Raw genomic sequence first — 57,671 nt, forward strand, 5'->3', positions numbered from 1 at the left:
GCCCGGGCGGAAAGCGGCTCGGAACGAGCGGCACCGTGCACGAGGGCAAGACGCTGTTGTATCGTGCGAGCAAGCTCGACTGCGATGTATGCCCGCTCAAACCGCAGTGCTGTCCAAAAGAACCATCGCGCAAGATCCCGCGCGACATACATGAGCACGCCCGGGACGTCGCCCGGTCGTTCGCTGGCACCGAGGGCTTCGAGACATCACGACGTGAGCGCAAGAAGATCGAGATGCGGTTTGCGCACCTGAAGCGCATCCTTAAGCTCGGTCGACTTCGACTGCGTGGTCCACAAGGCGCCCAGGACGAGTTTGTTTTAGCTGCCATCGCTCAGAACCTGAGGCGGCTCGCGTCACTGGTTGCGCGACCGCCACCGGCAGAAGTTCTGTGCACCGCGTAGCGTTGGAGTTGAGCGCCAAGGCCGGCGGCGTTAAGCCGCCGTCCTAACAAAACGCCAAACGACCCGATCCCTTGCACCCGACTTTTGCAACAAAATCGGCGCAAAACGGACATTCGCAAATTGCCAATGTCCGGTAAGTGCCATGTCCGGATATGGAGGCTCTCGACCCAGCCCCATATCGCGGGATGGAACTCGGCGTTAGAAGTCGTGCGCTTCCTCACGCGCGGTTCGCCCCCGATGACGCACGTGCTGCCGGACGGCGAGCCCAACCGAGAGTGCCGCGCAGAGTAGCAGCCCACCGGAAATCGGCCGAGTAAAGAACAGCAGCAGGTTGTCGTCCGTCATAATCGCGCGGATAAGATTGATCTCGATCTGATCGCCGAGGATGAGGCCCAGGACCAGCGGTGCCAGCGGGAATCCGGCCTTGACAAGCGCTTAGCCGAACACGCCAGACGGCGGTCACGGCGTCGCCCGGGATGCCGAATGCCATGATGGTCACGAGTGAGCCGCCGACGTTGGCGTTGTTGGAGGACTCCGACGCGATGATGCTTTCGGGCACGCCGGTGCCGAAACGCGCGGAGGAGGCGCGAGGACTTCTTCGCCTGGTCGCAGGCCAGCATATTGGCGGCGCTGCCACCGATCGCCGGCAGCACGCCGATCAGAATGCCGACGATCGTCGACCACAGCAGGAGGAATGGATGGCCGAGGATTTCGCCGATCACCTTGAGGTGGGAAACCCTGAGACTCGGCCGCACGGCCAGCGCGGCCTCGGGCTCCTTTGGCACTCCTACCTTGTCGCAAGACGCCAGGACTTCGCAAAAAATGAAGAAGGATGATCCGGCGGCGTGCGCGCCGCTCCGCCAAATCCAAATTCGTGGGGCGGAGTCCACCGGGTGTCTTTGAGGCGCTCCGCAGAAGTGCTATAAGCAGTCGTCTGCCCCACACGTGATGCGCAATTCTGAGTTGCGGTCACCGGCGCCTTAAGAGGTCGGCCATGGCTTGACTAGCCATGGGAAAACGCGAGCGCTAGGCTGCAGCATCGTCCGTCGCAACCGTCCATCCCGCAATGTTCGCCGGCTGGGGCAAGACGGACTTGAGGGAGGTCCGCATGAACAGGTTTCTGTCGCTTGCAACCGCTTTCATTTGCGCCGGAGTCTTGGGCGTTACTGGGGTCGTGTCGTCGTCCCATGCCAAGGAGAAGATCAAGGTCGGCTTTATCGGTCCGTTGACCGGCGGCACATCCGCCAATGGTCTCGGCGGGCGCAATTCCGCAGATCTCGCTGTGCGACTCCGCAATGCGGATGCGGAGGCCAAGTACGAATACGAGATGGTCGCGCTCGACGACGAATGCAAGCCGAATGTCGGCGTTCAACAGGCGACCAAGCTTGCAGCCGACAAGGAGATCATCGCGGCTGCGACGCATTACTGCTCGGCGGTGGCCATCGCCACGGTCGACGTTTATCACAAGTTCGGCTTGCCGGTGATCGTGTGGGGCGCGGTGCTGCCCGACATCACCTATCGGAACAAATATGCCGAGGTGCACCGCGTCAACGGCACGATGATCAATCAAAACGAGCGCAACGCGGAGTTGTTGTCGAGCCTCGGCTACAAGACTTTTGCGGTGATTCACGACACAACCGACTACGGCAAGGGACACAACAAGTATTTTAGCGAAGCGCTCGCCAAGCACGGCGGTAAGATCGTCGGCACCTTCGGTGTCACCTCCGACCAGCAGGATTTCAGCGCCGAACTCACCCAGATCAAGTCGCTCAATCCGCAAACAATCTATTTCGGCGGCTTGACGCCGATCGGCGTGCGCATCCGCGGTCAGATGGACAAGCTTGGACTGAACAATGTGCTGTTCGATGGAACATCGGGGATCAAGTCCGATTCCTATATCGACGGTCTCGGCAAGCTGGCGGAAGGCTCGCTCTCCTTCATCGAAGGCGCCCCAACGGAGCGGCTGCCGGGTGGAAAGTTCTTCCTGGAGAAATACAACGACCAGAATTACCCGAACCCGCCCGAGGCCTATGGCGGCTTCGCCTTCGCAGCCATGAACCTGATCCTCGACACGATCGAGCAGGTGGGGTCCGACCGCAAGAAGGTGCAAGCGACCCTCAACAAGGTGAAGGATCGCGACTCGATCGTCGGCAAGATCACCTTTGACGACCACGGACAGAACACAGTCGCCCTCATTACCTCCTTCGTGGTCCAGGATGGAAAATGGGTGGTCTGGGAGGACAGCGAATATGCGTCCGGAAAGCGCAAACTTCCGGGCCAGAAATAGCCTAGGCAGGGGAGCAAAAGGTTTAGCACCTTCCCATCTTGCTCCCAACAGGCTGGAGGCGCGGCATGGATCTGGGGCTGGTTGCCCAGTACACTATGAATGGGCTGATGCTCGGCATGATGTACGCGCTGGTTGCCGTGGGCTTTACACTGTTTTTCGGCGTGCTGGACGTTATCAAGTTCTCGCATGGCGACGTGCTCACGGTCGGCGCCTTCACGGCGCTGGCCTCATTCATTGGACTGCAGAGCATCGGCCTCAGCTCCGATGCGGTGGAGCTCCTGGCCATGTTGGTAGCGGCCCTCGGTGCCATGGCGCTGTTAGGGGCCTTTATCGCGCGAGCATTCATCCTGCCTTTGCGCTCCGCCCCGGCCCTCAACACACTTCTGATCACGTTGATGCTGGGCACGGTTCTGCGTGAAGCTGTGCGGCTCTTTTATCCTGACGGCGCCAATCCCAAGCCGTTTCCGCGGCTGCTGCCGGCTGATTCCATCAACATCGGTAATTTCAACCTCAGGCTGGACAACGCGATCCTCCTGACGGCCGGCGCGCTTGTGATCGTCGGTCTGCAGCTCCTGCTCAACCGGACAAAGCTCGGGCTCGCGATCCGCGCCGTCGCACAGGATGAGGAGACAGCCAAGACCATGGGCGTAAACTTCAATGCCATCGTGCTGATTACGTTTGCTATCGGCTCCGCCTTGGCTGCCTTCGCGGGATTGATGAACGGCCTCTATTACAACGAAATCAATTTCGGTATCGGGCTCTATCTCGGCGTGGTGGGATTCAGCGCCGCCATCATCGGCGGGCTCGGCAGTATCTACGGTGCGATACTCGGCGGATTTCTGTTCGCCGGGCTGCAGACCATCGGCGCCGTCGCGTTGCCCTTCGCGAGCGCCTACAAGGACGTGTTTGCGTTCGCCGTGGTGATCGCGCTCATGGCATGGCGACCGACCGGTCTCATTCCCGAGAAGTTGAGCGAGCGGGTGTGACATGGCGATTTCGGGGAACGATGGAGGGCGGTCGCTCCTGCCGGGAGCCGCTGCCGTGGTCTTGGTCACGGTATTCCTGATTATCCTCCTGCGGGTCGAAAATCAGAAAGCGATCATCGCACTGCTTGCCCTTGGTATCGGCGCCGTTATCGCGGCCAATCGGCTCGGATTGCTGAAGCCCGTTGCGCACAGTTTTAGCGAGCGGGAAGACGCGCTGGGGCTGCTCGCGATTGTCGCGACGTTCGCGGTTGGCGCGGTCTTCCACGAAGACCATTTCGTGCTGCTGCTTGTCTGCACCGTGGTGCTTTACACCGTCGCGACACTTGGGCTGAGCATCCAATTCGGCTATGCGGGGGTGCTGAATTTTGCAGGCGCCTCGTTTTTTGGCATCGGCGCCTACACCGCTGCGGTGCTCAGTCAGCACACCGCCGTTCCGCACCTGCTCGTGCTACTGATTGGCGGGCTCATGGCGGCGCTGATCGGATCGCTCCTCCTGCTGCCCGTCTTGCGCACGCGCGGTCATTACGCGGCGGTGGTCACCATCGCGTTTGCGCTCCTGTTCAAGACTTTTCTGGAAGTCAACGACGTCCTTGGAGGTCCCCAGGGGCTTCAGGTGCGAGGCATGACGATCCTCGGCTGGTCGTTCAATGACAATATCGAGATCGGTGGAGTCGAGCTGTCGTTCTATCTCAATTATTTCGTCATGAGCATGATGATCGTGGTCTTGGCTTTCGTCGTCGTACGACGGCTCGAGCGGTCCTGGATCGGCCTCAATCTCGATGCGCTGCGGCTGGACGAGACCGCCGCCGGTTGCTTCGGACTCAATATCGTACGTTGGAAGATAACAGCCTTCCTGCTCGGCAATTCCCTAATCGGCGTTGCCGGCACGTTGCATGGGATGGTCGTCGGCTTCGTCCAACCCAACAACTATACGTTCGCCGACTCGCTCGTCCTGGTATCGATCCTGCTGCTCGGGGGCATCGGCAATCCCTGGGGCGTGGCTGTGGCAACCGTGATCGTCGTCATCGTTCCAGAGAAGCTGCAGGTTATCCAGGAATATCGCTTTTTTCTCTATGCCGCGTTGGTCATGATGGTCCTGCTGTTCCGGCCCGAGGGCCTGTTGCCGCGGCCGGTGCGTAGATATTTCCCCGGATGGCGACCATGACGCAAAATCCTGCGCCGCGTGAAGAAATGCCGCTTGTGCTCGAGGCACGGGGTTTGACCAGGCGTTTCGGCGGCGTCCTGGCTCTCGATCATCTCGACTTCGATGTGGCACGGGGCGAAATTGTTGGCCTGATTGGCCCGAACGGCTCCGGCAAGACCACATTCTTCAACGTCATCACCGGGATCTACTGGGCAGATGCAGGTCACGTGTCATTGGACGGCGCCGAGATTACGCGGGCCACCCCGCAAGCCATCTATCATGCAGGAGTGTCGCGCACCTTTCAGCGTTCGCGGCTGTCCCTGCCGCTGTCGATCTTCGACAACATCATGATCGGCAACCACAAGCGCCTGAACCAGGGCCTGTGGTTCAACCTCGTCAGGCGCCAAGCATTCAAGGCCGAATTCGAGGAGAGCTTTGCCAACGCGCAAGCGCTGGTCGAGGTGTTCGATCCGCCGCTCGCTCGGCGCATGTTGGAGCCGGTCGCGGGCCTGCCCATGATCGACCGCCGCCGCATCGAGATCTGCCGCGCGCTGATCAGCCGCCCCCAGCTGCTGCTGATGGACGAGCCTTCGGCCGGCATGACGCACGAGGAAACGAGCCAGCTCATGGACGATATATTGGAAGTGCGGAAGCGACTCGATGGGCTTTCGATCGTGATCGTCGAGCATGAGATGGGTGTCATCGAACGCATCACCAATCGCTGCGTGGTGCTCAATTTCGGCCGCAAGATCGCCGCTGGTACATTCGCGGAGATCGCTGCCGACCGAATGGTGCAAGAAGCGTACCTGGGTCTACAATGACAAACCACGAGGCCAACTCGCTCGTGATCGAAGGCGTCTCCACCGCCTATGATCAGGCCAACGTGCTGGAGAACGTCTCGCTGACGGCAGCGTCGGGCAAGATCACCTGTCTCCTCGGTTCCAACGGCTCCGGCAAGACCACGTTGATCCGCTCGATCCTTGGACTGACGCCACCGAACAGGGGCAGCATCCGATTCGGCGGTGTGGACCTTGCGGGACTCCCGACGCACCGGGTGATCGCGGCCGGCATTGCCTGTATTCCCGAAGGTCGGCGGGTATTCGCAAAGTTCACGGTCGAAGAAAATCTGCGCATCGGCGCTTATCAGGAGACATCGGACGCGGCTGTTGCGCAGCGCTTGGCGCATGTCTATGCCACCTTTCCGCGGCTCAGCGAGCGCCGCGATCAGCTTGCCGGCACCATGTCGGGGGGCGAGCAGGCGATGGTCTCGATTGGCCGGGGACTCATGCGCGCGCCGAAGCTTCTCCTCATCGACGAGCCTTCGCTCGGCCTCGCGCCCATCCTGGTGCGGGAGAACTTCAATATCATCCGCCGCATCAACCAGCAGGGCATCACCGTATTCCTGGTCGAACAAAACGTCCACCAGACGCTCGCGATCTCCGACTACGGCTATGTCCTCTCCAAGGGCCGCGTCGTCGCCGCTGGCGAGCCAAGCGAGCTCGGTCAAACAAGGCAAGTGCACGAGGCGTACTTTGGATAATGGTTCTCACTTGTTGAGCTGATGCGGCGATCCGGTCGGCTGTACGACGGTCAATTGGCCCAGCAACGAGGGTGCTGGCGCGCAACACCGAGGGGTTGTTTCGTGCCGCGACCGTCAAAGCGGTACAGCGATGGGATGACATACGCCTCGGCTTGCAAAAGCAGGTTGCTCCCCAATCATCGTCCACTTCGTGTCAAAAGCGTCGTTTTAACCGTCTGGCGATCACTTCCGACCAATCCCGATAAGCGGACGATTTCAGCGTCCGTCGGCATGTCTCAAACCTGCACACAGGCCGACATCCGATCAAATCGACCCGACCACGATCTGCCATAAGTGCCGAACTCGGGAAACCCAATTCGCTGGGGAGGAGGGTGATGCGTTGGCAGCGTCGGTGCGTTAATCGCACGGCCCCCAACCCGCGTTCGGCGAGTGAGCAAGCCCGCCATAGCGTTGGCGTCGGCGGCCAACCTGAGTTGGGATTGCGCTCTGACGAGGGCTAATGTGCCAAAAGAACGGGGCGTGCCGAAGCGTTCTTAAGGATGTGGCGCGTGGCCCCGCCCAGAAGCATTTCGCGCAGGCGGCTGTGGGAATAGGCGCCCATGACCAGCAGGCCCGCTTCATGCTCCGCCCCCGCCGCGAGCAGCGTATCGCCCACCGAGCGCAATTCCGGTGCAACCACCTGCGCGGTCGCACCGATGCCATGACAGCGCAAATAGGCAAGCACCTCCGCCTGCGAGGCTTGGCGATTGCTGGCGTCCCGATCAACGCTTATGACCTGCACTGATTTGGCGAGTTGCATGAACGGTATGGCAGCCGAGACCGCATGCCAGCATTCCGGGCTCTCGTCCCAGGCGATCATCACGCTGTCGGTCAGATCACTCTGCGGGCGAGCCGGCGCCAACAGCACGGGGCGACGGGTCTGCAGCAGCGATTGCTCGGCAATGGCCATGAGCGATTCCATCACGGTGGCGCTTGCGGCGACCATTAGGTCGAAGGCAGCGGCCCGTTGCACCGCGATTTCCACATACGATCCCTCGGCTTCGCGCCAGGATGCTGCGAGCGGGCTGCCGGGCTCGTCATTCGCCGATAGCATCGAGATGCCGACTACCGCGCAGGCCTGCGCGAAAACCTCACGCGCCTCCCCCCTGTTCGCTCCCGTTCCTCGGCGTGCCGGTTTTCCAATGCGACGGTCGCCGTTCGTCCCATTTCGGTGGCACTTAGGCCGCCACGCGTGACCGGCGGCGGCTCACTGATGAACAGTGCCTGGACGTGAGCCCCCAACGCCTTCGCGGCAGACAGGGCCGTTTCAATTTGACCGGTGTGACTGGCTGAGCCGGGAAGTGGAACCAGGATTCGCTTGATGCTCATGAGAGCCTCCTGCGATGCCGCCGTTTGCGACGACAGACGGCAGATGTGTGTTGAGCCGAAAGCGAAATCGCGCAATACCACTTAATTTATAACTTCCGGAATCACGCCAAGGTTCCGGAGACCCGCAGGTGTGCCGGTTGCCGACCTTGGTCGTCGATGTCCGGTGTGGGGGGCCAGAATGCGCGACCAAATCAGCGCCTACATGAAGCTCCTAGCTGCCACTGAGACGACAGGAGGTCGATTCCACCGCATTAGAAGCTCGGCGGCCGCGAAATGCGCCGGAGCGCTCCAAGCTGCGGGATTTTCACACGGCCTGGACCCGAAACGGACACAGACCGCTTGGTCTTCCTTCGAAAATCGCTACGCTCGGGCCGCTGCATCAGAACTCTTTGGCGAGGAGGAATTGGCAATGGCAGATAGCGACTTGTTTGAGAGAGGTCTCAAGAAGCGGAGACAGGTGCTCGGCGAGAAGTATGTAGATGCGAACCTCGCCGGTTCTGATGATTTCATGATGACGTTTCAACGAGCCGTTACCGAATTGGCCTGGGGTTATGCGTGGAGTCGTCCCGGACTTGACCAGAAAACCCGGAGTTTATTGACGCTTGGAATTCTCGGGGGGCTCGGCCGCTTTCAAGAGCTTGGAATTTACATAAATGCAGCGCTTGCCAGCGGTGCAACAGTCGATGAAATTAAAGAGGCGTTGGTTCAGATTACCGTCTACTGCGGCACGCCCGCGGGCCGCCAAGCATTCTTGGCTGCGCACGATGCTCTAAAGTCTCACACGGATTAATCGCATACGAGATGTGCGTATTGCCGTGATTGCGCATTGTCCGTCACTTTTCGAGCATCCTGCGACGTCCGTTCTGATTCCGCTATCGGGGGCAAAGCGGACGTTGTTTTGACAGCCCGTTTCGGTAGCGATTGACCCTAGAGCGGACCTCAGTGATCGCTGCTGCAGGTCAGCGAATGATCACTTGCCGTGAGTGCTTTACCGTTGCGGCTAATCAACCTTTAGTACATTCGCATCATTATGCCATGCACAACTGGGGCGTGAGCTATCTGTTTTCGCCCACCCAAGCGTTTCACGGTGCTAAGGTCGAACATGAGTGGGCTCAATATCCTAGGCGTTATTGCAGCAGTTTGGGTATTCACGTTCCTTATCCTGCTTCTACCTGGCCGCTGGCTCGGTAGTTGGGTCGTCAAGCACACCCCGAATACCTTCGTTGGTATTCTCTTTTGCATCGCATTCGCGAAGCTCTTTGTAGCCTATCTCGCCGTCGTACTTGTGTTCGCTCGACTGCCCTTCCTGCCTCACGTCAATACAGATGCTGGTTTCGCGATAGCGTTCACGGCGCTGATGTTCTTTGTGCCAGCGTTCGTCGCACAATTCATGGGTTTCCGTCGCGCGCAGGCGCGAGCGAAACCCACTGGCATTCCGGTGAACTAAGCGGGTACTCGGGGGACGCAAATGCCAGCTTTTGGCACCTCTCGGACATGCCGACCACGCTCCAGAATGTCCGTTGTTGGGGGTAGAGCGGAAGGGCCAGAGGCGCGGGTCGAAGTCAGTTTTTGACCCGGAACGGCCGACAAGCGGTCGCGCCCATAACCTCGTGGCAAGCATAGAGGTTGGCAGCTCTGGGGGGAGGCGCGGAAGAGCGATCGACAGCCCTATCCGGGCCGACGGCCGACGATCGCATTGGCGTGCGCCTCGATCGAGACACGCCCACTCGCCTCGATAGGCACCCGCTCACGAACCCGAGACTTGAGTTGCGTCACGTCGGCTGTCGCCATCGTTGTGAGCATCGGAGCGAGATTGGGCGCCGCGATTTTTTGGCGTTCGTTTGGCGGTAGTCGCGCATCGCAGCGCTAGATTTGCGCGACTGTGAATGCGGCCTTCAATTACAAGGCTGCTTGCCAGAGAGCGAGTGCGACACCGCACCATGGTCACCGATTGCAAGGCCGGACGACCACCCACCTTAACATGAGCGATGACGAGCTTGATTGCCTGCTCGGTGCCGTAGCCGATGCGTTGCAGCCGGTAAAAGCACGGCGTGGACGGCGACGAGGAGTCAAACGGACTTTATCCAAACGGACAAACCTCGCCACTGCGTTCGAATTGCCGTGGCGCTTCTTCGGCTCAGAAGTGACCATCGGCGACGATCGTGGCGGAGATCTCGTCGCGAATTCCGTTCGCTTCAAAAGATTGGATAGGAAAAGCTTGTCGGCACTCTCAACAGTGAGCACAGCACCTGAAGAACGTTCGACGATGCTTTCTCGCAAGATCTCGAACGTGTATGGTGACACCGATTATGCCGGCGAGCGCAGTCGATGATCGGTGGGAAGCTTGGTGATTATTTCGCGCGGAATGCGAGGCGTCCGGGCGCAGATTCATTAGCACGACTTATGCCGGGCGTTGTTACTTCCAATTTTACAAGCTGAGTTCTCTCCCGTTACCTGCACGCATCGACGCGGCTGCGAAAGCGAAGCGGTCGGACGCAAACGCTGGGTCCATTAACACGGGGGCGGAGAATATTATGTCTGAAGCTGACAAGGCGGATTGCAAGGCATCTTCGGTGAAGCGTTCGACAGAGAAGAAAGGCCTGTCCAGGCGCTCTCTTCTCAAGGCGAGCGCCGCTGTAGCGGGGACCGCGATCGGCTCCGATGTCGTCCGTGGCTTTCCCACGATCTGGGCGCAGGAGATCAAGGACATCGAACTACGCCATGTCGGCGTGTCCTATTCGGTGGTCAAGGCGATCGGCGACCAGGCGGCCAAGGACCTCGGCTTCAAGGTGACGATGCAGAACCTGGATACATCAGCGGCGATTAACCGTTTCATCAGCCAACCCGACTCTGTCGACATTGCCGACCTCGAGGGGTGGCAAGCCAAGCTGGCGGCGAAGCGCTCGGTAATCCAGGGCATCGAGGTCAAGAAGATCAAGGAATTCGACAATATTCTGCCCATATTCACCAAGGGAGAGATCGACGGCCACAAGATTCCGCGCCAAGGCATTTCACCCTACGAGGCAATGTATATCGCCAAGCCGAACGCGACCGATCTGCATGACGGCGTCACTGAATGGGCGACCTTCCTGCCACAGGTCTACAACGCCGATTCGATCGGTTATCGCCCGGATCTCGTCGGGCACGAGGTCACCGAGTGGAAGGACTTGATCGACCCGAAATTCAAGGGCAAAGCCGCCATCCTCGACGTTCCCGCCATAGGCATCATGGATGCCGCCCTGTGTTTCGAAAGCGCCGGCCTGATCAAATACGGTAACAAGGGCAACATGACCAAGCAGGAGATCGACTTCACCTGCGAAAAGTTGATCGAGTTGAAGAAGGCTGGGCAGTTCCGCGCTACGTGGACTACCTTCGATCAGTCTGTCCAGCTCATGGCAGCCGGCGAGGTGGTGATCCAGTCGATGTGGTCGCCGGCGGTCGCCGCGGTGCGGGTCAAGGAAATTCCATGCGTCTATGCGCCGGTCAACGTCAAGAACGGCAAGGAAGGCTATCGCGGCTGGTGCAACGGCATGGGTTTGATGAAGCATTTGTCGGGCAAGAAGCTCGACGCCGCCTATGAGTATCTCAACTGGTACCTTTCGGGCTGGCAGGCCGGCTTCGTCGGACGCTACGGCTATTACAGCCCGGTGCCATCGACGGCGAAGAAGTTCCTGACTGCGGCTGAGTGGGACTTCTGGTACGACGGCAAGCCGGCTCCGTCCGTCATCAACGATCCCTACGGCGTGCCGATGGAAAAAGCCGGCACCAAGCGGGACGGCGGCTCGTTCCTGGATCGCGTCAAGAATATCTCCTGCTGGAACACCCTGATGGACGAAGCCGCTTACATGAACAAGCGGTGGAATGACTTCAAGGTCGCTTGATCCGAAATTGGGTGTGCCGGTGCGCTACCCGCATTGGCACGCTGAATGCACAACTCCGAGCCATCGGAAAAATCGGGGCAGGCTACACGCGATGTCGCGACAAAGTTGGGTTGCATGGCTGTACGTGACACCGCTGATGCTGGTGCTCGTGCCGTTCTTTCTGATCCCGATTCTCGTGGTCCTCGTCGCGAGCGTCCTTGAGACTGATGGCTTCGGTGGCCTAATCCCGACCTTTACGCTGGCGAACTACGTCGGTGTGCTGACTTCGGCGCAGACTTTCCATCTCTATGCGGCGACGCTGAAGTTCACCGCATTGACATGGTTCTTCACGCTCGTGATCGGCTTTCTCGTCGCTTATTTCTTGGTGTTTCACGTCAAGAACCAGTTGCTGGCGATCAGTCTGTTCCTGATCTGCACGGTGCCGTTCTGGACCTCCAACATCATTCGGATGATTTCCTGGATCCCGTTGCTCGGGAAGGAAGGATTGGTCAATTCGGCGTTGCTCGGAACGGGGATTATCCGCGAGCCACTTGAAGTGCTGCTCTATTCCAGCGTTGCGGTGGTCATCGCCTATGTCCACCAATTGACCATCTTCATGGTGGTTCCGATCTTCAACTCGATGGCCCGCATCGACAAGCGAGTGGTCGAGGCCGCGCTCGATTCCGGAGCAAGCCGCCTTGATGTCATGCGTCTGATCATCATTCCGATGTCGAAGAGCGGCATCGCGCTCGGATCAATCTTCGTCGTCTCGATCGTGATGGGAGACTTTTTCGTCGTCAAGGTGATGTCAGGCGGCGGCTCCGCCTCGGTCGTCAGCGCGTTCTATGAAAACGTCGGCGTTCTGCAATACCCGATCGCCGCGGCCAGCGCGGTGCTGCTGACGGTCATCCTCATCGTCGTCATTTCCCTCATTCTGCGCGCGGTCGATATCCGCCGGGAAATCACGCAATGACGGCTGTTCTCGAAAGGCTCGATGTCCCGATGGTGAAATCCCGCCGCCACGCCGCGGCTCCACGAAGCGACCGCCGACCCTGGACGTTCTATGCACTGGCGACCGTGTTCACGCTGTATGTCGCAGCGCTCTACGGGCCGATGATCTGCATCTACATTCTTTCGTTCCAGGATGTTCGTGGCGGCCTCGTGTTTCCGATGAAGGGGCACTCGTTGCACTGGTTTGTCGATCTCTTCACCCAGGTCCGCACCGGGGACGTCAAGGGCTCGTTCGACCGATCGATCAAGCTCGCTGTGCTCGTCACCGTCATTACGCTGGTGGTCTCGTTCATGGCGGGGCTGGCCTTCCGCCGCCGGTTCTTCGGAGACATGTTCGTGTTCTACCTGATGATCGGCAGCCTGGTCGCGCCCGGCCTCGTGCTCGGCATCGGCATCGGGCTGCTGTTCCAGTGGCTGGGGATCAACGCGAGCTGGTACACCTCGGCGCTGGGTGCGCAACTGTCCTGGACGCTTCCGTTCGGCGTGCTCGTGATGTTCGCAGTGATGTCCCGCTTCGATAGCGCCTGGCAGGAAGCTGCGCGCGATCTCGGCGCGAGCCGCTGGCAGACCATCAGGCTGGTTGTGATTCCGATCCTCGCGCCGGGTCTCGTTGCCGTCGCCCTGTTCGGTTTCACGCTCTCTTATGACGAATTCGCCCGCTCGCTGCAGACGGCCGGATCGCTCAACACGCTGCCACTCGAGATCTGGAGCATGACGCTCAACGTGACGTCGCCCTCGCTATATGCGTTGGGCACGGTTACCACCATCGTCTCCTTCGTCGCGATCGGCGTCAGTATCGGCGCCATCGTCCTGATCAACCGGCGCCGCGGCACCGGTCCAGCAAGCCATTGAGGAGTTCAGGCATGCGTCCCGGTCGCGGCGATATCGAACTGGCAGGTCTCTGCAAGAGCTACGACGGCGTCACGAACGTCGTGGATGGCGTCAATCTGAAGATACCGGATGGCGCTTATTGCTGCTTCCTTGGGCCGTCGGGCTGCGGCAAGACCACGATTTTGCGGATGATCGCGGGGCATGAAGACCCGACCGTCGGCGAGATCGTGATCGGCGGCGAGAACGTAGTCGGTCTCGCGCCGGTCGAGCGCCGCACGGCCATGATGTTTCAGTCCTACGCGCTGTTTCCGCATTTGACCGTCAGGGACAATATCGCGTTTGCGCTGCGGGTGCGTGGCCAGTCGAGGTTGGAGCGTTACAGGGCCGTCGATCTGATGATGGAGAAGGTCCGGCTGACCGAACTGGCCGACCGCTTGCCTGCCAATTTGTCCGGTGGCCAGCAGCAGCGCGTGGCGTTGGCGCGCGCGGCGATCACGGAGCCACGGGTGCTGCTGCTGGACGAGCCGCTGTCGGCGCTGGACGAGCAACTACGCGTGCGGATGCGCCAGGAGCTGCGGCGGATGCAGCGCGAGCTGGGCATCACCTTCGTCCACGTCACGCACACCCAGCTCGAGGCCATCGCACTCGCGGATATCGTTGTCGTGATGGAGAAAGGCAAGATCAAGCAATCCGGCCCGGCGCGCGATGTCTACGCCTATCCGTGCGATCGCTACGTGGCGGAATTTCTCGGTGGGCAGAACGTCTTGTCGGGCAAAGTCGAGAAAGTTGGCTCCGATCACCTGGTGATATCGCAACCCCACCGGGCCGGCATTCACGTTGGTGTGCACCCGGACCGACGGGTCGGCATCGGCGACCGAATCGATCTAGCGGTACGGCGCGACGATATCGAGCTGATGCGCGCGACTTCGGGTGAACCGGGCGGCGGCGCGACGGCGTTGCCCAGCCGCGTGCTGGCGATCGAGTATCAAGGATCCTTCGTCAAGGTGATGCTGGACACGATCCCCGACGAGGAATTCATCGCCTACGTCCCGGAACGAACGTTCTTCCAGGACCCGTTCAATGTCGGCGATGTCCTGCTGGCCACTTGGTCGGCGGGACGCGCCCGCGTTCTTGCCTGAAGTCTCCCACAGCCCTGGAGGTCACGATGATCATCAAGTTCACGCTCAACGGCCGGTCCCGCAAGGTGGATGTCGAGCCCGCGACGCCGGTCACCGATTTGCTTCGCGAGACGCTGAATCTGACTGGTACGCATGTCGGATGCGACACCAGCCAGTGCGGTGCCTGCACAGTGCTGTTCAATGGCGATGCCGTGAAGAGCTGCACGTTGCTCGCGCCGAGTCTTGATGGGGCTGCGTTGACGACGATCGAGGGATTGTCGGGATCATCAGGTTCGAACCGGCTGCATCCGATGCAGGAGGCGTTTCACGAGAACCACGGCCTGCAATGCGGCTTCTGCACGCCCGGCATGGTGATGACAGCGGTTGCCCTGGTGACAAGGAATCCGGCGCCAACTGAAGCGGAAGTACGTCACGGCCTGGAAGGAAACCTGTGCCGCTGCACTGGATATCAGAACATCGTCGCATCGGTCATGGCCGGTGCGGTTGCTATGAACGAGCCGGCGATCGGAGAGTGAACATGTCGAACATCATCGGAATCGGCAAGGCGCCGCGTCGCAAGGAAGATTTCCGCTTTCTGACCGGACGCGGCAACTATGTCGCCGACGTGAAACGGCCGGACATGGTTTTCGGCGTGTTCGTTCGGTCGCCGCATGCGCATGCGGTTATTCGAGGCATCGACAAGACGGAAGCGCTGGCGTTGCCGGGCGTGCAGGCCATTCTCACCGGCGAGGACGTCGCGGCCGACGGCTTGGGATCGCTACCCTGCGGTTGGGGCATTCATGGCGCCGACGGTCTTCCGATGAAGGAGCCGCCGTTCCCAATGTTGGCGCAGGGCAAGGTGCGCTTCGTTGGCGACATGATAGCATTTGTCGTCGCCGATACGCTGAGGGAAGCGCGCGCCGCCGCCGAGTGCCTCGCCGTCGATTATGAGGTTCTGCCGCCGGTGGTCGGTGTTCTCGAGGCCGTTCGATCGGATGCGCCGCTGCTGTTCGACGACGTGCCGAACAACCTCTGCTGCGATTGGGAACTGGGGGACAAGGCCGCTGTCACCGCTGCTTTCCGGAAAGCGGCACATGTCGCCCGTCTTAGCCTTGTCAACAATCGCCTGATCGGCAATCCGATGGAACCGCGCGCGGCGATTGCCGAATATAATCGGGGCAGGGATCACTACACGCTTTGGACGACGAGCCAGTTTCCCCACGTGGTGCGCTTTCTGATGGCCGCACTGGTGCTCAAGCTGCCGGAGCAGAAAGTGCGGGTGGTGGCGCCCGATGTCGGCGGCGGCTTTGGCGTCAAGCAGTTCCACTATGGCGAGGAAGCCGTCATCACCTGGGCTGCCAAAAAGGTGGAGCGGCCGATCAAGTGGGTGGCCGATCGGTCGGAAGGCTTTGTCTCGGATCGCCATGGCCGCGATCACGTGACGGAAGCCGAGCTGGCGCTCGACGAAAACGGAAAGTTCCTGGCCTTCAAGGTGACAACGCTGGCCAATATGGGTGGTTATCTGTCGACCTTCGGACCCAACATTCCGACAAACCTGTACGGGCCGCTGCTCAGTGGCGTCTACACCACGCCGGCGATTTACTGCAACGTCAAGGTGGTCTTCACCAACACCGTCCCGGTTGATGCCTATCGCGGCGCCGGGCGGCCGGAGGCAACCTTTGTGCTTGAGCGTATCGTTGACGTAGCGGCAGCCGAGATGAAGATCGATCGGGTCGAACTGCGCCGGCGCAACATGATCGCACGGGACGCGTATCCCTACCAGACGCCGGTGCTGGTGGAATACGATTCAGGCGATCCGCTCGGTTGCCTCGAGGGCGCATTGACGGCAGCCGACGCCGCCGGCTTCAGCGCGCGCAAGGCGGCTTCGGAACGGGCCGGAAAATTCCGGGGGCTCGGCTTCTCCACCTACGTCGAAGCGTGCGGTCTGGCGCCGTCGCGCTTTGCCGGACGCCTCGGCGCCCGTGGCGGACTCTATGAAAGCGCGACTGTTCGCGTCCATCCGACCGGACAAGTCACCGTGCTGATCGGCACCCACAATCATGGCCAGGGCCATGAGACGACATTCGCGCAAATCGTGTCGGACAAACTCGGCGTGCCCTTCGACGGCGTCGACATCGTCTTTGGCGATACGGACAGGGTCCAGTTCGGCATGGGCACCTATGGCTCGCGCTCACTCGTGGTTGGCGGTGCTGCGCTCTCGAAGGCCAGCGACAAAGTGATCGTGAAGGGCAAGAAGATCGCAGCACATCTGCTCGAGGCGGGCGAGCACGATATCCAGTTTGAGGCCGGAGTGTTTTCCGTTGCCGGTACCGACCGCAGCAAGTCGTTTGCGGAAATCGCGGGCGCTGCCTACGTACCGCATAATTATCCGCTCGAGGTTCTAGAGCCGGGCCTGGAGGAGCAGGCCTATTACGATCCGATCAACTTCACCTATCCCGGCGGCTGCCACATTGCCGAAATCGAAATCGATCCCGAAACCGGCACCGTGACGCTGGAGAAGTATACCGCGGTCGACGACGTCGGCACCGTTATCAATCCGATGATCGTCGCGGGGCAGTTGCACGGCGGTATCGTTCAGGGCGTCGGTCAGGCGCTGTTCGAGAATGCCGTCTATGACGAGGTCTCGGGCCAGCTCCTGTCCGGCTCATTCATGGACTACTGCATGCCGCGCGCCGATCATCTTCCCAACATGACGGTCGAGACCCATTCCACGCTCTGCACGCACACGCCCATGGGCGTGAAGGGGTGCGGGGAGGTTGGCACGATCGGGTCACCCGCTGCAGTCATCAACGCCGTCGTCGACGCGCTCTCGCATCTCGGCATTCATCACGTCGACATGCCTGCGACGCCCAACCGGATCTGGCGCATCATTCAAAATGCCGCAATGCAGCAGGCCGCAGAATAGGAGAATGAGATGAAGTCATTCGCATTTCACAGTCCAGGTACCGTGCCGGATGCGTTCGCATTGCTGAACGACGTCTCCGAGAGCAAGTTGCTCGCCGGCGGCATGACACTGTTGCCGACCATCAAGCAAAGGCTCGCGGAGCCCGCGGCGCTGATCGATCTGGCGAAAATTCCGCAACTGTCCGCGATTACCGTCGACGGAGACGCGCTGGTAATCGGCGCGATGGCCCGGCATATCGACGTCGTTACATCCGCGATCGTCCGGAGCAAGGTCCCGATGCTGGCGCATCTTGCCGCCGGCATCGGCGACCCCGCTGTGCGCAACCGCGGGACGATCGGCGGCTCTGTCGCCAACAACGATCCGTCCGCCGATTATCCGGCGGCGGTGCTGGCGCTTGACGCGATCATTGTGACCGACCGGCGTGAAATACCGGCGAGTGCGTTCTTCACCGGATTGTTCGAAACCTCGCTTGAGCCAAACGAGATCATCACTTCCATACGCTTTCCGATTCCGTCCACGGCCGGGTACGCCAAATTCAAATCACCGGCGTCCCGTTATGCCGTGGTGGGGGTCTGTGTCGCGAAAGCTGGCGGCAGGGTGCGCGTCGCCGTGACGGGGGCAGGGCCGTGCGTCTTTCGCGTGCCGGAAATGGAGACCGCGCTCGAAGCGCGTTTCGAACCAGGCGCGATTGCGTCCATCAAGATCACTGCTGCAAGGCTGAACTCCGACATCCACGCCGATGCTGAATACCGCGCGCATCTCGTTACCGTCATGGCGAAGAAGGCCGTCGCGGCCGCCATCCAGGGCTTGTGAGGACGCAGTGGAATCAAGCATGGCTCGAACCGCGCCGACCGCGGGAGTTCACGACCTGGCCAAACTCTCTGCTACCGATCTGTTGGAGGGTTACAGGTCCGGGCGTTTCACGCCGCGGGAGGTTATCGAAGACGTCATCGCCGCGCTGAAGGTAACGCATGCGGTGTGCAATGTCGTGGTCACGCCCACTTATGAACAGGCGCGCGCCGCCGCGGATCGGGCGACGGAAGCCTGGGGGGCAGGGCAACCTCAGGGACGGCTTGCCGGCGTGCCGGTCACCATCAAAGATCTGGTATTCGTCGCTGGTGTGCCGGCGCTTGGCGGCGCTCCCTGCAACCGGAGATTCGTACCGGATGCCAATGCTGCGGTCGTGGTCGCATTGCAGGCTGAAGGGGCCATCGTTACCTGCAAGACCACGACATGCGAGTCCGGCTACAAGCTAACGGCGGATAGTCCGGTATCGGGCATCACCCGCAACCCCTGGGACAAGACTCGGACGAGTGGAGGGTCAAGTGGCGGTGCCGCGGCCGCCGTCGCTGCCGGGTGCGGTCCGTTAGCGATCGGTACCGACGGGGTGGGATCGATCCGCGTACCATCCTCTTTCTGCGGCGTGGTCGGCTTGAAACCGACCTTCGGATTGGTCCCGCGCTCGCCTGGATTTTCGCCGCCATCGTGGGCCTCGCTGGCCCATACCGGACCGATCGCGCGGACGGTCGCCGATGCTGCGTTGTTGCTGGAGGTGATTGCGGCCCATGACCTTCGTGACGTGGCGAGCCTGCCGGTCGCCTCCCGCAGGTTCAAGGTAGCGCCTGATCGTCTCGACGGCATAAAAATCGGAACCAGCGTGGATTTCGGTTATGCCGTCGTGGATCCGCAAGTACGTGACGCATTTGAAGCGGCAAGCGAAACGCTGGCGGCGCTCGGCGCCGAGATTGTTCCGGACTGCGCGAGATTTGCGCCTGATATGCTTGAGCGCATTCTGAAGCCGATCGCCTATACGGAACAGGCGGCGGCTGTCGCCAATCGCGATTCCATTGCCCTGTCGGCCTCCGACGAAGACTATCGCGACGTCATCGCGAAAGGCCGCAACTACAGCGGCATTGACTACGTCGAGGCAAGTTACCGGCGGGCAGGCTTGCGGGCGTCGTTTCTGGAGCTGTTTGGAAAGGTCGACGCTCTCGTCACGCCCACGGTAGCTGTCACGGCATTTCGTGCGGGCGCACTAGGCGTCGATCAAATTGCGGGATGTACCGTCGACCGGCATCTAGGTTGGTCGCCGTTCTCGTGGCCGATAAACCTGACTGGACTGCCGGCTGCGACCATTCCCTGCGGATTTGACGACAGCGGATTGCCGATCGGACTTCAGATTGTTGCCCCGTGGCTGGATGAGGGTTTGATCTTGCGGATCGCAGCCGCGTTCGAGCGGGCGAGGCCCTGGGTCCAGTTTCGGCCCTCCTTGTCCTGAAACGGTGCGGGCTTCGACATCCGGCGTTAACGGCAACTCCGTTGCCAGCAGCAATTCGTCTTCGAGATTGAGATAGTGCGCGAGATATTCGTGCAAGGCGCCCGCGGCTTTGGACGTTGCGCCCGGCGACTTGTAGAGCAGTAGGTCGACCTTCGGAAGTGGAGGCAAGCCCTCTTTGACTCCAAGTTCACGCATGTTGCGAACCAGCGCGCTGCGGCCGAGCACCGTGACGGCGATACCTGCGAAGGCTGCCGCCTGCAATCCGCCGACGCTGTCGCTGATGCACGCGATACGCCATCGCAAGCGCGCGGCTTCCAGCCGTTCGATGGCATGATCGCGATAGATGTTGCCAGGGGGTAGCAGCGCCAGCGGTATTGGAGATTCGTTGTGAGCCGTCGATTGCTCGCCCGCCATCCAAATCAATTGTTCCTGCCTGACGACCTGGCCGCCGGTGAAATCGTTCATCCGGGTCACCAGGGCAATATCCACTTCGCCCCGTTTGACGCACCCGACCAAGGGGGTTGAAAGCGAGCAGTTCAATTGGATCTGAATGCGTGGAAATGCCTTTCGAAAGATTTTCAGGATCGAAGGCAACATAAATGCCGCATATAAATCGGGCGTGCCGAGGACGACATTTCCCTCGATATCCGGAGATGCGAGTTGCGACAGCAACTCGTCGTGGAGGCCCAGAATCGATCGGGCAAATTTGAGAACCGTTTCACCTTCGGTGGTGAGAAAAAGACGCCGGCCCTCGTGGATGAAAATGGCTTTTCCGGTCAGTTCCTCAAGGCGTTGGAGCTGCAGTGTGATCGCCGGTTGCGTTCGGCCCAATCGCCTCGCGGTCTCCGTGATGCTTCCAGTCTCGACTACCGAAATCAGCGAGCGAAGCATCCGTATGTCCAAGCTGATCAGGTTCATTGAGCCCTCACCGCGATTCTGAAGCCGGAACTTCACAAGCAAGTTTCGTGCTTGGACGCTGATCGCTGAAAAATGAGGCATTTGCAGCAAGTCGGAGAAGCTGTCGGTATAACGAAACGCTCGCAGAATAAGCGACGTTGATTGCTTCGCCGACAGGCGTCCCGACCGTCCCTCACCGTCGAGTGTCGCTTTTTGCATTGGTCGGGAAAGTAGCGCTATCCATGCATCCCGATCGACCGATGACGCCCGTCCGGAGGGAGGTTTCCCCTCGTTGTAAGTACAATACAACTTCCTTGTATCGTGCTGCAGGGTCAGTGATCCGCGCAATTCAATTGGTTCTCCGGTCAGGCCCGTCATTCAGGCGGGCCGTTGCCGTTTTGGGGACCGAACGATGGAGCCATTCCAATCGTACCGACCATATTCGTCTGACATCGCATCCGGTGCCCGGCGCGACGCATGAATTCTCGATCCTGTGGGGCGCGCCGTCTGCGCGTGAACGTGGTCCGATCATTGGGGCGGTATCGCGTCCGCAGGATCGTAACGTGATTGGCATGCGTCGTCGAAGCTTTCCGCACGAAGGGCTCTGGTGTGGCCACTGGTCCAATGGCTTGGGACTGGCTGCAATTCTTCATGGCCCTAACGTTGTATCTTGGATCCGCCATGGGGAGGCTTGGCAAGGCCCTGTCAGGAACCTTCCTGGCCCAGAAGCAGGCTCGCTTGCCGGACTTCGTCCAGAAATGCCTTGGCCAGCCGTGATAGGGGTTCGGCCTCCGACCATAGCATGTAGGCCACGGCAAGCGTTCTGGGCGCAAAGGGCTGGACGATCAGATCGTGGCTGCCGCCCTGGCTTGGCGAAAACGGATCGACGACCGCAGCGCCTACCCCGGCGGCCGCGAGCACGCAAGCCGTATTGCAGTATCGCACCTCGACGGTCGGCTGAAACGGTGCGCCGGCTTGCGCGAAGCTCTCGCGCACGGCTTCGCCCAATCGCGTGCCGCGCTCCAGCCCGATGAAGGGCACCGCGACAAGGTCGGCGGCGGAAACAATTGGTCGTTCGGCCAGCGGATGTTTCGGCGGCAAGACGCAGACCATTTCGCCGGAGTGCACCACTTCGTGCGCAATGCCCGGGTGGTGCGACAGACCGAGCGCGAAACCCAGTTCCGCAACTCTGCTCAACACGCCCTCGATGATTCCTTCGTAACGCCGTACATCGAAGAACATCCGCGTCTGCGGACGGCGCCGCAGGAAGCCTGACATAGCGGGTGGAATGATGCTGTAGGCAACCGGCGGCGTCGCCACGATCGACAGATGTCCGGAGCGGCACTCCCGCAGGTCACGCACGCGATTCTCGAGCTTTGCATGCAGCGCGAAGATCGCCTCACTTTCCTTGTACAGCGCCATCGCTTCGATCGTTGGGAACAGGCGGTTGTTGACACGCTCGAACAACGCGAACCCCGCTTGCGCTTCCATCGCTTTCAGCGCGTTGCTGATCGCTGGCTGGGACAATGCCAGATCATCCGCTGCCGCGACTGTCGTCCGGTGGCGAATGACCGCACGCAGGATTTCAAGTTGGCGCAAGTTCATAATAACTGCCGATTATAGTCTGGGCGAAAATATCATAGCACGAGTGATTGCTATTGACGTCGTGCGTTTGCGTAATAGCGCGCGTTGTTGCGCGCAGTGCGGCTGAGATCATCCGCCCAATGAGGCAGCAATCCGCTTAGATTGGAGGCAATGTTGGTCCGTGTTCTTCGCGCCGCCGCCGCTCAGATGGGGCCGACGCAAAAGGCTGATACGCGAGAGCACACGCTTGATCGGATGTTGAATCTGCTCGAGCAGGCTGCCGCGCGTGGCGCGAGCCTGGTGGTATTCCCGGAACTGGCATTCACGACTTTCTTTCCGCGATGGCTCATCGAGGGTGAGGCGCTCGATCAATACTACGAGCATGGCATGCCGAATCCGGCGGTGCAGCCCTTGTTCGATCGCGCCCAGGTGCTCGGTGTCGGCTTCTATGTCGGTTACGCCGAACTCACTTCGGAAGGGCGGCGATACAACTGTTCGATCCTTGTCGACAGCGACGGCGAAATTCTCGGTCGCTATCGCAAGGTGCATTTGCCCGGCTCGTTCGAGCCGCGAGCCGGCGCGCGTTATCAGCAGCTTGAAAAACGATATTTTGAGTATGGCAATTTGGGGTTTCCCGCCTTTCGGGCGGGACCCGACTGGCACCACGCGATTATGGGCATGATGATCTGCAATGATCGCCGCTGGCCGGAAGCATGGCGCGTTCTGGGCTTGCAGGGCGTCGAACTGGTCTGCGTCGGTTACAATTCCGCGGCTTACGATCCAAACGGCGGCGTCACGGAAGATGCCGCGCTGCGCACCTTTCATTCGACGCTGGTGACTCAGGCGAACGCCTACATGAACGCCTCCTGGGTGATCGCAGTCGCAAAAGCGGGCGAGGAGGACGGCTCCGGACTGATCGGCGGCTCCTGCATCGTGGATCCGAATGGCCGCCTAGTCGCCGAAGCGCAGACGCTCGGAGATGAAGTTCTTGTCGCCGACCTCGATCTCGATCTCTGCCGCCAGGGCAAGGACAAGATGTTCAATTTCGCCGCCCATCGGCGGCCGGAGCAATACGCCGTCATCACGGAGCGCGCCGGTGTCGTCGAGCCGGCCGTGAGGCAGCCGCTCGCAGCGCGAAGGAGCTGATATGATACGCCTTTCGATCTCCGCCGGTTTCACCGCGTTTGCCGCGCCTGCAACAGCGCACGCTGCCGAACTGCCTGATACGATCAGGCAGGCGGGTGAATTGCGGCTCACGGTCAACTCGACCTACGCCCCGATGGAGTATCGCGATCCGGCGACGAATCAGCTCGTCGGGCTCGATATCGATCTCGCCAACGAGCTCGCGAAACGGCTGAATGTGAAGATCATCTGGAGCGAAACGCCGTTCGCCGAACTGATCCCCTCGTTACAGACCAAGCGCGCCGATTTCATCATCAGCGGTATTTCGGATCGCAGCTCACGGCGCGAGACCGCCGACTTCGTCGACTATCTTACCACGGGTCCGCAGTTCTTCGTTCTGGCGGAGAACGTGGCGAAGTCCGCTGTTGATCTCTGCGGCAAGAAGGTCGGTACAACGCGAAGCACCAGTTTCCCGGTCGAGATCGAGAAGTGGAGCAAGCAGAACTGCGAAGCCGGCGGAAAGCCCGCCGTGCAATATGTTCCGGGTGAAAACAGCATCGACGTCCGCAACCAGCTCAAGCAAGGTCGCATCGATGCTGCTGTGCAGGGCAGCGAGACGCTACCCTACGCCCAGCAACAGGAAACGGGAAAATACCGCGTCGTCGGAGAACCGTTCGCTATCGGTTATCAGGGCATCATGTTCCGGAAGGACGACGCGGTGCTGCGCGAAGTGGTGACAGAACACCTCGCCGCGATGATCGCGGACGGCTCCTACAGGGGCATTCTCGACAAGTACGGGCTAGGCGCGCATGCGGTCGAGCGACCGATGATGAATGCAGCCACGCAATGAGCAACGCAACCACGCTTGCCGTAGGTTTCCCCGATCTTTCGAAGATGACGGTGGCGCGTCAGCCCCATTGGAGACGGTGGCTCGCCGCGGCCGCAATTCTCGTTACACTGGCCGCCATCGGGCGAGCCTTCGCCAACGGTCAGATCGAATGGTCGTATGTCAGCCGCTTCCTGACGGCGCGTGTGATCCTCGAGGGCATCGTCAATACCATGGTGATGGCCGTGTTCGCCATGGCACTCGGCATCGCTCTCGGCGTCGTTGTCGCGATCATGAGGCTATCGCCCAATCCGGTGCTGAAGTCCGTCGCCGCCGGCTATACTTGGTTGTTCCGCGGCACGCCGCTGATCCTGCAACTGCTGCTGTGGTTCAACATCGCCCTGGTGTTTCCGACTATTGGCATTCCGGGCCTGTGGTCGGCGCGGGCAGTCGATGTCATGACGCCATTTCTGTCCGCGCTCCTCGGCCTCGGCATCAATCAGGGCGCCTACACATCCGAAGTGATGAGGGCGGGCATGCTGTCGGTCGACGCCGGACAATATGAGGCCGCGAAGGCCATCGGCATGGGACGGCTGCGCGCGCTGCGCCGGATCATCCTGCCACAGGCGATGCGGGTGGTGATCCCGCCGCTCGGCAACGAGTTCATCGGCATGGTGAAAGCCACCTCGCTCGCAAGCGTCATCCAATATCCGGAGCTGCTGCACAGCGCCGAGAATATCTATTACGCCAATTCGCGTGTCATCGAACTCCTGATCGTCGCCGGTCTCTGGTATCTGCTCGTCGTATCGATCTTGACGCCCTTGCAGATGCTGCTCGAACGACGCTTCGCGCGCGGCTTTTCGCAGACCGGCCGATGACCCGCCACCTCGTCGCCATCCGTTCCATCAGCAAGACTTTCGGAGAGTTTCAGGCTCTCAGGCAGGTGTCGCTGGATGTATCGGCGGGCGAAGTGTTGTGCCTGATCGGAGCTTCGGGATCGGGCAAGACGACGCTGCTGCGTTGCATCAATCAGCTTACTCCGGTCGACAGCGGCGGTATCTGGCTCGACGGCGAGTTGCTGGGCGTACGCGAAGAGGGTGGACGAATGCACCGTCTGACGGAACGCCAGATCGCGCGGCAACGATTGAAGACCGGCATGGTATTTCAGCGCTTCAACCTCTTCCCGCACAAGACGGCGCTCGAAAATATCACCGAAGGTCCAGTGCAAGTGCAAGGCCGCGACCGGCAGGAAGCACGGAGCGAAGCCATGGAGCTGCTGCGGCGCGTCGGGTTGACGGCGAAAGCCGATGCTTATCCGTCGCAGCTCTCGGGCGGCCAGCAGCAGCGGGTGGCGATCGCTCGTGCGCTGGCCATGAAGCCGATGCTGATGCTGTTCGACGAACCGACGAGCGCGCTCGACCCTGAACTGGTGGGTGAGGTGCTCTCGGTCATGAAGGAACTTGCCCAGAGCGGCATGACGATGATGGTGGTGACGCATGAGCTCGGCTTTGCGCGCGAGGTCGCGGACAGGGTCGTTTACATGGACCACGGCGCCATCGTGGAGTCCGGATTTTCGAGGGACGTCCTCGGCGCGCCCCGCGAAGCGCGCACTCGAGCCTTTCTCTCCGCGGTGATCTGATGGGGCAGCTTCAATGATGAAACTATATCTAGTGATCGTACTGATTTGCGGCACCGCTTCGGCCGTGGCAGTCGAACTGCCCCCGGGAATCGTAAGGCAGGGCAGCATCAGGGTTGCGATCGTGCCGAACTATCCGCCGATGGAATTTAAGGATCCGGCCACGAATACCCTGACCGGCTTCGATGTCGAGCTTGGCGAGGCGCTCGGGCGAAAGCTCGGTATCAAGATCATCTGGCAGGAAACCAGTTTCGACCAGATGATGCCCGCAATCACGAGCGGGAGAGTGGATGCAATCCTGTCTGGAATGACGGACCTTGCGAGCCGGCAGGACAGTGCGACCTTCGTCGACTACCTTCGCAACGGGCCTCGCTTCTTCGTCCAGCAATCACGCGCCGCGGAGTTCAAGGACACGATGGCGCTTTGCGGGAAAAAGGTGGGGGCCAGCCGGCGCACGTCCTTTCCGAAGCTGATCGCCGCCTGGAGCGATGCCCATTGCGGCGGCAACCCGATTAATTTCGTCGGCACGGAAGGGTCCGCCGATGCAAGGACGCAGCTCAGGCAGGGGCGGCTCGACGCGGCCGTGCAGGGCGGCGAGACGCTTCCCTACATGATGGACCTCGAACCTGGCGCCTATGTCCCGATCGGCGATGTTTTCGCGGTCCAGTTCACCGGGCTTGCCTTGGGCGTCAAGGAGAAGGCGCTTCAGCAAGCGGTCGTGGAGGCGCTGGATGCCCTGATCGCGGACGGCTCCTACCGTGCTTTGCTTGCGAAGTGGAAATTGACCGACTACGGCGTAGAGAAGGCGACGATCAATGCCGGACAGTAAAGCGCTCGCGAGCATTCCGCTCATTCCGGCGAACACCGCCCCGCCGGCCCCGGACTATCCCTGGCCCAAATCCTATACGTCCGCGATGTTCCTCTCCTTTGACGTGGACGCCGAGAGTGCCTGGACCAGCAAGGACGCTCTGCACGCCCAGCGTCTCATCACCATGAGTTATGGCGGCTACGAGGCGCGTGTCGGCACGCCGAAGCTGCTGGAGCTGCTCGATCAGCTTGATCTGAAGGCGACGTTCTTCATCACCGGCTGGTCGGTGGATGCGCACCCGGCGATGGCTGAGGCCATTCTCAAGGCCGGTCATGAGATCGGCCATCACGGCTATCACCATCTGCTGCCGGATCCGGGCGACCCCTGGATCGAGGAAGAACTAGAGCGGGGTTTTGAGACGCTGCAGCGCCGGCTTGGTGTCAAGCCGATCGGCTATCGGGCGCCCTATGGCGAGTTCACCGAAGAGTTGCGTGCAGCACTGGTGCGTCACGGCATCATCTACACCTCGTCGTTTCGGGACGACGTGCGGCCCTACCGCCATCGCCTTGCCGATGGCCGGCCGGGCACGATCGAGCTTCCGGTGACCGCGAGCTATGACGACTGGATGCACGGACTGTCTGCCCGTTTCAGCCCGCGCTCGATCTTTCCGAAGGAGCACGTGCTCTCGATCTGGAAGGACGAGCTCGACGAAGTCAGGGACTGGGGCGCGATGGTCACGACGGTGCTGCATCCACAGTGCAGCGGCCGTCCCATGCGGCTTCGTCTGCTGCGAGAATTTCTCACCTACGCCAGATCCTGCTCCGATCTGTGGATCGCAACCGGTGGGGCAATCGCGGCGAATTTCCAGGTTCACGAGACGGCTGCTGCTACGAGCGCCGATCACGCGTCACGATGAGGAGACATTCCATGCTCGTTTCCCGCCGCTCCCTGTTGCGGGCTGCGGCTGCGGCGCCGGCACTTGCACTGCCAGGTGTCCTGCGCGCTCAGTCACAGACCACGCTGCGCTTCGTTCCCGTGATCGATTTGGCCTTCGTGGATCCGATCTACGCCACCGCCCAGGTCACACGAAACCATGGCTTCATGGTCTACGATACGCTCTACGGCATAAATTCGGCGCTCGAGGTCTCGCCTCAGATGCTGTCCGGTCACGTCGTCTCTAACGATCAGCGGCAGTGGGATCTCACGCTGCGCGATGGGCTGTTCTGGCATGACGGCGAGCGCGTGCTGGCGCGCGATTGCGTCGCGAGTATCCGCCGCTGGGCGGCGCGCGACGGATTTGGGGCCGAGTTAATCGCTGCGACCGACGAGTTGTCGGCACCCGACGACCGGACCGTCCGGTTTCGGCTAAAGCGTCCGTTTCCATTGTTGCCCCAGGCTCTCGGCAAGGCCGCGGTCCACGCGCCGTTCATGATGCCGGAGCGGCTGGCAAGCCTGGATCCTTTCAAGCCGATCACCGAGGTCGTCGGCAGCGGCCCCTTCCGCTTTGTCGCGAACGAGCGTGCCCAGGGAGTACAAAACGTCTACGCCCGGTTTGAGCGCTATCAGTCCCGTCAGGAAGGGAAGTCGGACTGGACCGCCGGCCCCAAGATCGTGCACTACGATCGCGTGATCTGGACGACGATGCCGGACGCGGGGACGGCCGCCGCTGCCCTGCAAACCGGTGAGCAGGACTGGCAGGAAACGGCGCCGCACGATCTGCTGCCGGTGCTGAACGCCACGGGCGACATTACTACCCGGGTTCTCGATCCGCGGGGCTATACCTGCATGCTTCGTGTCAACCATTTGCAGCCGCCGTTCGACAATCCCGCCATTCGTCGCGCGCTGCTGGGCGCGATCAATCAAGCGGATTTCATGACGGCCGTCGCAGGCAGCGATCCGGCCTATCAGTTTTCGCCGATCGGCTTTTTTGCGCCGGGAACCCCGATGGCGAACGATGTCGGCCTCGATGTCTTTCGAGGCCCGCGCGACATGGCAAAAGTCAGGGCGGACCTGAAGGCGGCCGGCTACAATGGCGAGAAGGTCGTCCTGCTCGTCCCGACCAACTCGGCTGCCCAAAAACCGCTCGGCAACGTGGCGGCCGACATGCTGCGGAAGGCCGGCATGAATGTGGAATTTACGGCACTGGACTTCGCGGTCGTGCTGCAGCGGCAACAGAAGAAGGACCCGATCGGTCAAGGCGGCTGGAACGCCGCCGTCGGCAACTGGCAGGGGATCGATTGGCTCAATCCGGCCGCCAATACCAATCTGCGCGGCGAGGCCAACGCGGCCGGTTGGTACACGAGCGAGAGGATGGCGGCGTTGCGAAGCCAGTGGCTGGCAGCGCCCACGCTCGCCGAGCAGCAGCGGGCCTGCCGTGACGTCCAGGCGCTGGCGTTCCAGGAAATTCCATACTTCCCGATCGGTCAGTACAAGCAGCCGACCGCATACCGCAAGAGCATCACCGGAATCCTTGACGGAACCGCGGTGTTCTGGAACGTGCGGCCGGCATGAGTATGATCGCGATCTTCGGCAGCTATGTGTTGTCACGGCGCGATGGCGCGCAAGAGGTGCTGCGCGATCATTGGGTGTTGCTCGAAGGCAGGCGGATCGCCGCGGTGACGCGCGACAGGCCTGCCGCAGCCGAGGTGTTCGACAGGCCGGGCCGTTTTGTGCTGCCCGGCCTGATCAACATGCACAATCATTGCTTCAGCGAGGCTGTCGCCCGGACCCATTCGGAAGATGGCAATGGCCGCCGGAACAACCAGAGCATCGTCTACACGGTACTGTTGCCGCTGACCAAACGCGGCGCCGACCTGCTGTCGCCGGCGGAACGGCTCGCGGTCGCGCGGCTTGGCATCCTGCAACTGCTGAAGGGCGGTGCCACGACGGTGATGGAGCCGTTTCGCAACTCCATCCCGGAGATGTTCGACGCTGCCGAGGAAATGGGGATCCGGTTCTACGGCGCGCCCTACCTGTTCTCTACTTCGGATGCGAAGGCTGAACCGGATGGCGTGGTGCGCTATGCGGGTGACGACGGCCGGGCCGACCTGAACACCTGGAATGCGCTCTACCAGCGCTGGAACGGACGCGGCGAAGGTCGGATCGGCCTAGCGATGAGCCCGCACGCGACCGACACATGTGGTCCGGATCTGCTGAAGGCATGCGCGGCTCGCGCACGCGAGCTCGATGTTCCGATCACGATCCATGTCGCCCAGAGCGCCGCCGAGGTCGCCACGATCGGCGCACGCTACGACGGCCGCACGCCAGCCGAATTTCTCGACTGGCTGGGCTTGCTCGCGCCAGACCTTCTGGCGGCCCATTGCATCGCAAGCACCGACAGCGATTTGAAGCTGATGGCGGCCAGGGGCGCCACGGTGCTGAACTGTCCGCGCGTGTTTGCGCGCGCTGGCATCACCGCCGCGTTCAGCCGGTTTGCGGGGCATGGCGTCAGGACGGTGGTCGCAACCGATGGCTACAACATGGATATCCTCGGCGAACTGAATGCCGCTTCGATGATCTCGAAGATCGCGTCCGGACGCGCGGATGTGGCAAACGCGCCGGATCTGATCGAGTCGGTCACTGCAACCGCGGCTTCGCTGATCAAGCGGCCGGACCTCGGGGTGATCGCCCCGCGCGCAACCGCCGACCTCACCGTCGTCGACCTGACCCATCCGCACCTGCAGCCGCTGTTCGATCCCAGACGCGGACTGGTCGCGCTTGCGAACCGCGCCAATATCGATCAGGTCGTCGTTGATGGACGCGTGCTGATCGATGCCGGCCAGTACATCAATGGTGACGAGGCCGCGATAATTTCGGCCGCAACCGCAGCGATCGGCAAGATCTGGGATTTGCCGGAAGCGCAGGCGGCCTTCAATGGTTGACGGCCGGTTCATCCATCCGCTTCCCTGGATAAACGGGCAGCGCTCGTGTCGCTTCCTTCACTGTCATATCAGGAGATGAGGATGGCTTTCGATTTGATGCTGCGCGGCGGTCGGGTGATTGACCCCTCCCAGAAGCTCGACGCCGTGACGGATGTCGCCTTCGCCAACGGCAAAGTCGTCATGGTCGGGAACGAGCTCAAGGCCGATCCGGGAACGGACGTGCGCGACGTGTCGGGTTACATCGTTACCCCGGGCCTTATCGATCTGCACACTCATGTCTATTGGGGCGGCACTTCGCTCGGCATCGACGCCGAGGAATTCTGCCGCATCTCCGGCGTCACGACGGCGGTCGATACCGGCAGCGCCGGCCCCGGTAATTTCGCAGGGTTTCGCAAGCATGTGATCGAGCGGAGCGAGGTCCGCATTCTCGCCTATCTGCACGTCTCGCACGCCGGCATTTACGGTTTTTCGCATCGGGTCATGGTCGGTGAGAGCGAGGAGATCCGGCTGATGAACCCGATCGACGCCGTCGCGGTGGCGGACCAAAATCGCGACCTGATCGTCGGCATCAAGGTGCGGGTAGGGCGCAATTCCTCGGGCACCTCCGGGATCGTGCCGCTCGACATCGCGCTCGAAGTCGCAAACGAGGTTGGCATGCCGCTGATGGCGCATATCGACCATCCGCCGCCGAGCTACGAGGAAGTGGTCGCGCGCCTACGCCCTGGCGATGTCCTTACCCACGCGTTCCGGCCGTTTCCCAATACGGCCGCTACTGCCCAGGGCACAGTGAAGAAGGTCGTGCTGGAGGCGCGCGAACGCGGCGTATTGTTCGACATCGGCCACGGCAAAGGCTCGTTCGCCTTCAAGACAGCGCGGGCAATGCTCGCCAATGGCTTTTATCCGGACACCATCTCCTCGGATGTCCATCTCCTGTGCATCGACGGCCCAGCGTTCGATCAGGTGACGACCATGTCCAAGTTCCTTTGCATGGGCATGCCGCTCCCGGATGTGATCGCGGCTTCGACGGTCAATGCGGCGATGGCGTTGCAGCGCCCTGAACTGGGCAGCCTCAAGCCGGGAAGCGTTGGAGACGCCACCCTGATCTCGATCCAGCAAGGCCAGTTTGACTACGTTGACGTCGTGGACGAGCACCTGATCGGCGATCGCAAGATCGTGTCCGAAGGCGTCGTGATTGGCGGCCGTTGGTGGCACCCGCAACAATCGTCGAAATTTAAGCAGCGCGTGGGCTGAAGCTGCTGGCATACCGCTTGCAAGCATTAAGGAGACTAATTGCCATCCGTCTGACTGGCCTGTTTCGCCTCATTTAGTGCCGAACCCCTCGGCCGATGAAATGAGCGGAACCGCCGCAACAAATTCGAGACTGGGAGAGCACCATGGATCGCAGGACTCTGTTGAAAGGAATAGCCGGGGTAGGCAGCCTGGCGGCAACCGGCGGCCTTTCGATGCCAGCTCTTTCCCAAGGCGCCGCGGCGCGCACCTTGCGCTTTGTGCCCCAGGCCAACCTCGCGAATTTCGATCCCATCTGGGGGACCCAGTATGTCGTGCGCAACGCGGCTGCGATGGTGTGGGACGCCCTCTACGGCCTCGACGCCACGCTGCAGCCGCAGCGCCAGATGGTCGAGTCCGAGGAAGTAACCGACGACGGTTTGACCTGGACCTTTCGCCTGCGGCCGGGGCTGAAATTCCACGACGGCGAGCCGGTGCTGAGCAAGGACGTGGTGGCGAGCCTCGCGCGTTGGTCGGTCCGCGATCCCATGGGGCAGATGATCAAGGCGATCCAGAACGAGCTCACCGCCGTCGACAACAAGACCTTCAAATGGGTGCTGAAGCAGCCTTATCCGAAGATGATGCTGGCGCTGGGCAAGAACAGCACGCCCTGCGCCTTCATCATGCCGGAGCGGATGGCCCAGACCGACCCGTTCAAGCAGATCGCCGAATATATCGGCTCCGGCCCAATGAAGTTCGCGAAGGGCGAGTGGGTGCCCGGCGCTAAGGCGATGTTCGAGAAATTTGCCGATTACGTGCCGCGGCAGGAGAAGGCGTCCTGGCTCGCCGGTGGCAAGCAGATGCTGATCGACCGCGTTGAATGGGTGGTGATCCCGGATCCCGCCACCGCGGCGGCCGCGCTGCAGAATGGTGAGATCGATTGGTGGGAGAATCCGATTCCCGATCTCGTGCCGGTGCTCAGGAAGAACCGCAACATCAGCGTCGACATCGCCGATCCGCTCGGCAACATCGGTGCGTTCCGGATGAACCACCTGCACCCGCCCTTCAACGACGTGAGGGCGCGACGTGCGTTACTCACGGCGCTGAGCCAGGAAGATTACATGCGTGCGTTGGTCGGGGACGATACTGCGCTCTGGAAGCCGCTGCCGGGCTTCTTCACGCCGGATACGCCACTCTACACCGAGGAGGGTGGCGAGATCCTGAAAGGCAAGCGCGATTTCGCAGCGGCGAAAAAGCTGTTGGCCGAGAGCGGCTATACGGACCAGCCGGTCACGTGCGTCGTGGCGCAGGATCAGCCGATCACCAAAGCGCAGGGCGATGTCACGGCGGATCTGTTGAAGAAGATGGGCATGAATGTCGACTTCGTCGCAACCGATTGGGGCACGGTCGGTTCGCGCCGCGCCCAGAAGACGCCTCCGGGTCAGGGAGGCTGGCAAATGTTTCACACCTGGCACGCTGGCGCGGACTGCATCAGCCCCGCCGCCTACAACGCCATTCGCGGCAATGGCGACAAGGCGTGGTTTGGATGGCCCAGCAGCGCGACCGTGGAAAAGGAAGTCACGGCATGGTTCGAGGCCAAGAGTATCGATGAAGAGAAGGCCGCGGCGAAGCGCCTCAACAAGGCAGCGCTCGAGGACGTCATCTATGCGCCGACCGGATTCTTCCTGAGCTACACCGCGTGGCGCAAGAACGTCTCCGGTGTGGCGAAGGGGCCGCTGCCCTTCTTCTGGGGCGTGTCGAAGTCCGCATGACGCTGCGGTGAACCCACATGGTCTCGTATATTTTCCGGCGCATTCTCGCGACCATGCCCGTGATGGCGATCGTCGCGTTGTTCGTCTTCAGCCTGCTCTATATCGCGCCGGGCGATCCGGCGGCGGTGATCGCGGGCGACCAGGCGAGCCCCGCCGACGTGGAGCGTATTCGCCAGGCCCTTGGCCTCAACCGGCCATTTCTGGTCCAGTTCGGGAGTTGGGTCTGGCGCATCCTGCACGGCGATCTCGGCACCTCGATTTTCACCAACCTGCCGGTCGGCTCGCTGATCGCGCAGCGGATCGAGCCGACATTGTCGCTGATGGTGATTACCCTCGTCTTGACGCTTCTGATCGCAGTGCCGCTCGGCGTGGTGGCGGCGTGGAAGGCGGGAACCTGGCTGGATCGCACCATCATGGCGTTTGCCGTGTTCGGCTTCTCGCTTCCCGTCTTTGTTGTCGGATACGTCCTCGCCTACGTGTTCGCGTTGCATCTCGAATGGCTTCCCGTGCAGGGCTATACGCCGCTGGCGGAAGGCTTCTGGCCGTGGCTGGTGAACCTGATCCTCCCCGCCGTAGCGCTCGGCTGCGTCTACATCGCGCTGATCGCGCGCATCACCCGTGCCGCCATGCTTGAGGTGTTGCAGCAGGATTATATCCGCACCGCCCGCGCCAAGGGCCTGGGGCAGAACAGCATCCTGTTCGTTCATGCGCTGAAAAACGCCGCCGTTCCGATCGTGACGGTAATAGGCATCGGCATCGCGCTCCTCATCGGCGGCGCGGTGGTGACCGAAAGCGTGTTCGCCATCCCGGGGCTTGGCCGGCTGACGATCGATGCGATCTTGCGCCGCGACTACCCGGTGATCCAGGGCATCGTCCTGCTGTTCAGCTTCCTCTATGTACTGGTCAATCTGATGGTCGACGTCACCTACACCCTGGTTGATCCGAGGATCCGCTATTGACCGTTTCAACCTCCAAAACGGCGCGACTACCGTCCGGCTTTGTCGTCGCGCCGCAATTGCCGGATCTGCTGGTGTCGGTGAAAGTCCGGCGCGGCGTCCTCGGTTTCCTGCGCAACCATCCGACGGTTGCGATCGGCGGCGCCTTGCTCCTCTGCCTCGTATTGGTTGGGATCCTCGCACCCCATCTCGGAACCGTCGACCCGACCGCGCTCGCTCCCGCCAAGCGCACGCGCGCACCATCGGCGGACTTCTGGTTTGGCACCGACGCGTTGGGCCGCGACATCTATTCACGCGTGCTCTACGGAGCACGGGTCTCGCTCATCGTAGGACTTTCGGTGGCGCTATTCGCCTCGCTCGCCGGTCTCGCCATCGGGCTTGTCTCGGGTTTTGTGCGATGGGCGGATGGCATCGTGATGCGCTTCATGGACGGGCTGATGTCGATCCCGCCGATCCTGCTCGCCGTCGCGCTGATGGCGTTGACACGCGGCAGCGTCGGGAACGTCATCCTGGCCATCACCGTCGCCGAAATCCCGCGCGTTTCGCGTCTCGTGCGCAGTGTCGTGCTGTCACTGCGCGAGCAGCCCTATGTGGACGCTGCCGTGGCATCCGGCACGCGAACGCCGATGATCATCCTGCGCCATATCCTGCCCAACACGCTCGCGCCGATGCTGGTCCAGGCGACCTATATCTGCGCCAGCGCCATGATCGTGGAGTCTATCCTCTCTTTCATCGGCGCCGGCACGCCGCCCACCATTCCATCCTGGGGTAACATCATGGCCGAGGGCAGGGCGCTATGGCAGGTAAAGCCCTTCATCGTGTTCTTTCCCGCCGCGTTCCTGTCCGTGACCGTGCTCGCCGTCAACTTGCTCGGCGACGGCCTGCGTGATGCGCTCGATCCACGAATGGCTAAGGGCCTATAGAGCATGGCGTTGCTCGACGTCCAGAATCTGCAGACTCATTTCCGCACCCCTGAGGGTGTCAACCGCGCCGTCGATGGAGTCTCCTTCCACGTCGACGAAGGCGAGACGCTGGCCATTGTCGGTGAATCCGGCTGTGGCAAGTCGGTTACCTCCATGTCGCTGATGCGGCTGATCCCCGAGCCTCCGGGCAAGATCGCGGGCTCTATCCGTTTCCAGGGAAAGGATCTGCTGCAACTCTCCGAGCCCGAGATGCGCGCCATCCGCGGCAACGACATATCGATGATCTTCCAGGAGCCGATGACAAGCCTCAATCCGGTGCTGACCGTCGGCCGGCAGATCGGCGAGACGCTGCGGATGCATCAGGGGCTCGACAAGCAGGCCGCACTGGCGCGTGCTGTCGAGATGCTGACATTGGTTGGCATCCCCGAGCCGGCGCGGCGCGTGCGCGAATATCCGCATCAGCTTTCCGGCGGCATGCGCCAGCGCGTGATGATCGCCATGGCGCTCGCCTGCAACCCAAAACTCCTGATCGCCGACGAGCCGACCACGGCGCTGGACGTGACGATCCAGGCGCAGATCCTGCAACTGATGCTGGATCTCAAGCGCCGCGTCGGTGCGGCGATCGTTCTGATCACCCATGATCTCGGTGTGGTCGCGGAAATCGCCGAGCGCGTCATGGTCATGTATGCCGGCCGCAAGGTTGAGGAGGCGCCGGTGGCCGAGCTGTTCCGCTCCCCCCGTCATCCCTACACACAAGGCCTGCTCGGCGCGTTACCGAGGCTCGGCTCCTCCCTCACCGGCGCGGCGAGGCGCCTCGCCGAAATCCCCGGGCAAGTGCCTAGCCTGAAGCAGCGGATCGAGGGTTGCGTCTTTGCCGGGCGGTGTCCGCTCGCCACCGATCTCTGTCGGGAGTTCGCGCCGGGTCTGGAAGAGAAGGGGCCACGCCACATCGCCGCCTGCCATTACGCGCCCAAAGAGGCGGCCGCGGCATGAGCGTTCCGTTGCTTCAGGTCAACGACCTCAAGAAGCATTTTCCGGTCCGCGGCGGCCTGTTCAGCCGCAAGTCCAACTGGGTCTATGCCGTGGACGGCGTATCCTTCGAGGTCCAGCGCGGCGAGACCCTGTCGCTCGTAGGCGAGTCCGGCTGCGGGAAGTCGACGGTCGGCCGGGCCATCCTGCGACTGTTCGATATCACCGCCGGTCAGGTGGTGCTGGATGGCCAGCGGATCGACGATCTTTCGCCCGGCGGGCTGCGCAGCATGCGCCGCCGCGTGCAGGTCGTGTTTCAGGATCCGTTCTCGAGCCTCAATCCGCGGATGCGCGTGCGCGATATCCTGGCCGAGCCGATCCGTAATTTCGGTCTCGCCAAATCTTCCGCCGAACTCCAGGCGCGCGTTGCGGCGCTGATGGACACCGTGCGCCTGCCGCGCGACGCGCTAAACCGCCGGCCTCACGAATTCTCGGGCGGTCAGCGCCAGCGCATCGGCATCGCCCGGGCACTCGCCGCGGAACCCGAACTGATCGTCTGCGACGAAGCGGTTTCGGCGCTCGATGTCTCAGTCAAGGCGCAGATTGTCAACCTGCTGCAGGATTTGCAGCAGGAGTTCGGCCTCGCGCTGCTCTTCATTAGCCACGACCTGGCTGTTGTCGAGCACATGACGCACCGCGTTGCCGTCATGTATCTCGGCAAAATCGTCGAGATGGCGCCAAGGCAGCAAATCTTCACCGCGCCGAAGCACCCCTACACCAAGGCGCTGCTCTCGGCAGTGCCGGTGCCCGAGCCCGGAGCCGACCGCAACGCCATCATTCTCAAGGGCGACGTGCCGAGCCCGATCAATCCACCCAGCGGATGCCGCTTCCACACCCGCTGTCCGTTTGTGTTCGATCGCTGTCGGACGGAGGAGCCGGAGCTTCGGTCGACCGGAGGCGGCGAGTGGGTGGCCTGTCATCTCAAAGCGGTACCGGAAGTGCCAGGCCCGCTCGGTGATCCAAGATAGGCGGAATTGACTCCCAGCGAACGGAAAATTCTAATGATCAAATCCGACTAAGAACGGACTGCGAAAGTCGTCAAATCTCGGGCTGCATCGCACTTGTTCGGCGCAGCTCACAAGCTTTCGGGGAAATATTTCATGCGCGTCGTCAATGTTGCCGCCGCCCAGATGGGTCCGATCCAGAAAGCCGACAGCCGCCAGGCCGTCGTCAAGCGCATGATTGAGCTGATGGATGAAGCCAAGGCGAGGGGGGCCGACCTGATCGTCTATCCGGAGCTGGCGCTCACGACGTTCTTTCCGCGCTGGTACATGGAAGATCAGGCCGAGGTCGATGCCTGGTTCGAGCGCGAGATGCCGAATGCGGCGACGAAGCCGCTGTTCGAACGCGCCGCGCGGCACCAGATGGCGATGAATTTCGGTTATGCGGAGTTGACGCCCGAAGGTCATCACTTCAACACCTGCATCCTCACCGACAAAATCGGCAAGATCGTTGGCAAATACCGCAAGGTTCACCTGCCGGGCCATTCGGAATTCGATACCAAGCGCGCCTTTCAGCATCTGGAGAAGCGCTATTTCGAGCCCGGCGACTTCGGCTTCAACGTCTGGCGCGCACTCGGTGGCATTTTTGGCATGGCGATCTGCAATGACCGGCGCTGGCCGGAGACCTATCGTGTCATGGGTCTGCAGGGCGTCGAGATGGTGCTGATCGGTTACAACACGCCCTCGGTCAATGCGGAGAAGAGCGAGGAGGGGCCGGAGAAGCGGCTGTTTCACAACCGCCTCTCAGTGCAGGCCGGTGCGTATCAGAACTCGACATGGGTTGTGTGTGTCGCCAAGGCGGGCGTCGAGGACGGTCACCCATTGATCGGCGGTAGCCTGATCGTCAATCCGGATGGTGAGATCGTTGCTGAGGCCAAGACCGAGGAGGACGAACTCCTGGTGCACCCTTGCGATCTCGATGTGACCGTCTTCGGCAAGCAAACGATCTTCAATTTTGCCCAGCACCGCCGCATCGAGCACTACCGTCTGATCAGCAGCCGCACTGGTGCGGTGCCGCCGCCGGAAACGTGAGAAGAGTGCAACGCGACAGCGGCAGACCGTAGGGAGGCCTAGTGACGCGAGAACTGCACCACGCCCAGGGCCATCGCCACGGCCGCCTGCGTCGGGTCGATCACGGGAATGCCGAGCGCGTCTTCCAGCGGCCTGCGGTGACGCGCCATGCCGGCACAGCCCATCACGATGGCACCGGCGCCATCCTCGTCCTTCAGTGCACGTCCCACCTCGATCATCTTTGCCAATGTCCCTTCGCCCGACGCGGTTTCCGCCACGCTCATGTTGAGCGGCCGCTCGGCGGTCAGCCGGTCCATCAATCCCATTTGCCTGAGATAGCGCAGATGCCGACGGATCGAGCGCTGGGCGATGGCGATGACGCCAAAGGTTTCCGCGCGCGCCAGCGCCGTGAGCACACCGCATTCGGCGATGCCGAATACGGGCCGGTTGGTGCCCTCGCGGCAAACGTGCAAGCCCGGGTCGCTGTAGCAAGCAATGATGAAGGCGGCCGAGCTATTGTCGCTCTCGACCAGTCGGCGCAGCGGCATCGTCACGCCGTCGACGTCAGCTTGACTCTCGATTCCGTAAGGCCCTTCGGCCAGCGTTTCACAGACCAGCTCCGGCCCGCCCTCGAAGTCGAGCGGCTTCAACGCTTCCTCCAGCCCTTGCGTTACCAGGCGGTTGGAATTGGGATTGATGACGAGGATGCGCGGCCGGGACATGGTGTTTTTCCTGCCAGATCAGACGTTGTCGCGATTTGGAGCGAAGCAACGACTATGCCACGCAAGCATGGTCGTTGGTTGGAAACAAGAGTGGACAAGTGTGACGTACAGGCTGAGCTTCCTCACCTGACAGACATATCACGGAGTGTTCTATGACTGAACCCGCCTATGACCTGATCATCCGCGGCGGACGCATCGCGACCGCGACCGATGTCTTCGAGGCGGATGTCGCCGTCTCCGGCGAGACCATCGCCGCCATCGGCCGCGGACTCGTCACGGGCAAGCGCGAGATCGACGCGCGCGGCAAGCTGGTTCTGCCCGGGGGCGTCGATGCACACGCCCATATCGAGCAGTTGTCCGCTGCCGGCATCATGAACGCCGATACGTTCGAGAGCGCCACCGTTTCGGCGGCGTTCGGCGGCACCACCACCGTGATCCCGTTCGCCGCCCAGCATGTCGGCATGAATTTGCGGCAAGTCGTCGAGGATTACCATGCGCTCGCCAAGAAGGGCGCGGTGATCGACTATGCCTTCCACATGATCATCGTCGATCCGACCAAGGAAACCCTGGAGGAACACGTTCCGGCGCTGGTCAAGCAAGGGCACGCCTCGATCAAGATCTTCATGACCTACGACCGGCTGAAGATCGACGACGAGCCGTTGCTCGACATTCTTGCCGCAGCACGCGAATCCGGCGCCTTGCTGTGCGCCCACGCCGAGAATCACGGCATCATCGCCTGGATGGTGAAAAGGCTGCTCGCGCGCGGCTACACCCAACCGAAGTATCACGCCATCAGCCATGCCCGGATCTCGGAAGCCGAGGCCTTCAATCGGCTGATCGGCATGGCAGCGCTGATCGACCAGCCGATCATGATCTTCCATGTTTCGACGGCAGAAGGCGCCAAGGTCATCCGCGATGCGCGAGGACAGGGTCTGAAAGTGTTTGCGGAAACCTGTCCGCAGTATCTGTTTCTCACCGCCGATGATCTCGACAAGCCCGGCGCCGATGGAGCCAAGTGGATGTGCAGCCCGCCGCCGCGCCGCGTTTCCGACCAGGAAGCCCTGTGGCAGGCGCTTGCGCTCGGCGATCTCCAGACCGTGTCATCCGACCACGCGCCCTATCGTTTCGACGAAACCGGAAAGTTGCGCGCCGGCCCCAACCCCAATTTCAAGCAGGTTGCGAACGGGCTGCCGGGACTGCAGGTGCGGCTGCCGCTGCTGTTCGACGCGATGGTGTCGAAGGGACGGCTCGGGCTTGAAAAGTTCGTCGAGTTGACCGCGACGGCGCCGGCCAAAATCTACAACCTGCATCCCCGCAAGGGCTCGATTGCGGTCGGCGCCGATGCCGACATCGCGATCTGGGACCCGGCTCGCGAAGTGATCCTGAATGACGAGATGATGCATGATCTTGCCGGCTATACGCCTTTCGCGGGCCGCAAGCTGCGCGGCTGGCCGGTTACCGTACTCTCGCGCGGCCGCATGATTGTCGCTGACGGCAAGCGTTCTGCGGAAGCAGGCTCCGGGCGCTTCCTTCCCCGCAATGGGGGTGATGCGGCGAAGCCGACCGGCCGTCTCGTCGCCGACATGGATCCTGCACTGAATTTTGGTGCGAAACTGCTGTGAAAATGAGCCTGTCCCGATGAGGGTTGTCATCTTCGGCGGTACCGGTTTTGTCGGCGTGAACCTGGCGGGCACGTTGCTGGCGCGTGGCCATCAAGTGACGTTATACGATCGCAAGCAGCTACCGGTGGCGGCAGAGCGGTCCCTGGCCGGTCATGCGGAAAGCCTCGGAGTTGTTCAGGGCGAGATCACGGACACGGAAAGGATCGGAGCCGTCATCGGCAAAGGCTGCGATGCGATCGTACTGGGTGCCGCGATAACTGCCGGCGAGCATCTCGAGAGGACGGCAACCGAGAGCATCCTCCAGATCAACGTGCTGGCTCAAATGCCGATCTTGAAGGCGGCGATCCGCCATCGCGTTCGCCGGGTCATCAATCTTTCTTCGGCGGCGGCCTATGGCGCCGCGGGGCAACGCTATCAGCTACTGGGTGAACAAACCCCCTGCGATCCGGTTTCGTTTTATGCGCTCAGCAAATTCGCGTCAGAACGGTCTGTGGCGCGGCACGCCGATCTCTGGGACCGCGACTTCCTGAGCGTGCGGCTGAGCGCTGTGTTTGGTCCCTGGGAGCGGATCGGCAAGGTACGCGATACCCCAAGCCTGCAGTTCCAGATACTTGCCGAATTCAGTCGCGGCGAGCCAGCGATCCTGCCGCAGCCAGGCCTCAAGGACTGGATTTATGCGGCCGACGCCGCTGAAGCCGTCGCGGTGCTGCTCGAAGCGGAGCGGCCGCGTCATCGGCTCTACAATATATCGAGCGGCACGGCATGGTCCGCGCTGCAATGGGGCGAGGCGTTTGCGGCGTTGCATCCCGGGCTGCAGTGCCGGCTAGCTACACCGGGAGAGAAAACCGTTATCAAGCTGCATGGGCCCGACCGCGCGCCGCTTTCGATAGAGCGGATGGCGCAAGAGTTCGGCTGGCGCGCGCGGTTCGGCTGCGCCGATTCCGCAGCCGATCTGAGCAGTTGGTGGACGAAGCATCGAGAGGAAAGCCTAACTTGAGACTGTTAGGGCGGACTGCGATCGTGACGGGAGCTGGCTCCGGCATCGGCCGTGCAAGCGCGATGCTGTTTGCGAGAGAAGGCGCGTTCGTCGCCCTGGTCGATCGCGATGGCATGGGCCTGCTCGAAACCATGGCGGCTATTGGCGAGACAAACGGCGACGGATCGGTGCATGTCGGCGATGTCGGCGACGCTGATTTTGCGAATAGCGTCGTTGCCGAAATCGTTGCTCGGCGCGGCAGACTCGATGTGCTGATGACCGCCGCCGGGTTCTCCTGCGGTGGCACCGTTCTGACGACCGATCCTGCCGATTGGGACGCGGTGTTCCGTACCAATGTCGGCGGCACCTGGCTGTGGTCGCGCGCGGCCGTGCCGCAGATGCAGAGGCAGGGCAGCGCCTCGATCATTACGCTGGCTTCGCAGCTCGCTATCGCGGGTGGCAAGGGCAACAGCGCCTATATCGCCGCCAAGGGTGCGATCATCAGCCTGACGCGGACGATGGCGCTGGATTTCGCTGATGATGGGGTTCGCGTCAACGCCATTGCGCCGGGAGCGATCGACACGCCGATGCTTCGGCGCAGCTTTGCCCGTCATACACATCCGGATCCGGTGCGTGAAGCGTCCCGCAACCGCCATGCGATGAAGCGATTTGGCAAAGCGGAGGAGGTCGCCGAGACTGCCTTGCATCTTGCCAGCGATGCGTCCTCGTTCACCACCGGCACCGTGATGGTGGTCGATGGCGGTTGGCTTGCGGCATGAATAGCGCGCTTGCAGCACTTGAAGCGCAAGTCCGCGCCGATCTTGCCAAGACCGCGCATCCGAGCTCGGCATGGCTCCACGCCAAGCCCGGACCGGACGGCAAGCCGGCGCTGGACGCTCTCATCATCGGCGCCGGTCAATCCGGCATAGCCATCGGCTTCGGGCTCATGCGCTCCCAAGTCACCAACATCCTGGTACTGGATAAGGCTGAAGAGGGATCGGAAGGACCGTGGCTTACCTATGCGCGCATGCCGACGCTGCGCAGCCCAAAGCACTACACCGGCCCCGATCTGGATATCCCGAGCCTCACCTACCAGTCCTGGCACGAGGCCCGCTTCGGTAGCGAACACTGGCAAAATCTTGATCTGATCCCGCGCGACCTCTGGGCCGAGTATCTGCTCTGGGTCAGGCGCGCCGTGGAGTTGCCGGTGCGCAATGGCTGCGAACTACTGGAAATTTCTCCGGCCGCCGGCGGCCTGCTTGCCGCCGTAGTGACGAGCGCGGGCGGTGTCGAAACGCTCTACACACGCAAGATGGTTCTGGCGACGGGCCAGGAAGGGATGGGCAACTGGACGATACCGGAGCCGCTGCGCCACCTGCCGCCCATGTTCGTGGCGAACGCTGCCGACAAGATCGATTTCGAGGCGCTGCGTGGCAAGCGAGTCGCAGTGATCGGCGCCGGCGCATCCGCCCTCGACAACGCGGCGACCGCGTTGGAAGCGGGCGCCAGCGAGGTGCGCCTGCTTTGCCGCCGGGCCGAGATTCAGTTGATCCAGCCCTACCGCTGGCTGACCTTTCGCGGCTTTCTGCGTCATCTCAGCGATCTGGACGACGCCTGGCGCTGGCGCTTCATGCGCGCCATCCTCGAAATGCGAGAGGGATTCCCGCAGGCAACTTACGACCGCTGCGCGCGCCACGCCAATTTCTCCCTGCACGAAGGCGCGCCGGTCGAGGCTGCACGAGAGGTAGGCAACAAGGTCGAACTGCACACGCCGCGCGGCAAGTTCACTGCGGATTTCATCATCTGCGGCACCGGCATCGACATGAATTTTGCGGACCGGCGAGAACTGTACAAGTTTGCCGGCAATATCGCGACCTGGGCCGATCGTTACCAGCCGCCCCCGGATGAGCGCAGTGCGCGTCTCGGCCGCTTTCCCTATCTCGCCGATGATTACGCCTTTATGGAGCGCGTTCCGGGAGGGACGCCCTGGATTTCCAACATCCATTTGTTCGCTATCGCTGCTACGATGAGCTTCGGTCCTTCCGGATCCTCGATCAATGCGATGACCACGGCGGTGCCGAAGCTGGTGCATGGCCTGACGCGCGGACTGTTCCGCGCTGACCTTGAGCAGCACTGGGCTGCGTTCAACGCATATGACGTGCCACAGGCGGTTGTCACGCGGCAGACGGAAATCGCAGGAAAAGCAGGATGATTCCGCATGTGCTGGAGCCGGTTAGCCGCGCACGCTTGGGCCGTTACCCGGGGACGTTGGCGCGTTACTTGCTTGGGCTTTAAAGGCTTCTCTCAGGTGTTCTGGTTGAAATTCAAGGGAAAAAGCATGCGACTGATCTCTTTCAAAATGATGCTTCAGGCGACCGCTGTCCTGGCACTGTTGCTCGCCGCCACCGGGCCCTTGCGGGCGCAAACCCGGGCCGAGACGCTGCGCTACGTGACGGGTGCGTCAGTCAATACGCTCGATCCCAACATACCGGGCGCCACCCGCGAGTCTTTCGCCGTGAGTCTTAGCACCTATGACCGGCTGGTTTCCTTCGGCCGCAAGCAGCTCAACGGCAAATGGGTGTTCGATCTCGAGAAGATCACGGGAGAGTTGGCGGAATCCTACGACGTCAGTCCGGACGGATTGAAGATCACGTTTCACCTGCGCAAGGACGCCAAATTCCAGGACGGCTCGCCGGTGACAGCCGAAGACGTTAAGTGGTCGCTCGATCGCGCTGTTACGGCGCCGGTCCTTGGAAAAAACCAGTTGCTTACGGGCTCGCTCACTTCGGCCGACCAGTTCAAGGTGATCGATCCGCTCACCTTCGAGGTGGCATTGCCAAAGCCGGACAAACTCGCTTTGCCAAATCTCGCCGTCGTCTATCCGATCATCATCAACTCGAAGGTGGCGAAGCAGCATGCGACGGCGGAAGACCCGTGGGCGATGGCTTGGCTGAAGGAGCATACAGCCGGCAGCGGCGCCTATGCAGTCGAGAGCTTCAAGCCGGGCGAACAGGTGATCCTCAAGCGCAACGAGGGCTGGAACCGCGGCACGGCCGACAAGGCTGCGTTCTTCAAGCGGGTGATCGTGCAGTCGGTGCCGGAGCCGGCAACGCGCGCCAACCTGGTCGAACGCGGTGATGCCGATCTCGTCATCGATCTGCAGGCGAGCGACGTGCAGTCGCTCGAGGCCAAGGCCAAGCTCAAGGTGATCTCGACCCCGCAGTACAATGCAGTCACCTTTGTTTCGATGAACAACCAGATCCCGCCCTTCGACAACGTCAACGTACGCCGCGCCATTGCCTTCGCGCTGCCCTATGACGACATGTTTAAGGCGGCGCTGTTCGGCCGCGGCGCGCCGCTGTTCGGCGCAACCTGGGAGGCCGGCAAGCCTCCGAACGGCGGCTATCCGATCCCGCAACCAGTGAAGGTCGACCTCGACAAGGCCAGGGAGTATCTGAAAGCCGCGGGCCTTCCGGAAGGGTTTGCGACCACGTTCAGTTTCAATGTCGGCCAGGCTTCCACCGCCGAGCCGATGGCGGCGCTGGTGAAGGAATCTCTCGGCAAGATCGGTATCAAAGTCGATATTCAGAAGCTGCCGGATGCGCAGATGTCGACGCAGATCAACGAGAAGAAGCTTCCCTTCTTCATCGAGGGCATCGTAGCCTGGCTGCCTTCCACCGACTATTTCTACCGGAACTTCTACATCGGCAACCAGCGCTGGAATTACAGCTCGATCAACCATCCCGAGCTGACGGCGATCGCCCAAGAGGCCCGTTTCGAACCCAACAAGGTCAAATACGAGGAGGACGGCCGGAAGCTCAATGCTATCCATTTCAGCGAGATGCCGCAGATTCCACTGTGGCAGCCGAACCAGGACGCGGTGATGGCGCCATCGGTGGAAGGTTACACCTACCAGTTCCACCGTCAGGTCGATTATCGCGACCTCAGCCGCAAGTGAAGTAGCAGCAAGTGATCGCTCGAAACGCCACGGTTACGTTTGGCGCGACGATGGTGCGGGCGGGGAGGCGCTTCGTGTCTTCCCTGCCGGCGCTCTTTGGCGTGCTTGTCTTTACCTTTCTGCTGATGCGGGTCCTGCCTGGTGATCCGGCGGTATTCTTCGCCTCCGGCCCGAATGCCGGCAAGGAGGAGGTCGAACTGATCCGCAAGCAGTTGGGTCTCAACAAATCGATACCCGAGCAACTGACGCTCTATCTCTATGACGTCGGTCGCGGCAACCTCGGCCGCTCGATGATGACCGGCCAGTTGGTCACCAAGGATCTGCGCGAGCGGCTGCCGGCCTCGCTGGAACTCACCTTTACGGCGCTCCTGATCGCGCTCGTATCGGCGGTGCCTCTCGGCGTGATCGCGGCGCTGAAGCCAGGCTCCATCATCGATCATAGTGTACGATTGTTCTGTGCGTTGGGCGTTTGCGTACCGACCTTCGTTTCGGGGCTGTTGCTGATCTACGTCTTCTATTACCTGCTCGGTCTTGCGCCCGATCCAACCGGCCGGATCGACGTCTTCACGTCGATGCCGCCGTCGCGGACCGGATTCCTGATGATCGACTTCCTGATCGCCGGCGACATCGATGGCTGGTGGGCGGCCTTCAAGCAGTTGATTTTGCCGGCGTTGAGCATGGCGTTGTTCGTGATTGCGCCGCTGGCGCGAATTACGCGCGCTTCGATGCTGGTCTCGCTTGGAAGTGATTTCGTACGGACCGCGCGTTCCGTCGGACTTTCCTGGCGGCATGTCGTCGTTACCTATGCATTGCGCAACGCCATCCTGCCGGTGATCACGATCGCAGGCATCGTGTTCTCGACCATGCTCGGCGCCAATGTGCTGGTGGAAAAAGTGTTCTCCTGGCCGGGAGTCGCCTCCTATGCGCTCGATGCGCTGCTTTCCTCCGACTATGCCCCCGTGCAGGGCTTTGTGCTGCTGATGGCAAGTCTGTTCGTGCTGGTCAATCTGGCCGTCGACGTCTGCTACGGCATCGCCGATCCCAGGGTTACGATCGAATGACCGCAGCACTTCGTCATTCGATGTGGATATTGCGAGGGAATCCGCTCACCGGCATTGCTGCAACCGGTGTCTTGCTGCTGGTCCTCGTCGCCATCTTCGGGCCGTGGATCGTGCCCTACGATCCGATCGCCTCGAACGTGCCGGAGGCGCTGTTGCCGCCAAGTGCTGCGCATATCGCAGGCACTGATCAGCTCGGCCGCGACGTGTTCAGCCGGCTCATCGTGGCGACCCGGCTCGATCTCGCCATCGCCGTCTCGGCGGTCAGCATGTCCTTTGTGCTCGGGGCCATCATCGGCTCATTCTGCGGCTATGCCGGAGGGCGGCTGGATCGCACAGTTGGCCGGTTCGTCGACGTGATGATGGCGTTTCCGCTATTCGTGCTGGCGATGGCGATGGTCGCGGCGCTCGGCAACCGCGTCGAGAACATCGTGATCGCGACCGCCGTGATCAATCTTCCCTTCTACATCCGCTTCGCGCGGGCGGAAGTAAATGTCCGCCGCAATCTCGGATGGGTGGAAGCGGCGCGGGCCTGCGGCGAAAGCCATATCTCGGTGGTGCTGCGCTTCCTGCTGCCGAATATTCTGCCGGCGATGGCGGTGCAGATATCGCTCAATCTCGGCTGGGCCATTCTCAACGCGGCCGGCCTTTCCTTCATCGGGCTCGGCGTCAAGCCGCCGACGCCGGAGTGGGGCATCATGGTCGCGGAAGGCGCGCGCTTCATCTCGACCGGCAAATGGTGGCTGGTCGCCTTTCCCGGCCTTGCGCTGATGCTGGCCGTGTTGTGTTTCAACCTGCTTGGCGACGGGATGCGGGACATTCTTGATCCGCGCATGCGGACATGACCGAGCCGCTGCTGAAAATAGACAACCTCCACATATCGTTCTCGACCCGGCGTGGGGTGGTCGAGGCGGTCCGCGGGGTGACGCTCTCGGTCCAGGAAGGTGAGATGCTCGGTCTCGTCGGCGAGAGCGGTTCGGGCAAATCCGTGACCGGCTTTGCGACGACGCGGTTGCTCGACGCGGCCGGGCGGGTCACGGCGGGCAAGATCCTGTTTCGCGGCCAGGACGTCACGAAACTATCCGGCGACGACATTCGCCACCTGCGTGGCGCCGCCATGTCGATGATCTTTCAAAATCCGCGGTCGGCACTCAATCCAATCCGTGCGATCGGCACGCAGATCGCAGACGCGATACTGACCCATAAGCGGATATCGAAGAATGAGGCGTATGCTGAGGCGCTGGAGCTGTTGCGTGCGGTTCAGATACGCGATCCCGAAAGGCGAATGGCCGCCTATCCGCACGAACTCTCCGGCGGCATGTGCCAGCGCGTGATGATCGCGATTGCGATTTCCTGCAACCCGGTTCTGCTGATCGCCGACGAACCGACGACCGGCCTCGACGTCACGACGCAGAAGGTGGTGATGGACCTGCTGGCCGCCATTGCGGCTGCGCGCGGCATGGCGACGATCCTGATCACGCATGATCTTGGCCTCGCAACCCGATATTGCCGGCGTATCGTGGTGATGGAGCAGGGACGCCTGGTCGAGGAAGCGGCACCCAAGCGGCTCTTCAATGCTCCGCAGCACGCCTACACGAAACGCCTCGTCGCGGCATCACCTACCGCGAGTTCACGGATCGACGATCTGGTGACGGAGGAGGAACGGGGGCCATATGTCGAGGCATGCAGGAAGCCGAAGCCACCTCCGGCGCCGGGTACCCCACCGCTCCTGGTCGTGCACAGGCTCGTTAAACGCTTTGACCAGGGCGCCGCGGCGGTCGCCGATTTTTCCATGACGATTGCCGCCGGCGAGAGCGTCGGGCTGGTCGGCGAATCCGGGTCCGGCAAGAGCACGACGTCGCGGATGATCTGTCGGCTGATCGACCCGAGCGAAGGCGACATCGTGTTTGATGGCCAAGCGATCGGTCATGTGCCGGCACGGGACTTTCATCGCTCGCCGTTCCGAAAAGACATCCACATGGTTTTCCAGGACCCCAACGAAAGCCTCAACCCGCGCTTCACCGCCTTTGACTGTATTGCTCATCCGCTGATGCGGCTTGGTAATCTGCGCGGGGGCGACGCCTTGCGGCAGCGGGTAGAGGAATGCGCGCAGCGGGTGGGATTGCCGGCCGATCTGCTACCGCGCTTCCCGCACCAGCTTTCGGGCGGCCAGAAGGCGCGCGTCGGCATCGCCCGTGCCATCGCCTGTCGGCCGCGCCTCCTCGTGCTGGACGAGCCAACGGCCGCGCTCGACGTCTCCGTCCAGGCGGTGGTGCTGCAGTTGCTCGACCGGTTGCGGCGCGAAGATGATATCGCCTTGCTCTTCGTCAGCCATGACCTGAACGTCGTTCGCATGCTCTGTGAGCGCACGATCGTGCTGCGCAATGGTGCTATCGTCGAGCAGGGGGAAAGTCGGGCGCTGTTCGACAATCCGAAGACCGATTACACGCGCGAGCTGGTCGAAGCGATACCCCACATTGAAATCGAAACGAGGCTCGCCACCGCTGCGCTTTAGTCTATTGGCGGTCCCACGGGCGACTACAAATTGTGCAGACCGAGCTAAAAAAGGCAGCAGCCAGCGCGGGCAATATCTCTAATCGAATAGGGCAGCAGCGCTGTCGCGATTTTCGTTGCCTGCGACAATGCGCTGCATCATATCGATGAATAAGGCCTGCTCCCGTTCGGACAAATCGCCCAGCGTGGCGCGGTGTGCGGCCCGTGCCGAGGTTTCGATTTTGGCGAGAAGCGCCGCGCCTGCCGCCGTCAGTTTGCACAGCCGGGCGCGGCGGTCTTCATGATCTATAGCTCTCTCGACCAGATTGCGGGCAGCCAGCCGCTTGAGCGCGCCGGTAGTCGTCGTCCTGTCTAGCGCGATATCGGTCGCTAATGTGGTCTGATCGGCGGTTTTCCGCACGGCGAGCGCGGACAGCAGGCTGTATTGCAGCGGCGTCACCTCGAATTCGCTGCATGCCTCCTGGAACAGTGCGACATGAATCTGATGCAGCCGCCGGATCAAAAATCCCGGCCGTTGCGATAGCGGCCACGGGCGGTGCCTGATCTCGTCGCGACCCTTCTTTGCCTTTCGCAATGCACTCTCCCAGCCTCGGAACATTGGCGCCACTAGCCCGATTCGATTTGGCCTCGCCACGGCTAGATCATGGCATGAAGCTTGCTTTTGTAAAATGCGAAGTATGCTTCGTATTTTGGCGGAACTGACATTGGGCTCCGTCAACGAAAGCAGAGGAGAGGATCGTTCATGTCTGTCAGCGCCACCTTCGACCAGCTTTTGCGCGGCGGCCGCGTGATCTGCCCAGCCTCTGGTATCGACGGGATCAAGGACGTTGCCATTCGCAACGGCAAGATCGCGGCGTTGCAGCCCGACATCCTGCCGACAAGTGCCAGAGAAGTAGTCGACGTCTCCGGCAAGCTCGTGCTCCCGGGTCTGATCGATACGCACGCGCACGTCTATCAATATGTCACCGGCCGCTTTGGCATGAATGCCGACATGGTGGGCGTTCAGTCCGGCGTGACGACGCTGGTCGACCAGGGCGGTCCCTCATGCATGACGCTGCCGGGTTTTCGGCACTTCGTCGCCGAGCCCGCGAAGTCGCGCGTCTATGCATTCCTGTCAGCCTACCTAGTGGGCGGACTCGAGGGTCATTACTACCCCAACCTCTACAGCCCGGATGGCGTCGATATCGACGCCACGGTGAAGTCTGCCACGTCCAATCTCGATCTGGTGCGCGGCATCAAGGCCCATGCGGAGATCGGCGGTTTTGCGCGCTGGGGCATTCGCGTCATTGAAATGGCGGCCGAGATCGGGCGCCGGGCCGATTTGCCGGTTTACGTTCATTTCGGTCAGCTCTGGGGATTACCCGAGAGCGGCACCAACGGCGAAGACGTCGACACCATCCTGGAGCGTGTGATCCCGCTGCTGCGGGAGGGAGATGTTCTGGCGCATCCGTTCACGCGTCATCCCGGCGGCTTCGTCAACCGCGAGGGCGAAGTGCATCCGGTGATCCAGGCGGCGCTTGATCGCGGGCTGAAGGTCGATGTCGGCCACGGTAGCCATTTCTCGTATCGGCTTGCGAAAAAGGCGCTCGCGGCAGGAATCGTTCCGACGACGCTTGGCGCCGACATCCACGGCTACAACACGCACGTGCCTGCGCCTGCCGGCACACCCGACCAGCACGAGGACGATGAGAACCATCCGTTCGCCGGTCAGGCCAAGTTCAGCCTCGTTCAAGCCATGAGTTCGATGATCGCGCTCGGCCTCACCCTCGAACAGGTCCTGCCGATGGTTACGTCGAACCCCGCCAAAATGCTCGGTCGCGCTGACGAAATCGGCGCGCTCAAGGTGGGCAGGGAAGCCGACGTCACCGTGATCGCCGAAAAGGCCGGCAGGTTTGTCCTTACTGATAACGAGAAGAACGAGGTCATTGCCGAACGTCTTCTTCAGCCCGCGTTCTGCCTCCGCGCCGGTACCCGATACGACGCAGTCGCGTCCATTCTGCCGCAGGCCGTTGCAGCGTAACGAAGTCAGCATCAGCGCGATCAAGGAGAACGGCATAGTGCGTAACGAGCGCGATTTTCCCTCGGCAGATGGAGCGGGCGCCGGACAAGGCGTCGGCGCTCGGCTGCCGCGCAAGGAAGATGATCGCTTGATGCGTGGCCGCGGGCAATTCGTGGCGGACATTCGTCTCGCCGGAATGCAGGACGTTGCCTTTGTGCGCAGTCCGCTGGCGCATGCGCGAATCCGCGCAATAGAGGTGCCGGAGCGCTACCGCGCCAGTGTCTTCACGGCGGCGGATCTGGCCGGCGTCAGGCCGATCCGAGCCGTGTCGGGGCTGCCGGGCTTCAAGATCTCCGAGCAGCCGGTCCTCGCTACTGGCAAGGTGCGTCAGGTCGGCGAACTGGTCGCCATGTGCGTCGCACCAACGCGGGCCGAAGCGGAGGATATCGCGGCGACCGTAACGCTCGACCTCGAGGAACTTCCCGCCGTCCATGATATGCGGAAAGCGCGCGAACCCGGTTCGGCCCTGGTGCACGAAGAGTGGGGCGACAATGTCTTCCTCGAAACCAATTTCGAGGTCGACATCTCCAGGGCGTTCGATGCACCGATCAAAGTCTCACGCGAGATATCGACCGCGCGGCAATGCATGTCGCCGCTCGAGGGGCGCGGGGTCGTCGCGACCTTTGACCATCGCCTCGATCAGCTCACGCTTTATTCCGCCGCGCAGATGCCGCATATCACGCGCAGCGGTCTTTCCGAATGCCTCGGCATGGAGCAGGGCCGAATTCGCGTTGTTTCGCCTGATGTCGGCGGCGGCTTCGGCCACAAGGGCATTCTGCTGCCCGAAGAAGTCTGCCTGTCCTGGCTGACGATGCGCCGCGGTCATCCGGTTCGCTGGACCGAGGATCGCCGCGAGCATCTCACCGCCAGCTCCAATTGCCGCGAGCATCACTACAGGATCACCGTCTATGCTGACCGGGACGGCCGGCTGCGCGGCATCGACTGCGAGGCAACCGTCGATTCCGGCGCTTACTCCTCCTATCCGTTCTCGGCGTGCCTCGAGGCCGCGCAGGTCGCCAGCATCCTGCCCGGGCCCTATTTGATGCCGGCCTATCGCTGCCGGACGTTTTCGGTTGCGACCAACAAATGTCCGATCCTGCCCTATCGCGGCGTGGCGCGCACCGGCGTCTGTTTTGCGCTGGAACTGATACTCGATCTCGTCGCGGCGGAAGCGGGCCTCGAACCCGGCGAGGTGCGCTTGCGCAATCTCGTGCGCCCCGAGCAAATGCCGTTCGACAACATCACCAAAAAACATTTTGACAGCGGCGACTATCCCGAGGCGATGCGGCGGGCACTGGCGTCCATCGATATCGGAGGTGTGCGGGCGCGTCAGCGCAAAGGCGAGATAGACGGGCGGCGGATCGGCGTCGGCGTTTCGATCTATTGCGAGCAGGCCGCGCACGGGACGTCGGTCTATTCAGGCTGGGGCATTCCGATGGTGCCGGGCCACGAGCAGGCATCGGCACGCCTGACGCCGGACGGCGGCCTCGAACTGCGCGTCGGCGTGCATTCGCACGGGCAGGGCATGGAGACGACGCTCGCCCAGGTCGCCCACGAGATGCTGGGAGTCGACGTCGCCAAGGTTCGCCTCATTCTCGGCGACACGGCGATGACGCCGTACTCCACGGGAACGTGGGGCTCGCGTTCGATGGTGATGGCGGGCGGCGCAGTCGCGACCGCCTGCCGCGAACTGGGCGAACGCGCCAGGCACATCGGCGCCAAGCTGCTGCAGCACGATCCGGCTGTGGTGGTGCTACAGGACGGTGCGGTTCGGGGCTTTAACGGCAGCGTAACCCTGAAGGAGATCGCCCACACCTGGTACCGCCGTCCACAGGATTTGCCGACCGGTGTCGATCCGGGCGGACTGGAGGTGACGTCGGGCTACAAGCCGCAACGCGATTCCGGAACCTTCAGCTATGCCGCGCATGCTGCGGTCGTCGCGGTCGATCCCGATCTGGGAGAGGTCGAGATCCTCGACTACGTCATCGTCGAGGACGGCGGCGTTCTGGTCAATCCGATGGTGGTGGACGGCCAGATCTATGGCGGTCTGGCCCAAGGCATCGGCACCGCGCTGTATGAAGAGATGCCGTTCGATGCGGCCGGTCAGCCGCTTGCGACCACCCTTGCGGACTATCTGCTGCCTGGTCCGACCGAGGTGCCGGCGCCGCGGCTCGATCACATGGAGACGCCGTCGCCCTATACGCAGTTCGGTGTGAAGGGCATCGGCGAGGGCGGCGCCATCGCGCCACCGGCTGCAATCGCCAACGCCGTCAACGACGCTCTGCGGCCGCTTGGCGTCGAACTGATGCAGTCTCCGATTACGCCGTACCGTGTCGTCGAGGCGATTCTCGCCAGATCCGACGCAGAAAGGCCGGTGGCATGAAACCGGCTCCTTTCGGTTACGAACGTCCGCGCGATTTGCAGGCAGCGCTTGCAGTGTTGGCCGAAGCCGACGCCTCCGTAAAAATCATCGCCGGCGGCCAGTCGCTGGGGCCCATGCTCAACCTGCGGCTCGTAGAGCCCGAGCTGCTCATCGACATCGCGGGGCTCGCCGAGCTCAAGCAGGTGGAGCGCCAGGGCGACGAACTCGTTCTCGGAGCCTGTGTCACCCACGCCGATATCGAGGATGGCCGCATTCCGGATGTCACGCGCGGCGCCATGCAGGGTGTCGCCGGCAACATCGCCTATCGGGCCGTTCGCAATCGCGGCACCATCGGCGGATCACTCAGCCATGCCGATCCCGCGGCGGACTGGGTATCCGCGCTGTCGGCGTTGGGTGCGAAACTGACGCTGCGAAGCCTTGCTGGCTCGCGTATCGTCGCGATGGAGGATTTCATCGTCGGCGCACTCGAATCCGCATTGCGTGCCGGTGAGATCGTCAAGACCGTTCATGTGCCGGCGATGCCGGCATCGGCGCATTGGGGTTACGTCAAGAGTTGCCGCAAGACCGGCGAGTTCGCGCATGCGATCGGGGCGGTCATGATCGACCCAAGTGCGGCAACGGCTCGCATCGTGATCGGCGCAATCGATTCCGCGCCGATCGTCATGACCGATGCCGCGGAGCTGTTCGGGGGGCGCGTTGCCGGCGACTACAAGGATCGTTTTGACTCGCGTGTCGCGGAGGCCATTTTGGCCAGGGCTGGCGTCTCCGACGCGGCTCATCGTCATATTCATGTCAATGTGCTGAAGCGCGCGGTCCGAGAGGCTGCCGCATGAGCATGATTGAACTCACGGTGAACCAACGCGCGGTGCAGGCGGTTGCGGAGCCGCGCACCAACCTTGCGGATTTCGTTCGCGACAAGCTCGATCTGACCGGTACCCACCTCGGCTGCGAACATGGCGTCTGCGGCGCATGCACGGTGTTGCTCGACGGCGTGCCGGCGCGTTCGTGCATCACCTATGCGGTCGCTTGCGAAGGCGCAGAGGTCACCACGATCGAAGGCCTCGATGAGGACGCGGTTACATCGGAGCTTCGCGCCGCTTTCACCCGCGAACATGCGTTGCAATGCGGCTATTGCACGCCGGGCATGCTGGTTTCCGCGCGCGATCTCGTGCTGCGCCTGCCGGAGGCCGACGAGCGCGCCATCCGTGTTGGTTTGAGCGGTAATTTGTGCCGGTGCACCGGCTATGTCGGTATCGTGCGGGCGGTTCAATCCGTCATCGAAGCGCGGCGGGCACGCGATATCGCGCCCGAACCAGGCGGAGAACGAAAGATCTTGGGCCCGGTCGGCTCGGGTCGAACCGTGCGCACCGGCGCGGACAAGGCCGAACGCATAAGCCCGGCTAGTAGCAAGCAAGCATCGACTGAAGCACTCTCCTCGGTCGATGCGTTTCCAGATTTCACGCCAGCCGCTGTCCTGACGCAGCAGTTCAGCGTCGCGCATTCGCCCGAACAGGTCTTTGCCATGTTCGGTGACATCGCGGCGGTTGCATCCTGCCTTCCCGGTGCGTCATTGACGGCGCCGCCGAACCCGGAGCGCGTTGAAGGCGCGATCCGCGTCAGGCTTGGTCCGATTGCCGCGACATTCTCTGGGCTTGCCCGGGTCGAACGGAACGCGGCCGATATGTCCGGCCGTATCGTCGGTATCGGCAACGACCAGCGGAGCCGATCTTCGACCCAGGGCGAAATTCGCTACCGACTGGTGCCGATCGAGCAGGGCGCAGCAACGCGCGTTGATCTTTCCATCGGATACACGCTGACGGGAATGCTGGCGCAGGTCGGAAGGCCAGGGCTGGTGCGCGATCTCGCGGCGCGGTTGATCGCCGAATTTGCCGCCAATCTCGACCGCCGCCTGTCGGGTACATCGCCGGCCGCTCCTGCCGACCTCAGCGGGATGTCGCTGGTATCAGGTCTTTTGCGCGCGCGGATCACGCGCTGGTTTACCCGCTTCTCATCCAGGAAGGACGGGGCGGCGTAATGGATCGACGGTCCGCAATGCGGAGCGGTGTTGGACTGCAACGGATTAACAGCGTGAGATTGGAGAACCAGATGACACGGACTTTCAGAAGTGTTTCAGCGATTGCGCTGGCGGTTGCTTTCCTCGGTGGCGCCGCCGAGGCTCAAACCATCAAGATCGGCGTCAACGAGCCCCTCACGGGTGCGTTCGCCGCTTCCGGCACCTATGTCGTCAATGGCGCCAAGATCGCCGCCGACGAGATCAACGCCAAGGGCGGCATTCTCGGCAAGAAGATCGAGCTTGTCATCGAGGACAACAAGAGCAATCCGACGGAGGCCGCCGCCGTTGCAGAAAAACTGATCACGAGCGACAAGGTGCCGGTGCTGATGGGCGCGTGGGGTTCCAGCCTGACGCTGGCTGTGATGCCCAAATTGATGGAATATGAGACGCCGATGGTGGTCGAGACCTCTTCGTCGGGCAAGATCACCACGACCGGTAATCCCTACATCTTCCGGATTTCACCGCCTTCGGCGATTGAGGCCGTTGCGTTCAAGGGAATCGTCGACAAGCTGGAATTGAAGAAGGTCGATTTCCTCGTCATCAACAACGACTGGGGCCGCGGCACCGCGGAAGATTTCAGCAAGATGATGAAAGAAAAGGGCATCGCGGTCGGGGCGGTCGAGACGATGGATCAGGGCGCGCAGGACATGAGCGCGCAGCTTTCCAAGCTCAAGGGTACCGATTCCGAAACCATCATCGTGACGACGGCGGTGGACCAGCTCACGCTGATCTTCAAGCAGGCCGCAGCCTTGGGGCTCAAGAAGCGCATCATCACCACCGGCGGGTCGCAAAATCCGGACCAGATCATCGCGCAGGCGGGCGCCGCCGCCAACGGCACCATGCACCTGACGACCTTCCTGCCGTGGTTCCCCGACAAGACGCCGAACCCCGAAGCGACCAACTACTTCATCGCCGAATGGAAGAAGCGCGGCTTCGACTTCGCCGGCTGCACCGAAAGCTTCAGGGGCTATGACGGTATCCGCACCGTCGCCGCGGCGATCGAGAAGGCAGGCAAAGCGGAGCCTGCGGCGATCAAGGCCGCGCTGTGGGACATCAAGATCAAGGGTCTGAACGGCGATATCGTGTTCCGCAAGTCCGGTCCCGAAGGCAAGGAAAGCGGCCAAAGCCAGCCCAACGTCTACCTGATCGAAATCACCGACGGCAAGATCGGCATGAAGACGCTCTGACGTCGGGTTGCTGATCGGCGGGGCTCGCGGCGAACGCGGGTCTTGCATGCATCGGGACAATGGGAGCCACCGTGAGCGAGTTTCTGCAACATCTGATCAACATGCTGGTCCTCGGCGGCACCTACGCGCTGCTGGGAATCGGGCTCACGCTGATCTTCGGCATCATGAACGTTGTAAATTTTACGCACGGCGTGCTGTATACGTTCGGCGCCTACATCATGTTCATCGTGGTGCATCAGCTTGGCGTTGATTTCTTCGTCGCGCTGCCGCTCGCCGTGCTGGCCGGCTGGCTGCTTGGGGCGGCGATCGAACTGACGTTGCTGCGGCCACTGCGTGGCTCCGACATCGATACCACCATGCTGGTGATGATCGGTGCCTGGATCGCGATGCAGTCCGGCGCTCTGTGGATCTGGGGCGGGGTGGCGAAATCGGTTGCGACGCCGTTCCCCGAGGCGCCGCTGGTGCTGGGACCGGTGTCGGTGTCTTGGTTGCGTCTATTCGTGCTTGCCGCGGCGGGCATGCTGATCGTGGTCACCTACCTTCTGATTAACAGGACCAAACTCGGCTGCGCGATGCGGGCGACGTTTCAGGATCAGGACACCGCCTCGCTGATGGGCGTCAATGTAGACCTCATCTACACATCGACTTTCGCGATCGGTTCGAGCCTGGCCGCCGCGGCGGGCGCGCTGCTTGGC

The 57,671-nt window shown here is 61.9% G+C and carries 52 protein-coding genes and 2 pseudogenes (1 of these 54 running past the window's edge); 48 read left to right on the top strand and 6 right to left on the bottom strand.

All coding sequences use genetic code 11. The features are described from left to right. Positions 1-401 (top strand): transposase (locus tag CQ13_RS27080; protein WP_197427206.1); only part of this gene is annotated, 401 nt, incomplete at its 5' end. A 217-nt stretch (positions 402-618) separates the two neighbouring features. On the opposite strand, the gene CQ13_RS47260 is transcribed toward CQ13_RS27080, so the two are convergent. Continuing rightward, positions 619-960: a tripartite tricarboxylate transporter permease gene (locus CQ13_RS47260; protein WP_197427447.1), complete on the bottom strand. Its 342-nt coding sequence runs from the start codon at positions 958-960 to the stop codon at positions 619-621. On the opposite strand from CQ13_RS47260, the gene CQ13_RS44620 reads away from it, so the two are divergent. The 6 genes from CQ13_RS44620 to CQ13_RS27110 all read left to right on the top strand — a co-directional run bounded on the left by CQ13_RS44620 (position 890) and on the right by CQ13_RS27110 (position 6,358). Further along, positions 890-1,237, top strand: coding sequence for a hypothetical protein (locus tag CQ13_RS44620; protein ID WP_057845892.1), 348 nt, complete (start codon positions 890-892; stop codon positions 1,235-1,237). The two genes, CQ13_RS47260 and CQ13_RS44620, sit on opposite strands and share 71 nt — an antisense overlap. Before the next feature lie 272 nt (positions 1,238-1,509). After that, complete coding sequence (locus CQ13_RS27090; protein ID WP_057845934.1) at positions 1,510-2,688, top strand: branched-chain amino acid ABC transporter substrate-binding protein; 1,179 nt, start codon at positions 1,510-1,512, stop codon at positions 2,686-2,688. Between the two features lie 65 nt (positions 2,689-2,753). Then, a complete protein-coding gene (locus CQ13_RS27095) occupies positions 2,754-3,674 on the top strand; it encodes a branched-chain amino acid ABC transporter permease (protein ID WP_057845893.1) in 921 nt (306 codons plus the stop codon). Between the two features lie 55 nt (positions 3,675-3,729). Beyond that, a complete protein-coding gene (locus CQ13_RS27100; protein ID WP_245309342.1) occupies positions 3,730-4,839 on the top strand; it encodes a branched-chain amino acid ABC transporter permease in 1,110 nt (369 codons plus the stop codon). A gap of 26 nt (positions 4,840-4,865) precedes the next feature. Then, positions 4,866-5,639: an ABC transporter ATP-binding protein gene (locus CQ13_RS27105; protein ID WP_057845935.1), complete on the top strand. Its 774-nt coding sequence runs from the start codon at positions 4,866-4,868 to the stop codon at positions 5,637-5,639. Further along, positions 5,636-6,358 (top strand): ABC transporter ATP-binding protein, encoded by a 723-nt coding sequence (locus CQ13_RS27110; protein WP_057845895.1) that lies wholly within the window; start codon positions 5,636-5,638, stop codon positions 6,356-6,358. Before CQ13_RS27105 ends, CQ13_RS27110 begins: the two co-directional genes overlap by 4 nt. A gap of 496 nt (positions 6,359-6,854) precedes the next feature. Here CQ13_RS27110 and CQ13_RS27115 read toward each other — a convergent pair whose 3' ends face one another. Then, entirely contained in the window at positions 6,855-7,382 is a 528-nt protein-coding gene (locus tag CQ13_RS27115; protein WP_197427448.1) for a universal stress protein, read from the bottom strand. Between the two features lie 753 nt (positions 7,383-8,135). On the opposite strand from CQ13_RS27115, the gene CQ13_RS47265 reads away from it, so the two are divergent. The 11 genes from CQ13_RS47265 (at position 8,136) to CQ13_RS27165 (ending at position 19,750) form a co-directional block, all read left to right on the top strand. Further along, a complete protein-coding gene (locus CQ13_RS47265; protein WP_057845936.1) occupies positions 8,136-8,516 on the top strand; it encodes a carboxymuconolactone decarboxylase family protein in 381 nt (126 codons plus the stop codon). A 312-nt stretch (positions 8,517-8,828) separates the two neighbouring features. After that, positions 8,829-9,173, top strand: a complete 345-nt coding sequence (locus CQ13_RS27125; RefSeq protein ID WP_057845897.1) for a hypothetical protein — start codon at positions 8,829-8,831, stop codon at positions 9,171-9,173. A gap of 534 nt (positions 9,174-9,707) precedes the next feature. After that, positions 9,708-10,058, top strand: coding sequence for a hypothetical protein (locus tag CQ13_RS43490; protein WP_156433938.1), 351 nt, complete (start codon positions 9,708-9,710; stop codon positions 10,056-10,058). Between the two features lie 202 nt (positions 10,059-10,260). Continuing rightward, the gene (locus CQ13_RS27130; RefSeq protein WP_057845898.1) at positions 10,261-11,607 is read left to right on the top strand and encodes an ABC transporter substrate-binding protein; all 1,347 of its coding nucleotides are present in this window, start codon (positions 10,261-10,263) and stop codon (positions 11,605-11,607) included. Between the two features lie 91 nt (positions 11,608-11,698). Then, complete coding sequence (locus tag CQ13_RS27135; RefSeq protein WP_057845899.1) at positions 11,699-12,559, top strand: ABC transporter permease; 861 nt, start codon at positions 11,699-11,701, stop codon at positions 12,557-12,559. Further along, positions 12,556-13,449: an ABC transporter permease gene (locus CQ13_RS27140; RefSeq protein WP_057845900.1), complete on the top strand. Its 894-nt coding sequence runs from the start codon at positions 12,556-12,558 to the stop codon at positions 13,447-13,449. Before CQ13_RS27135 ends, CQ13_RS27140 begins: the two co-directional genes overlap by 4 nt. A gap of 11 nt (positions 13,450-13,460) precedes the next feature. Next, positions 13,461-14,567: an ABC transporter ATP-binding protein gene (locus CQ13_RS27145; protein ID WP_057845901.1), complete on the top strand. Its 1,107-nt coding sequence runs from the start codon at positions 13,461-13,463 to the stop codon at positions 14,565-14,567. Positions 14,568-14,593: 26 nt separating this feature from the next. After that, positions 14,594-15,082 (top strand): (2Fe-2S)-binding protein, encoded by a 489-nt coding sequence (locus CQ13_RS27150; protein WP_057845902.1) that lies wholly within the window; start codon positions 14,594-14,596, stop codon positions 15,080-15,082. A 2-nt stretch (positions 15,083-15,084) separates the two neighbouring features. Continuing rightward, positions 15,085-17,472, top strand: a complete 2,388-nt coding sequence (locus tag CQ13_RS27155) for a xanthine dehydrogenase family protein molybdopterin-binding subunit (RefSeq protein ID WP_057845903.1) — start codon at positions 15,085-15,087, stop codon at positions 17,470-17,472. Positions 17,473-17,481: 9 nt separating this feature from the next. Beyond that, the gene (locus CQ13_RS27160) at positions 17,482-18,285 is read left to right on the top strand and encodes an FAD binding domain-containing protein (protein ID WP_057845904.1); all 804 of its coding nucleotides are present in this window, start codon (positions 17,482-17,484) and stop codon (positions 18,283-18,285) included. 19 nt (positions 18,286-18,304) lie between these two features. Beyond that, positions 18,305-19,750, top strand: a complete 1,446-nt coding sequence (locus CQ13_RS27165) for an amidase (protein WP_057845905.1) — start codon at positions 18,305-18,307, stop codon at positions 19,748-19,750. A gap of 135 nt (positions 19,751-19,885) precedes the next feature. Here the strand turns inward: CQ13_RS27165 and CQ13_RS41555 are convergent. After that, positions 19,886-21,025, bottom strand: a pseudogene (locus CQ13_RS41555) (LysR substrate-binding domain-containing protein); the annotation flags it as partial. Between the two features lie 20 nt (positions 21,026-21,045). Between CQ13_RS41555 and CQ13_RS45900 the strand changes: the two are divergent. Next, positions 21,046-21,237 (top strand): annotated as a pseudogene (locus tag CQ13_RS45900) (GTP cyclohydrolase II); the annotation flags it as partial. Positions 21,238-21,352: 115 nt separating this feature from the next. On the opposite strand, the gene CQ13_RS27175 reads toward CQ13_RS45900, so the two are convergent. Further along, a complete protein-coding gene (locus CQ13_RS27175; protein WP_057845907.1) occupies positions 21,353-22,252 on the bottom strand; it encodes a LysR family transcriptional regulator in 900 nt (299 codons plus the stop codon). A gap of 150 nt (positions 22,253-22,402) precedes the next feature. Here CQ13_RS27175 and CQ13_RS27180 point away from each other — a divergent pair, with 150 nt between their 5' ends. The 15 genes from CQ13_RS27180 to CQ13_RS27250 all read left to right on the top strand — a co-directional run bounded on the left by CQ13_RS27180 (position 22,403) and on the right by CQ13_RS27250 (position 38,444). Beyond that, entirely contained in the window at positions 22,403-23,377 is a 975-nt protein-coding gene (locus CQ13_RS27180; protein ID WP_082637661.1) for an N-carbamoyl-D-amino-acid hydrolase, read from the top strand. Between the two features lies 1 nt (position 23,378). Beyond that, positions 23,379-24,203: an ABC transporter substrate-binding protein gene (locus CQ13_RS27185; protein WP_057845908.1), complete on the top strand. Its 825-nt coding sequence runs from the start codon at positions 23,379-23,381 to the stop codon at positions 24,201-24,203. Beyond that, positions 24,200-25,057: an amino acid ABC transporter permease gene (locus CQ13_RS27190; protein WP_057845909.1), complete on the top strand. Its 858-nt coding sequence runs from the start codon at positions 24,200-24,202 to the stop codon at positions 25,055-25,057. The genes CQ13_RS27185 and CQ13_RS27190 overlap by 4 nt, the downstream gene beginning before the upstream one ends. Then, a complete protein-coding gene (locus tag CQ13_RS27195; protein ID WP_057845910.1) occupies positions 25,054-25,818 on the top strand; it encodes an amino acid ABC transporter ATP-binding protein in 765 nt (254 codons plus the stop codon). Before CQ13_RS27190 ends, CQ13_RS27195 begins: the two co-directional genes overlap by 4 nt. Positions 25,819-25,834: 16 nt before the next feature. Then, positions 25,835-26,644 carry an ABC transporter substrate-binding protein gene (locus CQ13_RS27200; RefSeq protein WP_057845938.1) on the top strand — a complete coding sequence of 270 codons (810 nt, stop codon included), beginning with the start codon at positions 25,835-25,837 and terminating at the stop codon, positions 26,642-26,644. Further along, the gene (locus CQ13_RS27205) at positions 26,631-27,539 is read left to right on the top strand and encodes a polysaccharide deacetylase family protein (RefSeq protein WP_057845911.1); all 909 of its coding nucleotides are present in this window, start codon (positions 26,631-26,633) and stop codon (positions 27,537-27,539) included. Before CQ13_RS27200 ends, CQ13_RS27205 begins: the two co-directional genes overlap by 14 nt. Positions 27,540-27,550: 11 nt before the next feature. Next, positions 27,551-29,134 carry an ABC transporter substrate-binding protein gene (locus CQ13_RS27210; protein WP_057845912.1) on the top strand — a complete coding sequence of 528 codons (1,584 nt, stop codon included), beginning with the start codon at positions 27,551-27,553 and terminating at the stop codon, positions 29,132-29,134. Then, positions 29,131-30,504, top strand: a complete 1,374-nt coding sequence (locus tag CQ13_RS27215; protein ID WP_057845913.1) for an amidohydrolase family protein — start codon at positions 29,131-29,133, stop codon at positions 30,502-30,504. Before CQ13_RS27210 ends, CQ13_RS27215 begins: the two co-directional genes overlap by 4 nt. An 81-nt stretch (positions 30,505-30,585) precedes the next feature. Beyond that, positions 30,586-31,755 carry an amidohydrolase/deacetylase family metallohydrolase gene (locus CQ13_RS27220; RefSeq protein ID WP_057845914.1) on the top strand — a complete coding sequence of 390 codons (1,170 nt, stop codon included), beginning with the start codon at positions 30,586-30,588 and terminating at the stop codon, positions 31,753-31,755. A 143-nt stretch (positions 31,756-31,898) separates the two neighbouring features. Beyond that, positions 31,899-33,503, top strand: a complete 1,605-nt coding sequence (locus CQ13_RS27225) for an ABC transporter substrate-binding protein (protein ID WP_057845915.1) — start codon at positions 31,899-31,901, stop codon at positions 33,501-33,503. A 17-nt stretch (positions 33,504-33,520) separates the two neighbouring features. Beyond that, a complete protein-coding gene (locus tag CQ13_RS27230) occupies positions 33,521-34,462 on the top strand; it encodes an ABC transporter permease (RefSeq protein ID WP_057845916.1) in 942 nt (313 codons plus the stop codon). After that, positions 34,459-35,382: an ABC transporter permease gene (locus tag CQ13_RS27235; RefSeq protein ID WP_057845917.1), complete on the top strand. Its 924-nt coding sequence runs from the start codon at positions 34,459-34,461 to the stop codon at positions 35,380-35,382. Before CQ13_RS27230 ends, CQ13_RS27235 begins: the two co-directional genes overlap by 4 nt. Positions 35,383-35,385: 3 nt before the next feature. Next, positions 35,386-36,375 (top strand): ABC transporter ATP-binding protein, encoded by a 990-nt coding sequence (locus CQ13_RS27240; protein ID WP_057845918.1) that lies wholly within the window; start codon positions 35,386-35,388, stop codon positions 36,373-36,375. Beyond that, positions 36,372-37,379: an ABC transporter ATP-binding protein gene (locus CQ13_RS27245; protein ID WP_057845919.1), complete on the top strand. Its 1,008-nt coding sequence runs from the start codon at positions 36,372-36,374 to the stop codon at positions 37,377-37,379. Before CQ13_RS27240 ends, CQ13_RS27245 begins: the two co-directional genes overlap by 4 nt. Positions 37,380-37,511: 132 nt before the next feature. After that, the gene (locus CQ13_RS27250) at positions 37,512-38,444 is read left to right on the top strand and encodes an N-carbamoyl-D-amino-acid hydrolase (RefSeq protein ID WP_057845939.1); all 933 of its coding nucleotides are present in this window, start codon (positions 37,512-37,514) and stop codon (positions 38,442-38,444) included. A gap of 38 nt (positions 38,445-38,482) precedes the next feature. Here CQ13_RS27250 and CQ13_RS27255 read toward each other — a convergent pair whose 3' ends face one another. Then, on the bottom strand, positions 38,483-39,145 hold the full coding sequence (locus tag CQ13_RS27255) for an aspartate/glutamate racemase family protein (RefSeq protein ID WP_057845920.1): 663 nt from the start codon (positions 39,143-39,145) through the stop codon (positions 38,483-38,485). Positions 39,146-39,297: 152 nt separating this feature from the next. On the opposite strand from CQ13_RS27255, the gene hydA reads away from it, so the two are divergent. The 8 genes from hydA to nikE all read left to right on the top strand — a co-directional run bounded on the left by hydA (position 39,298) and on the right by nikE (position 49,274). Further along, positions 39,298-40,767: a dihydropyrimidinase gene (gene hydA / locus CQ13_RS27260; RefSeq protein ID WP_057845921.1), complete on the top strand. Its 1,470-nt coding sequence runs from the start codon at positions 39,298-39,300 to the stop codon at positions 40,765-40,767. Positions 40,768-40,783: 16 nt separating this feature from the next. Then, entirely contained in the window at positions 40,784-41,764 is a 981-nt protein-coding gene (locus CQ13_RS27265) for an NAD-dependent epimerase/dehydratase family protein (protein WP_057845922.1), read from the top strand. Further along, on the top strand, positions 41,761-42,522 hold the full coding sequence (locus CQ13_RS27270; RefSeq protein ID WP_057845923.1) for an SDR family oxidoreductase: 762 nt from the start codon (positions 41,761-41,763) through the stop codon (positions 42,520-42,522). The genes CQ13_RS27265 and CQ13_RS27270 overlap by 4 nt, the downstream gene beginning before the upstream one ends. Further along, complete coding sequence (locus CQ13_RS27275; RefSeq protein WP_057845924.1) at positions 42,519-43,955, top strand: NAD(P)-binding domain-containing protein; 1,437 nt, start codon at positions 42,519-42,521, stop codon at positions 43,953-43,955. Before CQ13_RS27270 ends, CQ13_RS27275 begins: the two co-directional genes overlap by 4 nt. Positions 43,956-44,081: 126 nt before the next feature. Next, positions 44,082-45,701, top strand: a complete 1,620-nt coding sequence (locus CQ13_RS27280; protein WP_057845925.1) for an ABC transporter substrate-binding protein — start codon at positions 44,082-44,084, stop codon at positions 45,699-45,701. Between the two features lie 50 nt (positions 45,702-45,751). Then, positions 45,752-46,762 (top strand): ABC transporter permease, encoded by a 1,011-nt coding sequence (locus CQ13_RS27285; RefSeq protein ID WP_057845926.1) that lies wholly within the window; start codon positions 45,752-45,754, stop codon positions 46,760-46,762. Next, positions 46,759-47,604: an ABC transporter permease gene (locus CQ13_RS27290; RefSeq protein ID WP_057845927.1), complete on the top strand. Its 846-nt coding sequence runs from the start codon at positions 46,759-46,761 to the stop codon at positions 47,602-47,604. Before CQ13_RS27285 ends, CQ13_RS27290 begins: the two co-directional genes overlap by 4 nt. After that, on the top strand, positions 47,601-49,274 hold the full coding sequence (gene nikE, locus CQ13_RS27295; protein WP_057845928.1) for a nickel ABC transporter ATP-binding protein NikE: 1,674 nt from the start codon (positions 47,601-47,603) through the stop codon (positions 49,272-49,274). The genes CQ13_RS27290 and nikE overlap by 4 nt, the downstream gene beginning before the upstream one ends. A 78-nt stretch (positions 49,275-49,352) precedes the next feature. On the opposite strand, the gene CQ13_RS27300 is transcribed toward nikE, so the two are convergent. Beyond that, positions 49,353-49,775, bottom strand: a complete 423-nt coding sequence (locus CQ13_RS27300; RefSeq protein ID WP_245309344.1) for a MarR family winged helix-turn-helix transcriptional regulator — start codon at positions 49,773-49,775, stop codon at positions 49,353-49,355. A gap of 240 nt (positions 49,776-50,015) precedes the next feature. On the opposite strand from CQ13_RS27300, the gene CQ13_RS27305 reads away from it, so the two are divergent. The 6 genes from CQ13_RS27305 to CQ13_RS27330 form a co-directional block, all read left to right on the top strand. After that, entirely contained in the window at positions 50,016-51,293 is a 1,278-nt protein-coding gene (locus tag CQ13_RS27305) for an amidohydrolase/deacetylase family metallohydrolase (RefSeq protein ID WP_057845929.1), read from the top strand. 19 nt (positions 51,294-51,312) lie between these two features. Beyond that, on the top strand, positions 51,313-53,715 hold the full coding sequence (locus CQ13_RS27310) for a xanthine dehydrogenase family protein molybdopterin-binding subunit (protein WP_057845941.1): 2,403 nt from the start codon (positions 51,313-51,315) through the stop codon (positions 53,713-53,715). Continuing rightward, complete coding sequence (locus CQ13_RS27315; protein ID WP_057845930.1) at positions 53,712-54,548, top strand: FAD binding domain-containing protein; 837 nt, start codon at positions 53,712-53,714, stop codon at positions 54,546-54,548. The genes CQ13_RS27310 and CQ13_RS27315 overlap by 4 nt, the downstream gene beginning before the upstream one ends. Continuing rightward, positions 54,545-55,750 (top strand): xanthine dehydrogenase family Fe-S subunit, encoded by a 1,206-nt coding sequence (locus CQ13_RS27320; RefSeq protein WP_057845931.1) that lies wholly within the window; start codon positions 54,545-54,547, stop codon positions 55,748-55,750. Before CQ13_RS27315 ends, CQ13_RS27320 begins: the two co-directional genes overlap by 4 nt. Positions 55,751-55,821: 71 nt before the next feature. Next, positions 55,822-56,976 (top strand): ABC transporter substrate-binding protein, encoded by a 1,155-nt coding sequence (locus CQ13_RS27325; protein ID WP_057845932.1) that lies wholly within the window; start codon positions 55,822-55,824, stop codon positions 56,974-56,976. Positions 56,977-57,047: 71 nt separating this feature from the next. Continuing rightward, a protein-coding gene (locus tag CQ13_RS27330) for a branched-chain amino acid ABC transporter permease (RefSeq protein WP_057845942.1) crosses the window boundary here: on the top strand, positions 57,048-57,671 show its 5' portion. The gene runs 249 nt beyond the window's last position; only the first 624 of its 873 coding nucleotides appear in the window; it begins with the start codon at positions 57,048-57,050; the stop codon falls past the right edge of the window.

This window comes from Bradyrhizobium retamae (assembly GCF_001440415.1).
In the GTDB taxonomy this organism is placed as follows: Bacteria; Pseudomonadota; Alphaproteobacteria; order Rhizobiales; family Xanthobacteraceae; genus Bradyrhizobium; species Bradyrhizobium retamae.

Excerpts from the sequence above, each read along its gene's own strand:
- CQ13_RS27155 (WP_057845903.1), top strand. The coding sequence starts at position 15,085 with ATGTCGAACATCATCGGAATCGGCAAGGCGCCGCGTCGCAAGGAAGAT.
- CQ13_RS27325 (WP_057845932.1), top strand. The coding sequence starts at position 55,822 with ATGACACGGACTTTCAGAAGTGTTTCAGCGATTGCGCTGGCGGTTGCT.
- CQ13_RS27250 (WP_057845939.1), top strand. The coding sequence starts at position 37,512 with ATGCGCGTCGTCAATGTTGCCGCCGCCCAGATGGGTCCGATCCAGAAA.
- CQ13_RS27320 (WP_057845931.1), top strand. The coding sequence starts at position 54,545 with ATGAGCATGATTGAACTCACGGTGAACCAACGCGCGGTGCAGGCGGTT.
- nikE (WP_057845928.1), top strand. The coding sequence starts at position 47,601 with ATGACCGAGCCGCTGCTGAAAATAGACAACCTCCACATATCGTTCTCG.
- CQ13_RS27110 (WP_057845895.1), top strand. The coding sequence starts at position 5,636 with ATGACAAACCACGAGGCCAACTCGCTCGTGATCGAAGGCGTCTCCACC.
- CQ13_RS27285 (WP_057845926.1), top strand. The coding sequence starts at position 45,752 with ATGGTGCGGGCGGGGAGGCGCTTCGTGTCTTCCCTGCCGGCGCTCTTT.
- CQ13_RS27160 (WP_057845904.1), top strand. The coding sequence starts at position 17,482 with ATGAAGTCATTCGCATTTCACAGTCCAGGTACCGTGCCGGATGCGTTC.
- CQ13_RS27305 (WP_057845929.1), top strand. The coding sequence starts at position 50,016 with ATGTCTGTCAGCGCCACCTTCGACCAGCTTTTGCGCGGCGGCCGCGTG.
- CQ13_RS27095 (WP_057845893.1), top strand. The coding sequence starts at position 2,754 with ATGGATCTGGGGCTGGTTGCCCAGTACACTATGAATGGGCTGATGCTC.
- CQ13_RS27230 (WP_057845916.1), top strand. The coding sequence starts at position 33,521 with ATGGTCTCGTATATTTTCCGGCGCATTCTCGCGACCATGCCCGTGATG.
- CQ13_RS27205 (WP_057845911.1), top strand. The coding sequence starts at position 26,631 with ATGCCGGACAGTAAAGCGCTCGCGAGCATTCCGCTCATTCCGGCGAAC.
- CQ13_RS27220 (WP_057845914.1), top strand. The coding sequence starts at position 30,586 with ATGGCTTTCGATTTGATGCTGCGCGGCGGTCGGGTGATTGACCCCTCC.
- CQ13_RS27215 (WP_057845913.1), top strand. The coding sequence starts at position 29,131 with ATGAGTATGATCGCGATCTTCGGCAGCTATGTGTTGTCACGGCGCGAT.
- CQ13_RS44620 (WP_057845892.1), top strand. The coding sequence starts at position 890 with ATGATGGTCACGAGTGAGCCGCCGACGTTGGCGTTGTTGGAGGACTCC.
- CQ13_RS27180 (WP_082637661.1), top strand. The coding sequence starts at position 22,403 with ATGTTGGTCCGTGTTCTTCGCGCCGCCGCCGCTCAGATGGGGCCGACG.
- CQ13_RS27150 (WP_057845902.1), top strand. The coding sequence starts at position 14,594 with ATGATCATCAAGTTCACGCTCAACGGCCGGTCCCGCAAGGTGGATGTC.
- CQ13_RS27140 (WP_057845900.1), top strand. The coding sequence starts at position 12,556 with ATGACGGCTGTTCTCGAAAGGCTCGATGTCCCGATGGTGAAATCCCGC.
- CQ13_RS27245 (WP_057845919.1), top strand. The coding sequence starts at position 36,372 with ATGAGCGTTCCGTTGCTTCAGGTCAACGACCTCAAGAAGCATTTTCCG.
- CQ13_RS27315 (WP_057845930.1), top strand. The coding sequence starts at position 53,712 with ATGAAACCGGCTCCTTTCGGTTACGAACGTCCGCGCGATTTGCAGGCA.
- CQ13_RS27175 (WP_057845907.1), bottom strand. The coding sequence starts at position 22,252 with ATGAACTTGCGCCAACTTGAAATCCTGCGTGCGGTCATTCGCCACCGG.
- CQ13_RS27200 (WP_057845938.1), top strand. The coding sequence starts at position 25,835 with ATGAAACTATATCTAGTGATCGTACTGATTTGCGGCACCGCTTCGGCC.
- CQ13_RS27240 (WP_057845918.1), top strand. The coding sequence starts at position 35,386 with ATGGCGTTGCTCGACGTCCAGAATCTGCAGACTCATTTCCGCACCCCT.
- CQ13_RS27275 (WP_057845924.1), top strand. The coding sequence starts at position 42,519 with ATGAATAGCGCGCTTGCAGCACTTGAAGCGCAAGTCCGCGCCGATCTT.
- CQ13_RS27090 (WP_057845934.1), top strand. The coding sequence starts at position 1,510 with ATGAACAGGTTTCTGTCGCTTGCAACCGCTTTCATTTGCGCCGGAGTC.
- hydA (WP_057845921.1), top strand. The coding sequence starts at position 39,298 with ATGACTGAACCCGCCTATGACCTGATCATCCGCGGCGGACGCATCGCG.
- CQ13_RS27210 (WP_057845912.1), top strand. The coding sequence starts at position 27,551 with ATGCTCGTTTCCCGCCGCTCCCTGTTGCGGGCTGCGGCTGCGGCGCCG.
- CQ13_RS27105 (WP_057845935.1), top strand. The coding sequence starts at position 4,866 with ATGCCGCTTGTGCTCGAGGCACGGGGTTTGACCAGGCGTTTCGGCGGC.
- CQ13_RS27195 (WP_057845910.1), top strand. The coding sequence starts at position 25,054 with ATGACCCGCCACCTCGTCGCCATCCGTTCCATCAGCAAGACTTTCGGA.
- CQ13_RS47265 (WP_057845936.1), top strand. The coding sequence starts at position 8,136 with ATGGCAGATAGCGACTTGTTTGAGAGAGGTCTCAAGAAGCGGAGACAG.
- CQ13_RS27225 (WP_057845915.1), top strand. The coding sequence starts at position 31,899 with ATGGATCGCAGGACTCTGTTGAAAGGAATAGCCGGGGTAGGCAGCCTG.
- CQ13_RS27185 (WP_057845908.1), top strand. The coding sequence starts at position 23,379 with ATGATACGCCTTTCGATCTCCGCCGGTTTCACCGCGTTTGCCGCGCCT.
- CQ13_RS27130 (WP_057845898.1), top strand. The coding sequence starts at position 10,261 with ATGTCTGAAGCTGACAAGGCGGATTGCAAGGCATCTTCGGTGAAGCGT.
- CQ13_RS43490 (WP_156433938.1), top strand. The coding sequence starts at position 9,708 with ATGAGCGATGACGAGCTTGATTGCCTGCTCGGTGCCGTAGCCGATGCG.
- CQ13_RS27290 (WP_057845927.1), top strand. The coding sequence starts at position 46,759 with ATGACCGCAGCACTTCGTCATTCGATGTGGATATTGCGAGGGAATCCG.
- CQ13_RS27280 (WP_057845925.1), top strand. The coding sequence starts at position 44,082 with ATGCGACTGATCTCTTTCAAAATGATGCTTCAGGCGACCGCTGTCCTG.
- CQ13_RS27135 (WP_057845899.1), top strand. The coding sequence starts at position 11,699 with ATGTCGCGACAAAGTTGGGTTGCATGGCTGTACGTGACACCGCTGATG.
- CQ13_RS27165 (WP_057845905.1), top strand. The coding sequence starts at position 18,305 with ATGGCTCGAACCGCGCCGACCGCGGGAGTTCACGACCTGGCCAAACTC.
- CQ13_RS27125 (WP_057845897.1), top strand. The coding sequence starts at position 8,829 with ATGAGTGGGCTCAATATCCTAGGCGTTATTGCAGCAGTTTGGGTATTC.
- CQ13_RS27190 (WP_057845909.1), top strand. The coding sequence starts at position 24,200 with ATGAGCAACGCAACCACGCTTGCCGTAGGTTTCCCCGATCTTTCGAAG.
- CQ13_RS27255 (WP_057845920.1), bottom strand. The coding sequence starts at position 39,145 with ATGTCCCGGCCGCGCATCCTCGTCATCAATCCCAATTCCAACCGCCTG.
- CQ13_RS27145 (WP_057845901.1), top strand. The coding sequence starts at position 13,461 with ATGCGTCCCGGTCGCGGCGATATCGAACTGGCAGGTCTCTGCAAGAGC.
- CQ13_RS27265 (WP_057845922.1), top strand. The coding sequence starts at position 40,784 with ATGAGGGTTGTCATCTTCGGCGGTACCGGTTTTGTCGGCGTGAACCTG.